This window comes from Kitasatospora sp. NBC_00315 (assembly GCF_041435095.1).
GTDB lineage: Bacteria > Actinomycetota > Actinomycetes > Streptomycetales > Streptomycetaceae > Kitasatospora.
Map to the genome: position 1 here is coordinate 4,822,662 of NZ_CP108025.1, position 55,560 is coordinate 4,878,221.

Here is a 55,560-nt window from a genome sequence, read left to right on the forward strand (position 1 = left end):
GGTCGCCGAGGACCTCGCCGGGCGGGACATCACCCACGTGGTGGCGTCCCCGCTGGAGCGGGCCCAGGAGACCGCCGAGCCGATCGGCAAGGCGCACGGCCTGGAGGTGGCGGCCGACGAGCGGCTGATCGAGGCGGACAACATCTTCCAGGGCAAGACCTTCGGGGTGGGCGACGGCTCGCTGCGCAACCCGGCCTACTGGAAGTACCTGACCAACCCGTTCCAGCCGTCCTGGGGCGAGCCGTACATCGAGCAGGTGGTGCGGATGATGGGCGCGCTGGCCGCCGCCCGGGACGCCGCGCGCGGGCACGAGGCGGTCTGCGTCAGCCACCAGCTGCCGATCTGGACGGTCCGCTCGTTCGTCGAGAAGCGCCGGCTCTGGCACGACCCGCGCCGCCGCCAGTGCTCGCTGGCCTCGCTGACCAGCTTCACCTACGAGGGCGACAAGATCGTCTCGGTCGGCTACCGCGAGCCGGCCCGCGATCTGCTCCCGGCGCACCTGGTCGGCAAGGGCGGCAAGGGCAAGCCGGTGGGTAAGAGCTTCGGGGCCTGACCACCCCGGCGCCGCATGGCGCAGTCGCAGGTCAGAGGGGGTCCGACACGCAAGGTCGGACCCCCCGAAACCTGCCTGGACTCTCATGCGAAACTTTTCACATGTCTGGCACGACGCGTCCCCGCCTCCGTCTCGCCGCAGCTGTCGCCGCCGCTGCCGCGCTCGCCCTCACCGGTTGCTCGTCGTCCGGTTCGTCGGGCAGCGCGGACGCCCAGACCGGGTTCATCGCCGGCAAGGGCGGTGCCCCGGACACCGCCGCCGTCGGCCACCGCAAGCAGGCCCCGGAGATCTCCGGCACCACCCTGGACGGTGCCAAGGCCGCGCTCTCGGACTACCGGGGCAAGGTCGTCGTGCTGAACGTCTGGGGCTCCTGGTGCAACCCGTGCCGGGCCGAGGCGCCGATGCTCCAGCAGGTCTGGGACGCCCACAAGGGCCAGGACGTCCAGTTCCTCGGTATCAACACCCGGGACACCGACCCGGCCAACGCGGTCCGGTTCGAGCAGGAGAAGGGCGTCACCTTCCCCAGCCTGTACGACCCGAGCGGCACCCAGATCCTGAAGTTCCCCAAGGGCACCCTCAACCCGCAGTCCATCCCCACCACGCTGATCATCGACCGCGACGGCAAGGTCGCGGCCCGCGCGATGCGGGCCCTGTCGGCCGACGACATCGAGGCGATGCTCAAGCCGGTGCTGGCCGAGCAGGCGACGCCCGCGGGGCAGCAGTGAGCACCCTGCTCGCGCTGGGCGACGCCTCCCGGACCGTCGAGAGCGGGGCCATCGTGCTGGCCGTGCCGGTGGCGCTGGCGGCCGGCCTGCTCTCGTTCTTCTCGCCGTGCGTGCTGCCGCTGGTGCCGGGCTACCTCAGCTACGTCACCGGGTTCTCGGCCGCCGACCTGGCCACCGCCCGGGGCGGGCGGCGCGGGCGGATGCTGCTCGGGGCGGTGCTGTTCATCCTCGGCTTCACGGCGGTCTTCGTCTCCACCGGCGCGCTGTTCGGCTACTTCGGCCAGACGGTGCAGCAGTACAAGGGGACGATCGACCTCGTCCTCGGGGCGGCCACCATCGTGATGGGGCTGGCCTTCATGGGCCTGGTGCCGGGCCTGAGCATGCGCGAGGTCCGCTCGCACCGCCGTCCGGCGATCGGCCTGGCCGGTGCGCCGCTGCTGGGCATCGTGTTCGGCGTCGGCTGGACGCCGTGCATGGGCCCGACGCTGGGCACGATCCTGAGCCTCTCCGCGAACCAGGCCGACGCCGCCCGCGGCGCGCTGCTGGTGACCGTCTACTGCCTCGGGCTGGGCGTACCGTTCATCCTGGCCGCGCTGGCCTTCCGCCGGGCGCTCGGCGCGTTCGGCTGGGTCAAGCGGCACTACCCGCTGGTGATGCGGATCGGCGGCGGCATGCTCGTCGTCGTCGGCCTGCTGCTGGTCACCGGCGCCTGGGACTCGCTGGTGAGCGAGATGCAGGTCTGGTCCGGCGACTTCTCGATCGGAATCTGAGCGTGAGCGACACCAAGACAGACGCCGGGGCGGCCCCGGAGGCCGACTCCGGTCCGTACCTGCCCGACGAGGACGAGCGCAGCGCCGAACGTCTGACCACCGCGCCGGTCGAGTCGGACGGCCCGACCGGCATAGGCGTTCTCGGCTGGCTCCGCTGGACCTGGCGCCAGCTCACCTCGATGCGGGTCGCGCTGATCCTGCTGTTCCTGCTCTCGCTCGCGGCCATCCCCGGCTCGCTGATCCCGCAGAACGGCCGGAACGCCTTCAAGGTGCAGGCCTGGAAGGCCGCGCACACCACGGTCGCGCCGATCTACCAGAAGTTCCAGCTGTTCGACGTCTACAGCTCGGTGTGGTTCTCGGCGATCTACATCCTGCTCTTCACCTCGCTCGCGGGCTGCATCATCCCCCGGACCTGGCAGTTCGTCGGGGTGCTGCGGGCCGCGCCGCCGGCCGCGCCGCGCAACCTGACCCGGATGCCGGTCTACGCCGCCTGGCGAACCGACGCCGATCCGGAGGCGGTCAACGCGGCCGCGCTGAGGCTGCTGCGCAAGCGGCGCTTCCGGGCGAAGTCGGCCGGCGGCTCGGTGGCGTCCGAGAAGGGCTACCTGCGCGAGGTCGGCAACCTGCTCTTCCACCTCTCGCTGTTCGCGCTGCTGGCCGGTTTCGCCTGGGCGAGCCTGGCCAGCGGGCAGGGCGGCAAGCTGGTGATCGAGAAGCAGGGCTACGCCAACACCATGACGCAGCTGGACGACTTCACCGGCTCGGCGTTCTACGGCTCGGAGGATCTCGACTCCTTCGGCTTCGACCTGGACAGCTTCACCGCCCGGTACCAGACCTCGGGCGCGCAGGTGGGCAGCGCCCGTGAGTTCACCGCGCACATCCGGTACTGGAAGGGCAGCGACGACACCGCGCTGACCAAGGGCGACATCCAGGTCAACCACCCGCTGGAGATCGGCAGCAGCAAGGTCTTCCTGATCGGCCACGGCTACGCGCCGGTGGTCACGGTGAAGAACGCCAAGGGCGAGACGGTCTACTCGGGCCCGACCCCGTTCCTGCCGCAGGACTCCAACCTCACCTCCACCGGTGTGGTCAAGGTGCCCGACTACGGCTTCAGCGACAAGGACGGCAAGAAGATCAAGCTCGCCTTCCAGGGCTTCTTCCTGCCGACCGCGCCCGCGAACTTCGACCTGACGACCGGGCCCCGCTCGCTCTTCCCGGACACCGCCGACCCCTTGCTGGTGCTCAACGCCTACGTGGGCGACGCCGGCGACTCCGGGCTGCCGGAGAACGTCTACCAGCTGGACAGCCGGGGCATGACCCAGCTCAGCCAGGACGGTGACATCGCCAAGGTGAAGCTGAAGCCGGGCCAGGGCTGGGAGCTCCCGAACGGCTACGGGACCATCACCTTCGACGGCTACCAGCAGTGGGCCAGCTTCACCGTCTCGCACCGCCCGGGCAACTCGATCGCCCTGGCCGGAGGGGTGTGCGCGATCCTCGGCCTGATCGGTTCGCTGTTCGTGCAGCGCCGCCGGATCTGGGTGCGGGCGGTCGCGATGCCGGACGGCAGCACGCTGGTCGAGCTCGCCGGGCTGGCCCGCAGCGAGTCGGCCAAGATCGCCGAGGAGCTGGCCGAGCTCGCGGTCGACCTCCAGGACGACGCCCCGGCGCTCGACGACCCCGCCGAAGCCGAAGCCGAAGCCGAAGCCCAAGCCCAAGCCGGAGCCGGAGCCGGAGCCGGAGCCGAGGCCGAAGCCGCCACCACCACAGACCCCGCTGTCCCTGCCGACCCTAACTCCAAGGAGTAGACGGTGCATCTCGCCTCGGCGGTCGACCCCAGCCTGGCCGACCTCTCCAACAAGCTCATCTACTCGGCCATGGCCGTGTACCTGATCGCCATGTTCGCCTACATGTTCGAGTGGACATTCGGCAGCAAGGGCGCGATCGCCGTCCGCTCCTCCGAGCAGTCCAGCCTCGCCGAGACGGTGGCCGCGGCCGCCGCCCCCCAGCAGGCGAAGGCCGCCAAGAAGGTCACCGTCACGGTGGCCTCGGCCGGTGGCGGCACCACCACGCTGACCCGTACCGCCCTCGCCGGCGAGGGGGCCACGGTGGTCACCAGCGGCCGCGCCGAGGGCGAGGAGGTCGACGGCCCGGGAGCGGCCGGCGGCAGCGAGAAGGCCGACCTCTCGGGTCGGATCGCCATCTCGCTGACCGTCCTCGGCGCACTGGTGCACGCGGGCGGGGTGGCCGCCCGCGGCCTCTCGGTGATGCGCTGGCCGTGGGGCAACATGTACGAGTTCTCCTGCGCCTTCGCGCTCACCATGGTGCTCGCCTACCTCGGCCTGCTGGCCGCCAGGAAGCCGGTCCGCTGGCTCGGCCTGCCGGTCATGGTGGCCGCCCTGCTGACCCTGGGCGTGGCGATCTCGGTGCTCTACACCGACTCCGAGCAGCTCGTCCCGGCGCTTCACTCGTACTGGCTGGCGATCCACGTCTCCACCGCCACCATCTGCGGCGGGGCCCTCTACGCGGGCTTCATCTGCACGGCGCTCTTCCTCGGCAAGGACACCTACGACAAGCGCGTGGCGGCCGGGCTGACCACCGGTCCGTTCGGCACCCCGGCCTCGGTCTGGCAGCGGCTGCCCGCCGCGTCCACGCTGGACAAGCTCTCGTACCGGATCAACGCGCTGGTCTTCCCGCTCTGGACGTTCACCATCATCGCGGGCGCGATCTGGGCCGAGGCCGCCTGGGGCAAGTACTGGGAGTGGGACCCGAAGGAGACCTGGTCGTTCATCACCTGGGTCGCCTACGCGTGCTACCTGCACGCCCGCGCCACCGCCGGCTGGAAGGGCCGCAAGGCCGCCTACCTGGCGCTCGCGGCGTTCGCCTGCTGGCTCTTCAACTACTACGGCGTGAACATCTTCGTCACCGGGAAGCACTCGTACGCGGGCGTCTGACGGTCCTACGCTCCAGCGGCCCGGTGCTCCGAGGATCGGATGCCGGGCCGCCGGGGTGAGCGCACCGCTTCGCGTGCCGGACCGCCGGTGCGATCTCAGGGGAGGGGAACGGTGGCCGAGGAGAAGGCGGTCTGCCCGGGATGTGACCGGGCGGACGACACGATGACGGTCCGGGCCGGGTACCAGGACGGCGAAGGCCGGGCGGGCGCGCCGCCGTGGCACCTGCTGGCGCCGCCGCCGGTCTCCGGGCCATCGCCCGAGCCGGGGCCGAGGTGGGGGTACGCGGTGCTCGCCGGGCTCGGTGGCCTGGGGCTGCTCAAGGTCCTGCTCGGGGTCACGGCGCACGGCCTGCCGTACGGCGCCGGCCCCTACGGGACGGGTGCACTGTTCGGCGCGGCGCTGTTCCCGCTGGTCCTGCTGGGCGTCTTCGGGACGCGCTACGCCGTGGTGAGCGCCCGGAACGAGGAGCGGCTCGCCGCCCACCGGTGGGAGACCGAGCATCGCAGGCGCCGGATGGCGGTCTGGGAGGCGGCCCTGCTCTGCCGGCGCTGCGTGGTGGTCTTCTTCCCGGACGGGGCGCTGCGGCCCGACTTCCCCGCCTCGCCGGCCATCGCGCCGGCGCAGTTCCCGGCGATGGTCGCCACGATGGCCGAGCGGGCGTTCGGCGGGGCGCACATGACGGCGCAGGTGGTGGCGCGGGGCTCGTCGAAGGCGCCGGCCGGCTGATCCGGAGGGCGTCGGGAGCGGAGTCGGGCAGCGACGAGCGGTGTCCGGATATGCGGCAGTTTGTGGCAGGGTATGTGCGCAGGCAACGGGCCTGGCACGGGAGCGTCGAGGAGGATCGCGCAGTGGAGTGCGACGAGGTCATGGTGACCGTCCGAATCACCGCCGCCGAGCGGACGCTGCTCCGCAGGCTCGCGCAGGGGCACCACAGCGACCTGTCCGAGGTGGTGGCGGACGGGCTGCTGGACGTCATCCCCACGTTGTCCGGCCAGAGCGACGCCTACCGGCTGCTGGCCGCCCTCGCGGTGCCGGCGCCCTGCGCGCTGACGGTCTGGCTGCCCGCCCCGCTGGCGGATCTGCTCGTCCCCGGTGCGGCCAGGATCGCCCAGGTGACGGGTGTGCGGATCGGCTCGGCGAGCGCCATGCTCGGCGCCGCCGTGCGGCTGTGGCTCACCCAGGATCCGAATCGGCTCGCCGCCAACCTCAGCGTCATGCACGCCGGCCGTCCGCGGGCCCTCGCGGTGGCCTGAGCGGCCGGGCCCCGGCCGGGTACTCGCTCGGGGCCCGGCGGGTCAGGAGGCGACCGGCAGGCCCCGCCCGCGGGTGACGCCGCCGGACTCGCCGAGTCCGTCGGCGCCGCGGCCGCCGTGACCGGCCTCCCGGCGGCCCGGTCCGCCCTGCGCCGTCGCGTCCTGCGCCGGCGCGGGGCCGCGCAGGGCCGGCGCGGGGCTCAGCGGTTCGGTCAGCAGCCGGCAGTCCGCCGCCGTGCGTCCGTCCTGTTCCAGGGCCACCCGTACCGGTACCCGCCGGGCATCCGGGCCGGGTTCCGTCCAGGCCCGGACCAGGCAGGGCCGGTCGAGCTCGATGTAGCGGGCGAGCCCGGCGGCGGCCTCCACCGGGACGACGGGTTCGGGGTGGCGAAGCCGCTGGGCCGCCTGCCGGGCGGCCTCCAGGACGAGCATCGCGGGCACGTGGTCGAGCGGGCGGTCGAACAGCACCGGATGCCGGGCGTCGGTGCGCAGCAGCCAGCTGCCGGGCTGGCGGGCCGGCGTCAGCACCACGTCCGAGGGGTTCGCCCGGCCGACGAGCTCGGGAACGGTCGGAGTGCCGGGGACGAGCGGGACGGGCAGCGCCCCGCCGAGGCCGCGCAGGTGCTCGTACGCGCGCGGGGCGAGCACCGTGAGATGCCCGGAGCCCCGGCCCACCGGCCGGCCGTCGCGTTCGGCCTCGACCTGGAGCCGCAGGGAGACCAGGCGTCCGTGCCGCATCCGCACGTCCTGGCAGGCCACCCTGAGCATCAGTGAGGCGGGGCCGGTCCCGATGGCCAGGCCGGCCAGGTCGAGCGAGTAGGACAGCTCGTCCACCGTGAAGTGATGGCCCTGCGGTGTGCCGAACCCCACGTGGCCGATCAGCAGGCCGGCCTGACGGATCGTCTCGGCGAGCAGCAGGGGGTCGTGCCGCTCGTCGCCGGGCAGCCGGTAGAAGCCGTGCGAACGCGGCCATTGGGCGCCGAGCAGGAAGTCGTACGGGCCGGTGGCCTGCCAGCCGGTGATGAACACCTCGGAGACGGTGGCGCGGTGGACCAGGTGCCGGGAGACGGTCCGCTCGTGGAAGTCGTAGCCGACGCCCGGGCCGGGGTAGAGGCCGTCCTCTCCCGGAGCTGAGATGGCTGGCATGGCGGGCCCACTCCGGGAGTCGGTCGACGGGGGCCGCGGGCGCGCGGCCGGGCAAGAACATACATACCACCCGGTTTGTCTGTGCTGCCGGGGGGCGTCCGGGGCGTGCACCGGCCACCGGTGAGGGCGCGGGAGGCGGGCGCACGGCGGGATCGCACCGCCCGCCGCCCAAACACTACTTGGCGCGGGATAGATTAGAAACCAACCATGCGGTTTAGACCGGTCGGTCTGGGACCATGGCGGTGAGGTCACCGGTGGTGCGGGGCGCCGGGGCGGTCCAGGCAGGCGGCGGGCGCTCTGCCGGTCGAGAGGGAGGGGCCCACGTGGCCAAGCAGGAGCGTGCGGAGCGTACCAGGCAGGCGGTTCTGCTGGCGGCGGCGCACACCTTCGCGGACGCCGGGTTCGAGGCGGCCAGTCTGGTGGACATCAGCAGCCGGGCCGGGGTCAGCAAGGGGGCCCTGTACTTCCACTTCATGTCCAAGCACGCCCTGGCGGACGGGGTCCGGGTGGCCGCCTGGCGGGTCATCGCCTCCGCGCTGCTGCGCACCCGGCGGGACGACGGCTCCGGCATGCAGAGTCTGCTGAACTTCGCCCACGAGCTGGCCGGACTGCTGCGCGACGACATCGTGGTGCGGGCCGGTGTGCAGCTCGGCCACCCCGGGCCGGGCGGGCTGGGCGCCCCCTACTCCGGCGGGGACCTGATGGGTGTCACCTGGCGCGGTTGGACGGTCATGATGCGCCGGCAGCTGGACCGGGCGAGTGCGGCCGGCGAGCTGCGGCCCGGCCTCGGCGGCCGGGAGGCGGCCGAGCTGCTGACCACGGTCGCGGCCGGTCTGGTGCTGCGTTCCTGGGTGGATCCCACCGTGCTCGGCCGGGAGGCGGTCGGCGGCGTGCTGACCGCCGTGCTGCCCGCCCTGGTGCCGTCCGACCGCTGCGCCGACTACCGCACGGAGGGGCCCTACCCGGTCGACGCCCCCTGCCCGGCCTGAGCGGCCGGCCCGCTCAGGTCTGCCCGGCCGCGTCCTCGGGCGGCCGCACGACCAGCCGGGCCAGCGTCTGCGGCCGGACGAGGCCGGGCAGCAGCAGCGTCCAGAGGTCGGCCATCCGTGCCAGCAGGTCCTGGCGGTCGGTGAGGACCTGCGAGGTCAGCTGGATCCCGGTGACCGCTCCGACGATCACGTCCGCCGCCCCGGCGACGTCCAGGCCCGGGTGCAGTTCACCGGCCTCCATCGCGCCCCGCAGCAGGGCGGTCGCCGCGTCGGACCAGCCGCGGTAGGCGGCGATCTGCGGCTGGGTGAAGGTGCCGTGCTCGATGGTCAGCCGGATGCTGCCGCGCACCAGCGGATCCTCCCGCAGGGCCCGGGCGAAGGCGTACCCCAGGTCGATCATGGCCTGGGCGGGACTCTCGGTGGTCGGCCGCCAGGTCGCGAGCCAGGCCGCCTGTTCGTCGATGACGGCTCTGGCGAGCTCCTCCTTCGAAGCGAAGTGGAAGTAGAGCGCGCCCTTGGTGACGTTCGCGCGGCTGAGGATCTCGGCCATCGTGGCCGCGGCGTAGCCGCGCCGGTCGAAGACCTCGGCCGCGGCGCGGAGCACCGTCTGCCGGGTTTCCAGGGCACGGGCCTGCCGGGCCATCGCAGCCTCCTCGCTCGGTGGTCCCCGTCGCTACCGGGGTGAGGTCGACGGGAGCCGGTGGTCTGGGCGGGAGTGTCACCAAACCGTACGGTAGGTATTCTACAGAGCGGCCAACTTCCCGTCCCTGACCAGCGATCGAGCACCGGAGCGGCGCCGAGCACCGAGCGGCGTCGAGCGCCGAGCACCGCCGAGCACCGGAGCGGCGCCTGCGGCGGGACGCGCAACGGCCCCCGCCGCCCGCGGCTGCGGGACGGCGGGGGCCGTGGAGAGCGGAGCCCCCGGTGCCGGGTCGGTGCGGCCGGTTACGCCGCCTGCTGCCAGCTGACCGGGGAGAAGTACGGCTGGTGCCGCTCCAGGCGCTTCCAGCCGGCCACCGGCTCCACCGGTGACGCGGCCGCGGCGGCCTGCTGCGCGACAGCCGCGCGGGCCAGCAGCACGGCGGTCAGAGCGGCGAGCTCCTCGTCGGTCAGCGAGCCGCGGACGATGCGGACAAGGGGTTGGTCGGAAGCGCTCATGGCCTGGTTTCTCCCCCGGACGAATGGGTGGTGCAGGGTGGTGGTGCGGGCGCGCCGTGCGATCGGAGTGCGCTGCGGACCGACCGCTACATCGGCGGGTTGCCGTGCTTGCGGCTGGGCAGGTCCGCGTGCTTGGTTCGGAGCATCGCGAGTGAGGAGGCGAGCACGGCGCGGGTCTCGGCCGGGTCGATGACGTCGTCCACGAGGCCGCGCTCGGCCGCGTAGTACGGGTGCATCAGCTCGCTCTTGTACTCCTTGATCTTCTGCGCCCGCATCGCCTCGGGGTCCTCGGCCCCCGCGATGTCCCGCCGGAAGATCACGTTGGCCGCGCCCTCGGCGCCCATCACCGCGATCTCGTTGGTGGGCCAGGCGAAGGAGAGGTCGGCGCCGATCGAGCGGGAGTCCATCACGATGTACGCGCCGCCGTACGCCTTGCGCAGGATCAGCTGGATCCGCGGCACGGTGGCGTTGCAGTAGGCGTAGAGCAGCTTGGCGCCGTGCCGGATGATGCCGTCGTGCTCCTGGTCGACGCCGGGCAGGAAGCCGGGGACGTCGAGCATGGTCACCAGCGGGATGTTGAAGGCGTCGCACATCTGGACGAAGCGCGCGGCCTTCTCCGAGGCGTTGATGTCGAGCACGCCGGCCAGCGACTGCGGCTGGTTGGCGATGATGCCGGTCACGTGGCCGTCGATCCGGGCCAGCACGCAGAGCACGTTGGTCGCCCAGCGCTCGTGGACCTCCAGGAACTCGCCGTGGTCGACGATCTCCTCGATCACCTTGCGCATGTCGTACGGCCGGTTGCCGTCGGCGGGCACCAGGTCGAGCAGCGAGTCGTTGCGGCGGTCCACCGGGTCGTCGTTGACGGCCGCCGGGGGCATCTCGCGGTTGTTCTGCGGCAGCAGCGACAGGAGGAAGCGGACCTCCTCGATGCAGCTCTGCTCGTCGTCGTAGGCGAAGTGCGAGACGCCGGAGACCCCGGAGTGCACGTCGGCGCCGCCGAGGCCGTTCTGGCTGATCTTCTCGCCGGTGACGGCCTGCACCACGTCCGGGCCGGTGATGAACATCTGCGAGGTCTCGCGGACCATGAAGATGAAGTCGGTCAGCGCGGGGGAGTACGCGGCGCCGCCGGCGCACGGGCCGAGCATCACGCTGATCTGCGGGATGACGCCCGAGGCGCGGGTGTTGCGCTGGAAGATGCCGCCGTAGCCGGCCAGCGCGGTGACGCCCTCCTGGATGCGGGCGCCGGCGCCGTCGTTCAGCGAGACCAGCGGGGCACCGGCCGCGATGGCCATGTCCATGATCTTGTGGATCTTCTGCGCGTGGGCCTCGCCCAGCGCGCCGCCGAAGATCCGGAAGTCGTGGGCGTAGGTGAAGACGGTCCGCCCGTGCACGGTGCCCCAGCCGACGATCACGCCGTCGGTGTGCGGCTTCTTCGCCTCCAGGCCGAAGCCGGTGGCGCGGTGCCGGCGCAGCGGCTCGACCTCCCGGAAGGAGCCCGGGTCCAGCAGCAGGGCGATCCGCTCGCGGGCGGTCAGCTTGCCCTTCGCGTGCTGCGCCTCGGTCGCCTGCTCGCTCGGCCCGGCCAGCACCTGCTCGCGCAGGACGTGCAGCTCGGCGACCCGCCCACGGGCGTCGGCCGGGATCGCGGGGATCTCGTCACCGACCGGTGCCTCATGCACAACCGTCATCTCGAACCACTCCAAGGGTGAGGGATCTGTCCGACAGCCAACGTCTGCTGTGCCCCCGGCTGCGAATCACTTCTTCAGTTACTGACTCTACGAGGCACGGCAGCTTGGTTTCGGCGTCGATTCCGTACAAGGTCGCGAGCGATTAGATGTCAGTCCTGAACAGAAAACGTGCCCCTGGGGCCCGCGCTGTCAGTATCGGTACGAATGCTCACCGTTACCGGGCCCGCTGATCTGGGAAGACGTGAACATGCAGGTCAGAGCCGACATCAAGGGCTCGTCGCCGATGCTTTCAGGCTCGCCTCGAGGCTGACCGGAGTCCGCCTCGGGTGATGGCAAAGGGAGTGGCGCCGTCCGTTAAGTCGTAGGGAAGCGCCAAAAAGTCGGCGCCCCGCTCGTGGTGCCACCGGGTGGGCTGTCCGAGGGAGGGCGAGCCGTCCGAGGGGCTGCGGTCAGCCCCGACCACCGGTGTCCGGGTCGTCGGTGCTCCGGAGCTCCTCCTCGCGGCGGCGCAGATCGGCCTCCCACTGCTTGAGCATGTCCTCGTGCTTTTTGTTGTCCTTCTTCAGTGAGGCGAGAAATTCGGGGTCGTCGTCGGGTGCGAGCGACCGACCGGCCCGCGGACGCTCGTGCTCCGGATATCCGGCCGTGCCCTCGGGCCAGGCCGCCCGCCGCCGCTGTGCCCCGGTCCGCTCCTTGCCGGCGACCAGCCAGGCGACAGGGCCGAGCAGCACCTCGCCGAAGAGCAGGATGATGATCACCCAGACGACCTTCGGCAGATGCCTGACCTCCTCCTCGGGAGTGGTGAGGCAGTCGATGAACGCCCAGATCCACAGGGCGAGCACGAGCAGGAACGGCAGCATCCTCAACACGGCGGTGATCTCCCCCGGAGACAGGTGGGCCCCTTGACCGGGCCAGGCTATCGGGTGGCGGATACTGACAGGCATGGCATACGACGATCTCCGCTCGTTTCTGCGGGCGCTCGAACGAGAAGGCGACCTCCGGCGGATCAAGGCCGAGGTGGACCCCTACCTGGAGATCGGCGAGATCGTCGACCGGGTGCAGAAGGCCAAGGGCCCGGCGCTGCTGTTCGAGAACGTCAAGGGCGCCTCGATGCCGCTGGCGATGAACGTCTTCGGGACGGAGCGCCGGCTCGCCAAGTCGCTGGGGCTCAAGGGCCCGGAGGAGATCTCCGAGAAGATCGCCGGCCTGCTGAAGCCGGAGCTGCCGCAGGGCTTCACCGGCTTCCGGGACGCCTTCGGCAAGCTGGCCTCGATGGCGCACGTACCGCCGAAGCACGTGAAGGCCGGCGACGCGCCCGTCCAGGAGGTCGTGCTCACCGGCGACGACGTCAACCTGGACGACCTGCCGGCACTCTTCACCTGGCCGCTGGACGGCGGCTCCTTCTTCAACCTGGGTCTGACCCACACCAAGGACCCGGACTCGGGCATCCGCAACCTCGGCCTGTACCGCCTCCAGCGGCACGACCGGCGGACCATCGGCATGCACTGGCAGATCCACAAGGACAGCCGCAACCACTACGCGGTCGCCGCCAGGCGCGGTGAGCGCCTCCCGGTCGCGATCGCCTTCGGCTGCCCGCCCGCCGTCACCTACGCGGCCACGGCGCCGCTGCCCGGGGACATCGACGAGTACCTGTTCGCCGGCTTCGTGGCCGGTGAGCGGGTCCGGATGGTCGACTGCAGGACGGTGCCGCTGCAGGTGCCCGCCGACGCGGAGGTCGTGCTGGAGGGCTGGCTGGAGCCCGGGGAGATGCTCCCCGAGGGCCCGTTCGGCGACCACACCGGCTTCTACACGCCGCAGGAGCCGTTCCCGGCACTGACCATCGACTGCGTGACGATGCGCAAGCGGCCGATCCTGCAGTCGATCGTGGTCGGCCGCCCGCCGACCGAGGACGGCCCGCTGGGCAAGTTCACCGAGCGGTTCTTCCTGCCGCTGCTGAAGATCATCATTCCGGACATCGTGGACTACGACCTGCCCGAGGCCGGCGGCTTCCACAACTGCGTGATCGTCTCGATCGACAAGAAGTACCCCAAGCACGCCCAGAAGGTCATGCACGCGATCTGGGGCGCCCACATGATGTCGCTGACCAAGCTGATCATCGTGGTGGACGCGGACTGCGACGTGCACGACTACCAGGAGGTGGCCTGGCGGGCGCTGGGCAACACCGACTACAGCCGGGACCTCTCGGTCGTCGAGGGCCCGGTCGACCACCTCGACCACGCCTCCTACCAGCAGTTCTGGGGCGGCAAGGCGGGCATCGACGCGACCCGCAAGCTCCCCGAGGAGGGCTACACCCGCGACGGTGGCTGGCCCGAGATGGTCGGCTCCGACCCGGAGACGGCCGCCCTGGTCACCAAGCGCTGGAAGGAGTACGGGCTGTGAGCGCCACCGCCGACCTCTTCGAGGCCCCGCCGCCGAACAAGGCCAGGGCCTTCCTGCGGCTGGTCATGATCGAGCACTCGGTGTTCGCCCTGCCCTTCGCCTACATCGCGGCCCTCACCGCGATGTTCCGCACCGATGCGCGGGTGCACTGGTCCACCCTGCTGATCGTGACCGTCTGCATGGTCGGCCTGCGGACGTTCGCGATGGCCGCCAACCGGATCATCGACCGCGAGATCGACGCCCGTAACCCGCGCACCGCCGGGCGCGAACTGGTCACCGGCGCCGTCTCGATGCGCACCGCGTACACCGGCTCGGCGATCGCCCTGGTGGTCTTCCTCGGCGCCGCCGCCCTGCTCAACCCGCTCTGCCTGGCGCTCGCCCCGGTCGCCGTCGTCCCGATGGTGGTCTACCCGTACGGCAAGCGCTTCACGGACTTCCCGCACGCGATCCTGGGTCTGGCCCAGGCGATGGGCCCGGTCGGCGCCTGGCTCGCCGTCACCGGCACCTGGTCCTGGGACGCCGTGGTGCTCGGCCTCGCGGTCGGCATCTGGATCGGCGGCTTCGACCTGATCTTCGGCTGCCAGGACGTCGCCGCCGACCGCGCCGACGGCGTGCGCTCCGTCCCCGCCCGCTTCGGCGTCGCGGGCGCCCTCTACGGCGCCCGGGCCTGCCACGTCCTCACCGTCCTGCTGCTGGGCTGGTACGCCGTCCTCACCGACGCCGGTCCGGCCTTCTGGGTGGGTCTGCTGGTGGTGGTCTGCGCGTTCGTCTACGAGCACTCCATCGTCAAGCCCGGCGACCTCTCGCGCCTCAACCGGGCGTTCTTCACCACCAACGGCTTCGTCGGCATCTCGCTCTTCTTCTTCGCCCTGCTCGACCTCGTGATCCGGGGGCTGGGCGTCTGACGGCCCGGCCCCCGGCCCCGGCGCTCAGGCGTCGATCTCGCACCACAGACCGGTACGGCTCGAATGGCCGTACCGGTCCGCCGCGTTCAGCACCGGCAGCGCGGCCGCCTGCGCGTCCCGGCCCGCCGGCGTGGCGGCCGCCAGCCGGTAGCCGGTCGCCGTCCGGCTGAGCCGGATGTCGGTCCGGGTGGCCGCGGCCAACAGCAGGCTCAGGCCTCTGGCCCGGACCAGGACGGGGGCGGCGAAGCCCGTCAGCACGGCGAGATCGGCCAACAGGGCCCGCGCCCGTGAACGTCCGATCCGCATCAGCCGGCCTGCTTCCCGGCCCCGGCCGCCGCCGGGCCGACGTCTTCGGGCAGCGCCGTCCACTCGCAACCGCCGCCCTCGGGACGCAGGTAGTGCTCACCCGCGACGGTGTCCATGTGGACGCCCACGCGGCCGGTCCGGTGGTCCCGGACCGGTTCACCCACCCGGGGCGTGAATGCCGCCCGTCCGCCTGTCGATGCTCCCACTGCGCTCCTCCTCGGTGCCGCTTTCCTCACTGTCCGTGTCCCGAGCGTCGCGCTGGGGCGCTAGTTTGGGCAGTAGGTGACGTCCAACAGCGCGCGCTGCCGGAAGAGGATGTGCAAACGTGCCCCAGCCCAAGGATCTCGACCCGGCCGAGTCGCCGAGGTCTTTCTACGGCTCCGAACTGCGCCGCCTCCGCGAGGCCGCCGGGCTGACCCAGGAACGGCTGGGGGAGCTGGTGTTCAGCTCCGGCGCCTACATCGGGCACCTGGAGGCGGCCTCCCGCAGGCCCCAACTGGACATGTCGGAGCAGCTGGACCAGGTCCTCGAAACGGGCGGGTACTTCGCACGGCTGTATCCGATGGTGACGCGCTCGCGGTATCCCGAGTACTTCGTCCACGTGGTGGAGTTGCAGACGAGAGCGCAGAGCATCAGCAGCTACTGCCCTGCTCTCATCCAGGGGTTGTTGCAGACCCCCGACTACGCACGGGCGGTCTTCGAATCCGCCCAACCGCTGAGATCCGTCGAAGAAACGGAGGTACTGGTGGCCGCGCGGATGGCACGGGCCGACATCCTCGACGGTCCAACAGCGCCTGTGTTGTGGACCGTTCTGGACGAAGCGATCATCCGGCGGCCGATCGGCAGTGCGGCGACGATGCGTGACCAGCTTGCTCATCTCGTCCGTCTTGTGCGGAGTCGGCGGCTGATCGTCCAGGTGCTGCCGTTCTCGGCTGGGGCTCACGCCCTGTTGGAGGGGATGGCACTGCACATGACTTTCGAGGACGAGCCTCCGATGGTCTACCTCGAAGGCCCTCACATCGGGCGACTGGTCGACGATCCGTTGCTGGTGGCCAGATGCCTTCGGTCCTACGATCTGGTCAGGGCCGCCGCGTTGTCGCCGGAGGTGTCCCTCACCCTGCTCGAGTCGGCGATGGAGGATTACTCGCGTGAGCAACTCTGAGCGGTGGCGCAAGAGCAGTTACAGCGGTGGCAGTGGTGGCGAGTGCATCGAGGTGGACGACGCCCGTCCCGGCACGGTCCGCGACTCCAAGGATCCGGACGGCCCCCGTCTCGGGTTCGCCCCCGAGCTGTGGCAGGCCTTCGTGACGGCCGCAGCAGACGGTGTGCTGGACCGGGCCTGACCCCCGGACGGCGAGGCACCGGTTTCGGGACGCGGCGAGGTGGTACGCGTAGGTGGCGTACCTGTCCGCCACCCCTCCGGAGGAGTCCGCCCGCATGATCGGCACCCTGCAGTGCGTCGTCCTGGACTGCCACTACCCGCCCGCGCTGGCCCGCTTCTACGCGGCGCTGCTCGGCGGGGAGGTGGACCGGCCGGACCCGCGCTGGACGCTGGACGAGGACTGGTCGACGCTGCACACTCCCGGTGGCACGGTGGTGGCGTTCCAGCGGGTCGAGGACTTCCACCCGCCGCAGTGGCCCGACCCGGCGCACCCGCAACAGGTGCACCTGGACATCGACGTGGAGGACATCGGGGCGGCCGAGCGCGAGGTGATCGCCCTCGGCGGCTCGCCGCTGCGGGCGTACGACGGCTGGCGGGTCTACGCCGACCCGGCGGGGCACCCCTTCTGCCTGATCGGCCGGCCGGCGGCCAGGCCGCTGTAGGCGGCCGGGTTCAGATCAGTGCCAGGCTGTCGCCGACGCTGAGCCGCCCCGGGCGGCTGACCTCGGCGAGGGCGTCGAGGCGGCCGTCATGGGCGTCCAGCAGGGCCTTGAGGATCTCGGGCGCCTCGGGGAGACCGGGCTGCGGGGCGCCGCTCATGGCACAGCGTTCGCTCGCGCGGACCAGGGCGAAGCGGGGGCCGGAGCCGTCCGCCGTCGCGGCCTGCCGGCCGAACCAGGTGTCCTCGACGAACGGCGGGGTGCCCGGCGGGGTGCGCACGACGATGTTGGGCCGGAACCGGCGTTCGTCCACGACGGTGCACGGGGCGGCCTCGCGGACCCAGTCCAGGGTGGCGGTCGTGAGCAGGCTGACCGGGAGCTGGTCGAAGTGCGAGTGGGCGTCCTCGCGGGCCAGGCCGATGTCCTCCAGCTGGAGGAAGGCCCGCAGGAAGGCGTCCGGGTCGGCGACGGGCCGGCCGAGCGGGTCGAGGAGTTCGGGGCCGTCGAGGCGGTGGCCGAGCCGGGAGCCGAGGCGGAGCAGCCCGTCCATGTGGCGAAGGCGGGGGGTGTTCTTGCCGGAGCCGAGTCTGCCCGCGCCGTCGCGCACGGCGTAGAGCCGGTCACCGGCGAGGCCGCGTTCGTCCACCTGGACGGTGTCGAGCTGTTCGCCACCGGTGGATTTCACGGGGTAGCGCCAGAGCCGTTCGACGACTCCGATGATCTCTGCCATGGCGGGAGCCTAGCGGCGCGCCGCATGTTGGTCTAGACCAAGGCCCCGCCGGGGTCGGCGCGTTCAGCCGATTCGGGCCACCGCGCGGACGGGGGCGCCGTCGGCGGCGACCAGCCGCAGCGGGAAGAACGAGACCTCGACCGGCTCACCGGCCGCCTGGGCCTCCAGCAGCGGTGTCAGGTCGGTGAGGTTCTCCGTGATCACCGCGCCGCCCGGAGCGCCGAGCACCACCCGGTGGGCGGCCAGCCCGACCTCCTCGGCGGGCGGCGGGCCGTCGTGCTCGTCGGCCAGGTCGGCGAGCAGCGCGGCCACCGCCGGATCGCCCGGGCCGGGGTCGGGGGTGCGGTCGATGCTCAGGGCGTCCACCCCGAGCGTCCGCACGCCCGCCTCGACCAGCGCCCGGGCGGCGGAGGGCGCCAGGTACGGGTGGGCGAGGTAGTGGTCGGTGCCCCAGTACCGGGGCCAGCCGGTGGCCAGCAGCAGGACGGCCCCGGGGGTCAGCCGCTCCAGCGCGTCCGCGAGCAGGCCGGCGGTGACGGCGGTGCGGGGTTCGAGCCCGCGCAGGTCGGCGACCACGGCCGGGCCGGTGAACAGGGTGAGCGGCAGGCCGTCCAGGGTCGGCCAGGTGACGTCCACGTGATAGGGCGCGTCGACGTGGGTGCCGGACTGCGAACCGAGGTGCAGGCCGAGGACGTTGACCCCGGCGGTGGCGGTGGTCAGCGCCGGCCGCAGCTCCACCTCCGGGTCGCCCGGGTAGACGGGCATGCCGGTGGTGAGCGGATGGGTGAGGTCGATCAGCGTCGGCGCCATGGGCTCATCCTCCCGCGCCCGGCGGGCTCCGGGGACGGGAACCCGCGGTGCGTATAGAAATGGACCCATGAGCACAGCGAAGGCAGCAGACGGCACGCCGGTCCGACGGCCCTGGGTGGTCGGGGTCTCGGGGGCGTCCGGAACCCCGTACGCGGCGTCGGTGGTCCGGGGGCTGCTGGCGGCCGGGGAGGCGGTCGACCTGGTGGTCAGCCGCGCCGCCCGGCTGACCGTCCTGGACGAGACCGGCATCTCCTTCCGCGACGCGCACTGGCGGGAGGACCTCGGGCGCTGGCTGGGGTCGGACGAGGGCCTGGACGACGTCCGGTACTGGCCGGCCGGCGACTTCGCGGCCGGCCCCTCCAGCGGCTCCTACCCGGCGAAGGGGATGCTGGTCGTCCCCGCGAGCACCGGCTCGGTCGCGGGGATCGCGCTCGGTCTCAGCAAGGACCTGCTCCAGCGGGTCGCCGCCGTCACCCTCAAGGAGCGCCGCCCGCTGGTGGTCTGCGTGCGCGAGACCCCCCTCAACGGGGTGACGCTCAAGCACCTGGTGGAGCTGGACGCGCAGGGCGCCGTGGTGCTGCCCGCCTCGCCCGGCTTCTACGCGGGCGGCTCCACGGTGCGCGAACTGGTGGATTTCGTGGCCGGGCGGGTGCTGGACGCGGTGGGGGTGCGGCACGAGTTGTACCGGCGCTGGGCGGGCGAGTTGGGAGCGGCCGCGAAGGCGGCGGGCCGGGGGGAGTGAGCGGGCCTCGGCCGGGAGAGTATGTTCTTTGCGATATCCGGGTTGGTCTGCCCATGGCACCTTTGATTCCGGATAATGATCTGTGGGTCTGGTGAGGTTCGGAAGGACGCGGACGGTATATGGACACGGTGGACAGACAGCTCATCCAGGCGCTTCGGGAGAACGGCCGCGCGTCCTACGCCGAGCTGGGCCGACTGGTCGGCCTCTCCGGCCCGAGCGTGACGGACCGGATCAACCGGCTGGAGCAGGCCGGGGTCATCACCGGATACCGCGCGACGGTCAACCCGGCCTCCCTGGGCTTCGGCGTCACGGCCCTGATCGGCCTTCAGCTCACGGACGCCGCCGACCACGAGGACGTCGCGCACCGGCTGAAGGAGCTCGGCGAGGTCGAGGACTGCTGGTTCATCGCGGGCGACGACTCCTACATGCTCAAGGTCAGGGTCTCCAACGTGGAGGGCCTGGAGTCGGTGGTCAAGCGCCTCTCCGGGACCAAGGGCGTCGCCCGCACCCGGACCACCGTCGTGCTCTCCACCAAGTGGGAGAACCGGGTCAGCGACCTCCCCCTCCCCGAGACGGAGTAGCGCCGATGGCCCTGGTCGGTGTGGAGGAACTGCATGCGGCGCAGCGGCGGATCGCCGGTGTCGCGGTCCGCACACCGCTGCTGCCCTGCCCCTGGGCCGCGGACGGCGCGCGCAGGCTGTGGCTGAAGCCCGAGAACCTCCAGCCGACCGGCGCGTTCAAGACCCGTGGTGCCTACAACCGGCTGGCCGCGCTGAGCGGGGCCGAGCGGGCCCGCGGCGTGGTCGCCCAGTCCAGCGGCAACCACGCGCAGGCGGTGGCGTACGCGGCGCAACTGCTGGGCATCCGCGCCGTGATCGTGATGCCGGACACCTCGCCCGAGGTGAAGGTCGCGAGCACCCGCTCGTACGGCGCCGAGGTGATCCTGGTCGCGCCGGCCGAGCGCGACACCCTGCCCGCCGAGCTGGCCGCCCGGCACGGCTACGTGTGGGTCCCGCCGTACGACGACCCCTACATCATCGCGGGCCAGGGCACGGTCGGCATGGAGATCGCCGAGGACGCCCCCGACGAGCTGGACACCGTACTGGTGCCGGTCAGCGGCGGCGGCCTGATCTCCGGCACGGCGGCCGCGCTCAAGCTCACCTGCCCGGGCGTGCGGGTGATCGGCGTGGAGCCGGAGCTGGCGGCCGACGCGCAGCAGAGCCTGCGCACCGGACGGCGCACCGAGTGGCCGGTCGCCGACACCTACCGCACCATCGCGGACGGGCTGCGCACCACCTCGGTCGGCGAGCTGCCCTTCGAACACATCCAGGCGTACGTGGACGACATCGTCACCGTCTCCGAGGCCGAGATCCGTGACACCGTCGCCGTGCTGGCCCGCCGCGGCCGGCTGGTGGCGGAGCCCTCCGGAGCGGTGGCCCCGGCCGCGTACCTCCACCGGGCCGCCGAGCTGGGCCCCGGGAGGGTCTTCGCCGCCGTGGTCAGCGGAGGCAACATCGAACCCCGGCTCCTTGCGGAGCTGCTGGCAACCGGGGCGTAGGCTCGTTCCGGTCAACGAATCGAATGTGCAGGGAGGCGGGTCACCGCATGGACGCAGGGCTGAAGCGCGAGCTGGAGGCAAAGGTCTACGCGGGTGAGCGGCTGACCCGCGAGGACGGGGTGGCGCTCTACGGGAGCGACGACCTGGCCTGGCTGGGCGGCCTCGCCCACCACGTGCGGACGCGGAAGAACGGCGACGTCGTCCACTTCAACGTCAACCGCCACCTCAACATGACCAACGTCTGCGCCGCCTCCTGCGCCTACTGCTCGTTCCAGCGCAAGCCGGGCGAGAAGGACGCGTACACGATGCGGATCGAGGAGGCCGTGCGCCTCGCCAAGGCGATGGAGGTCGACTCCCTCACCGAGCTGCACATCGTCAACGGCCTGCACCCGACGCTGCCCTGGCGCTACTACCCGCGCAGCCTGCGGGAGCTGAAGGCGGCGCTGCCGAACGTCTCGCTGAAGGCCTTCACGGCGACCGAGATCCACTGGTTCGAGCGGATCAGCGGGCTGTCCGCCGACGAGATCCTGGACGAGCTGATCGACGCCGGTCTGGAGTCGCTGACCGGCGGCGGCGCCGAGATCTTCGACTGGGAGGTGCGCCAGCACATCGTCGACCACGACACCCACTGGGAGGACTGGTCGCGGATCCACCGCCTGGCGCACGCCAAGGGCCTCAAGACCCCGGCGACGATGCTCTACGGCCACATCGAGGAGCCCCGCCACCGGGTCGACCACGTGCTGCGCCTGCGCGAGCTCCAGGACGAGACCGGCGGCTTCCAGGTCTTCATCCCGTTGCGCTACCAGCACGACTTCCACGACTCCAAGGACGGCGTCGTGCGCAACAGGCTGATGGCCCGTACGGAGATGGCGACCGGCGCCGAGGCGCTGAAGACCTTCGCGGTCTCCCGGCTGCTGTTCGACAACGTCCCGCACGTGAAGGTGTTCTGGGTGATGCACGGTGTCACCACCGCGCAGCTGGCGCTCAGCCACGGCGCGGACGACATGGACGGTTCGGTCGTCGAGTACAAGATCACCCATGACGCGGACAACTTCGGCACCCCGAACAAGCTCGGCCGTGACGACCTGCTCGGTCTGATCCGCGACGCGGGCTTCCGGCCGGTGGAGCGCAACACGCGCTACGAGATCATCCGCGAGTACGACGGCCCCGACTTCCAGCGCCGCGAGACCCCGCAGGCCATGCGTCTGTGACCTGCGCGGACCGCTGCCCCCGGCGCCTTCCGAGCGCCGGGGGCAGCGGTCCGTCCCGGCACCGGTTCGCCCGATGGGTTTCCCAACCGGCCTCGGATTTGGCAGGATCGGCGGCATGTCCGGATCCCATCGTGCCCCCACACCACCTCCGGCCGGCGCTCCGGAGGCCGGACCGGGGCCGTACGGGGAGCAGGGCGGCCACCCGTCGTACGGGCAGCCGCAGGCCCCGTACGAGGTGTACCAGGAGCCGTACGGGACGCCGGGGCAGCCGTACCAGCAGCCCTACGCGGCGACGTACGAGACGTACGGGCAGCCGTACGAGACGTACGGTCAGTCGTACCAGCAGCCCCAGGAGGCGTACGGGCAGCCGTACCAGCAGCCCCAGGGCATGCCGGAGCCCCACCAGCAGGTGTACGCGCCGTACGAGCCGCAGGCCCGCCGACCGTACGAGGCGTACGAGCCACAGGTTCATCAGCCGTACGAGGTGTACGAGCCGTACGAGCCGTACGCGGTGCACGGGGGTGAGGACGAGGCCGACGGCCTGTACCCGGCCGAACCCGAGCCCGCGTTCGCCGCCGCTTTCGCCCCGGCCGCCGAGCCGGTCTTCGCCGGCGCGCAGGCCGACGCCGCTCGGGGCGTCACCGCTCGGGCCGGTACCGCTCAGGCCGCCGGCCCCGCCGGGCCGCCGGCGCCGCGTTCGGCGGGCCGACGCCGCAAGGCCAAGAAGAAGACCCACGGGCGCGCCCTGACGGCGGGCACCGCCCTGCTGGTCGCCGCCGCCGCCGGCTGGTACACCCTGGGTTCCGCCGGGGCACCGACCAGCGTCTCCGCCGCCGACGGCGCCCCGGAGCCGACCGCGGCACCGGACCAGGCGCCCGCCGGCGACCGGACGGCCGGGGACACCGCGCACACCGGCACCCCGGCCGCCGACCGCAGCCAGAGCCGGGCCGACGGCTCGCTCACCGCGATACCCGGTCTCGGCGCCGCGTTCACCGCCAGGATCCCGGCCACCACCAACCAGGTGGTGCTGGCCTCCGGCAAGGGCAAGGACGCCAACGACACCACCGTCACCCTGTGGACCCGCACCGCCGAGGGCCGCTGGCTGGCCGGCGAGGCCTGGGCGGGCCACAACGCCTACAAGGGCTGGACGACCGACCACAACGAGGGCGACCTGCGCAGCCCGATCGGCGTCTTCACGCTGACCGACGCGGGCGGCCGGGACGCGGACCCGGGCAGCAAGCTGCCGTACGACAAGGACTCGAACTTCGTGGTCGGCGGGACGGGTTTCCAGGGCGAACCGCTCGCCGGCTCCTTCGACTACGTCATCGCGATCAACTACAACCGGGTGCCCGGCAACTCCCCGCTGGACAAGCGGCGCCCCGACGGCGGCTCCAAGGGCGGCGGGATCTGGATCCACGTCGACCACGGCGGCCCGACCCACGGCTGCGTCTCCGTCCCCGAGGACAAGATGGCCGTTCTGCTGCGGACCCTCGACCCGGCGGCCAACCCGGTGATCGTGATGGGCGACGCGGCCTCGCTGGCGGCCTGAGCACCGAATATCGGTGTTCGCTGCGCCCGTCACCGGACCGGTCGCGCCAAGGGCTGTTGTCCGGCCTCTACAGCATCCGGGGGTGGATCCTGTAGCCGGTCGCGACCGGATGACCCGCCGGTAACCGGGTTGAGTGGGTATATGAGCGGATCCCGCATTGTTGCCCTGGGCCACTACCAGCCTCCCAAGGTCATGACCAACGCCGACCTGGCGACGCTGGTGGACACCGACGACGAGTGGATCCGCAGCCGGGTGGGAATCCGTACCCGGCACATCGCGGAGGGCGAGACCCTGGTGGACCTCGCCACCGAGGCGGCCCAGAAGGCGCTGGCCAACAGCGGCCGAGCGGCCGCCGACGTCGACCTGGTGGTGGTCGCCACCTGCACCGCCGTCGAGCGCAGCCCCAACACGGCCGCGGCCGTCGCGGCCCGCCTGGGCGTGCCCGCACCCGCCGCGTACGACATCAACACGGTCTGTTCCGGCTTCTCCTACGCACTGGCCACCGCCGACCACGCGATCAGGGCCGGCGCCGCCCGCCTGGCCCTGGTGATCGGGGCGGAGCGGATGTCGGACACGCTCGACTGGACCGACCGCACCACCTGCGTGATCTTCGGCGACGGCGCGGGCGCGGCCGTGGTGGAGGCGCAGGAGGAGGGGGCGGAGCCCGGCATCGGTCCGGTCGTCTGGGGTTCGGAGCCGGAGCGGGGCGACGCCGTGGTGATCACCGGCTGGGATCCGGTGATCAGCCAGCAGGGTCAGTCGGTGTTCCGCTGGGCCACCACCAAGATCGCGCCGCTGGCCCGGCAGGCCTGCGAGAAGGCGGGGATCGACCCGGCCGACCTGAAGGGCTTCGTGCCGCACCAGGCGAACCTGCGGATCATCGACGCGATCGCCGGCAAGCTCGGGGCGCCCGACGCGGTGGTCGCCCGCGACGTGGTCGACTCCGGCAACACCTCCGCCGCGTCCATCCCGCTGGCGTTCTCCAAGCTGGTGGAGCGCGGCGAGCTGTCCTCCGGCGACCCGGTGCTGCTCTTCGGCTTCGGCGGCGGCCTGGCGTACGCGGGACAGGTCGTCCGCTGCCCCTAGGCGCCCGGCTGCCCCACGGGGCCCTCACACGCCCGTCCTGGCCCCCGAGGGCCCGGACGCGCACATGCCGGTGGGCGGGACCCTCGCGGGTACCCGCCCACCGGCATGTCTGGCGCACTGCGGTACGTCGGCGAACCTCCCCCGAGGACACGGCCGCCGTCCGTCTGTCCCCGGACAGGAGGCCGGGGATGTGCGCGAAGCGGATGGCTGAATAGTGGGGCTGGCTACTTGGGCGGCTTCTTGCCGGTGACACCCAGGTACACCAGAGGGGCGAGGTTGGGCTTCAGGTCCTTGACCTTGACGCCCCAGGCCGTGAAGGCCTTACCGTGCTCCGCGGCCGAGGCGAGCAGCGAGATCAGGGCGCCGGAGACGGCGGCCGGATCCAGCGACTTGTCGGCCTGGCCCTTGGCCTGGAGATCCCTGACGGCTTCCGTGAGCGGTTTGGCGACCGCGTTGAGGACGGTCATGCGGATCTTGAAGAACCGCTTGTCCCCTTCCGCGGCACCGAGCGTGACCACTCGGAGAATGGCGTCGTTCTTGCGCCAGAAGGCGAGGAATCCGTCCACCAGTTCTTCCGAAGTGGTGGCGCCGGTTTTTCCCGCCCAGGACTTTCCTGCGACGAGCTCTTTGAGCCCTTCGCTGTCCTTGGCCATTTCCTCGGCGATCTCAAGGACAGCGCCCTCGACATCCGGGAAGTACTGGTAGAAGGTCGCGGGGGAGGTACCCGCCATACGGGCGACGTCGATGACCTTGACGTCCCGATACGGCGACGTGCTGAGCATCTCGCGGAGGCAGTCGAGCAGCTTTTGCCGCGTCTCCTGTCCGCGTCGCCCGGCGACGCGACCGTCGACGGTGCGAACTTGTCCTGTCATGCCGTCAGCTTACCGTGGCCCGATCTTGGCGCGATTCGGTGATGCGACTATTACTCCGCCCGGGGGGTGGTATACGGGCGCGAAACAGGCCGCTGTGGATATTCCGTGTGCTCCGGCGGCGCTGAATGAATCCCCCCCGTGAGCTGATGGCGTCACAGCGTGACGACCGGTCCGCTGAGGGCAGGTCGGGTGGCGCTCCGTAACCTTGGGTGAGCCGCCGTGCCGGTGAGTGGGGACTCGGAGGGGGCGTCAGAATCCAGCCAGATCCTCGGCCTCGGACAGCGGCGCCGCGCGGGACTCCGGCCGGGCGCCACGGGCGGGGGAGGTTGGATCTGGGCCCGGCGGCATTGGACAATCGGGACCGGCGTCCCTTCGTGGGTGCCGGGAGACGGGGAGGTGGCAGCGGAGTGGACCAGCTGACGGCGCACGATCCGAGGCGGATCGGGCCCTTCGAGGTGCTGGGGCGGCTCGGGGCGGGCGGGATGGGCCTGGTCTACCTGGCGCGCTCCGCGTCCGGCCGACGGGTCGCCATCAAGACCGTCCGGGGGGAGCTGGCCGAGGACGAGCTGTTCCGGGTCCGTTTCGCCCGTGAGATCGCGGCCGCCAAGACCGTCGGCGGGTTCTACACGGCCGCCGTGGTGGACGCGGACGCGGACGCCCGGGTGCCCTGGCTGGCCACCGCGTACGTGCCCGCGCCCTCCCTGGAGGACCTGGTCGGCGAGTGCGGGCCGCTCCCGGTCGGCGCCGTGCGCTGGCTGATCGCGGGCATCGCCGAGGCGTTGCAGTCGATCCACGCGGTCGGGCTGGTGCACCGCGACCTCAAGCCCTCCAACGTGCTGGTGGTGGAGGACGGCCCGCGGGTGATCGACTTCGGGATCGCCGCCGGGGTCTCGCACACCCGGCTCACCATGACCAACGTCGCGGTCGGCACCCCCGCGTACATGTCGCCCGAGCAGGCCCGCGACAGTCGCAGTGTCACCGGGGCCAGCGACATCTTCTCGCTCGGCTCGCTGCTGGTCTTCTGCGCCACCGGGCACCCGCCGTACCGGGGCGGCAACCCGGTGGAGACGGTCTTCCAGCTGCTGCGCGAGCAGCCGGACCTCTCCGGTCTGCCGGTCGAGCTGGTGGACCTCGTCCGGGCCTGCATGCGCCCGGCGGCGGAGCACCGGCCCACGCCCGCCCAGATCCAGGCGGAGCTGGCCCCGCACCTGTTCTCCCGCGACGACGCCTCCGGCGAGGCGGGGGACTGGCTGCCGCCGAACGCGCTGGACCTGATCGAGCGCAAGCGCAGCCGGCGTCAGCCCGCCGCGGCCCAGGCGCCCGCCGTGCCCGCGCAGCCCGCCGCGCCCGCCCTGCCCGCCCCGCCCGCGCCCGGGCGGCCGGTCGGCCCCGCCGACCCGCGCACCGCCCAGCACGGCCGCCCGGGGCCCGGGCACGCCGCGCCCCCGTCCGTCGGACCGGCCGGCGCGGGGCCGGACGGGGAGGCCGCCACGGAGAAGATCGCCGCCCGCCGCCACGGCGCCCCCGCCCCCGCGGGCGGGAGCGCCGTCGAGGTCCGGCTCTCCGGCGCCTCGGTCCGGATAGGGCCGGGGCCCCGGGCCGAGCAGAGCGGCCCCGGGGCCGCCCCGGCCGAGACGGACTGGGTGCGCCGCGCCGCCGTCCCGCCGCCGGCCAGGGCCACCCGCTGGCGGCCCTGGCGCTTCCGGATGTCCAACGACGTCTGGGGCACGCCGGTGGTCGCCGACGGCACCCTGTTCGTCTCCAGCTTCGAGGTGCACGCCCTCGACATCGGCTCGGGCGAGCGCCGCTACAAGACCCGCGACGTCGCCTGGGCGATGGCCGTGGACGCGGGGCGGGTGCACGCCGCCGACGGCCCGCACCTCTACACCGTGGACGTCGCCGACGGCACCGAGCGCTGGCGCAACTCCCTGGACGGCTGGGTCTTCTCGCTGGACGCCGCCGACGGGGTGCTCTGCTGCGGCATCAGGGGCGGCGGCGTCCAGCTGCGCTCGGCCGCGAACGGCGCCGAGCTCTGGCGGGCCGACGACGCCCAGCAGGACTACGAGAACCCGCAGTCGGGCCCGGCCCTGGTGGGCGGCGCCGCGTACTACTACGGCGGCGGACGGCTGCGCTGCGTGGACCCGCGCGGAGCCGGCCTGCGCTGGTCGTTCCCGGTCGGCGAGGACGTCCCGTCCCGCCCGGTCGAGCGGGCCGGCGTGCTGTACGTGACGGCCGGGACGAGGGTCTACGCGCTGGACGCCGTGAGCGGCGCCGAGCGCTGGCGCTTCGAGGCCCCCGTGGTGCTGTTCACCCCGCCCGCGCTGGACGGTTCGGCGGTGTACGTGGCGGACTACCTCGGCACGGTCTACGCCCTGGAGGTCTCCACCGGGCGGGACCGCTGGCGCGGGCGCACCGGCAGCCGGCAGGGCGCCGAACCGGTGATCGTCGCCGACGGCACCGTGCTGATCGGCAGCGGGGACTGCCTGCACGCCTTCGACACCGCCAGCGGGCAGGAGCGGTGGCGCTACACCGCGCGGGGCGAGATCGTCGGCTCCCCGGCGGTCGCGGACGGCCTGGTGCACCTCGGCAGCCGGGACCACTCGCTGCACACGCTCGACCTGGCGACCGGTCAGCTGCGCTGGGAGCTCGGCACCAAGGGCGAGCTGACCGGCTCCCCGGTGGCGGTCGGCGGCCGGGTCTTCGTCGGCAGCAAGGACCGCTGCGTCTACGCGTTGGACGCCTACTACGGCACGGCCGTGCCGCAGTAGGGCGCCGGATGCCGAAGGGGCCCGCCCCTTCGGCATCCGGTACGGGTGACCGCTACCGGCGCGCCTGCGGGTGGCGGCTGCACCAGCCGTCCCAGGCGGAGGCCACCATCTCCTCGACGCCGTGGCGGGCGTTCCAGTCCAGCTCCTTGTGGATCAGGTCGGCGGAGGCCACCACCCGGGCCGGGTCGCCCGCGCGGCGCGGGGTGACCTCGCCGGTCGCGTCGTAGCCCGTCACCCGGCCGATCACGTCGAGCATCTCCTTGACCGAGACGCCCTCGCCGCGGCCGATGTTCAGGATCAGCGAGGTCTCGCCGGCCGGGGCGCCGGCCATCCGGCGGGCCGCCGCGACGTGGGCCGAGGCGATGTCCGAGACGTGGATGAAGTCACGTACGCAGGTGCCGTCCGGCGTGGGGTAGTCGTCGCCGAAGATGCGCGGGGCCTGCCCGTTCGTCAGCCGTTCGAACACCATCGGGACCAGGTTGTAGACGCCCGCGTCGGAGAGCTCCGGCGAGGCCGCGCCGGCCACGTTGAAGTAGCGCAGGGACACCGTCGACATGCCGAAGGCCCTGCCGGTGGCCGAGACCAGCCACTCGCCGGCCAGCTTGGTCTCGCCGTACGGGCTCATCGGCGCGCAGGGGGTGTCCTCGGTGACCAGGTCGACGTCCGGCATCCCGTAGACGGCGGCGGAGGAGGAGAAGAGGAAGTTCTTCACCCCGCCCTCGGCGGCCGCCTCCAGCACGGTCTGCAGGCCGGTGACGTTCTCCCGGTAGTAGAAGAGCGGCTTCTCCACCGACTCGCCGACCTGCTTCTTCGCGGCGAAGTGCAGGACACCGGTGACCGCGTGGTCGCGGATGGCGGCGTCCAGCACGGCCCGGTCCAGCGTCGAACCCTCGATCAGGGCGACGCCCTCGGGCAGCCGGGTGCGGTCCCCGGTGCTGAAGTCGTCCAGCACGGCGACCCGCTCCCCGGCCTCGATGAGCTGCCGCAGAACGTGCCCGCCGATGTATCCGGCCCCGCCGGTAATCAACCAAGTCATGGCCGCATCCTAGGCGGTCGACATTGCGGCCCGGAGCGTGGCGAGTCGGCTCGTTGATTCGGACAAAAAGGTGAAATGCTGACAAAAAACCGGGCCCTCGCCCCTCGTCCGTCCACCGACCCGGCCCCCACGCCGCGCGGTGCCGCGAGGCGCTCCCGCCCGGGGCCCGACCATGCGCGCACGGAACCGGAGGCAGCCAAGGTGCACCCCAAGAAGGAACCCACCCGCCCGATCCCGGCAGGTCCGCGCCCCACCGGTCCCAAGGTCCACACCAGCCGTCTGCTGACCGCCGGCGCCGTCACCGTGGCGGCCGCGCTGGCCGTGACGGGCTGCAGCAGCGGCTCCTCCTCGTCCGGCTCCTCCTCGCCCGCCGCCTCCTCCACCGGCTCGGCCTCCGCCGCCTCGGCGGGGGGCAACCAGCTGCAGGACGACTACCAGCGGGTGATCGGCGACGTGCTGCCGTCGGTGGTGCAGATCACCACGGCCAACGGCCTGGGATCGGGCATCGTCTACGACGGCAAGGGCAACATCGTCACCAACGCCCACGTGGTCGGGAGCGCCACGACCATGACGGTCACGCTGGCCAACAGCAGCAAGTCGCTGGACGCCACCCTGGTCGCCAGCTATCCGGACTCCGACCTCGCGGTGATCAAGCTCAACAGCCCGCCGAGCGGCCTCAAGCCGGCGGCCTTCGGGGACAGCAAGAAGGTCGAGCTGGGTCAGATCACCCTGGCCATGGGCAGTCCGCTCGGCCTCTCCAGCAGCGTCACCCAGGGCATCGTCTCGGCGACCGGCCGCACCGTCTCGGAGCCGGCGAGCGAGGGCTCGCCGGGCGCCACCATCAGCAACATGGTGCAGACCTCGGCCGCCATCAACCCCGGCAACAGCGGCGGAGCACTGGTCAACCTGGACAGCCAGGTGATCGGCATCAACACGCTCGCGGCCACCGAGCCCGACACCAACGGCGGCGTCGCCCCCGGCATCGGCTTCGCCATCCCGGCGGCCACCATCACCAGCATCGCCGACCAGCTGATCAAGGACGGCAAGGTCACCAACTCCGGCCGGGCCGCGCTCGGCATCACCGCCCGGACGATCTTCGACTCCGGGTTCCAGCCGGCCGGCGCGGTGATCGTCAGCATCACGGCCGGCGGGCCCGCGGCCTCGGCCGGCCTCCAGGTCGGCGACGTGATCACCAAGCTGGGCGACACCCAGATCACCACGCTCAACTCGCTCACCACGGCGCTCGCCTCGCTCTCCCCGGGCAGCAAGGTCACCGTCACCTACACCCGGGACGGACAGTCCAAGACCGCCGACGTCACCCTCGGCACCCTCCCCAGCTCCTAGCCGCCCGCTCCCGCCGCCCGCTCCCGCCGCCCAGAGGTCCCCACCGGGGCGACCGGCTCCCTGCCTTCCACCCCCACCAGCCCGGCCCCGACGGGCCGTCCGCACACCGCGCAAGGGTCTGCGGGCGCCGCCAGGGCCGCTCCTTGGCCCGTACGCCGGTGCGGGCGCAAGGGCGCCGGCCGGGGCCCCGCCGATGCTTCGGCCGGGCCCCGGCCGTCTCGCGTGCCCGCGACCGGGGCCGGCCCGCCGCGTTCCGCCGCCCCGCCGCGTTCCGCCGCCCTGCCGCCCTGCCGCGTTCCGCCGCCCTGCCGCCCTGCCGCGTTCCGCGCTCAGGCCCGGCGGGCGGCGCGCGTGTGCCAGGGCAGTTCGATGGTCACCGTGGTCGGGCCGCCGTGCGGGCTCTCCACCAGGAACACCCCGTCCACCGCGCGGATCCGCTCCGCCAGCCCGCCCAGGCCGCTGCCCGGGTAGGGGGCGGCGCCGCCCTTGCCGTCGTCCTGGACGAGCAGCATCAGCCGGTCCTCGGCCCGCCACAGGTCCACCGTGGCGGAGCGCGCGCCGGAGTGCTTGGAGACGTTGGTCAGCAACTCGCTGACGGTGAAGTACGCGATCCCCTCGACCGCGGAGTCGGGCCGCTCGACGGCGCCGTCCGCACCACGCAGGTCCACGTGCACCTTGACCCCGCCCGGGACGGTGCAGCGGGCGGCGACCGCCGAGAGGGCGGCGTCCAGGCCGCGGTCGGTCAGCACCGCGGGGTGGATGCCCCGGGCGAGATCGCGCAGCTCCTGCAGGGCGAGCTTCACCTCGCCGTGCGCGGCGCCGACCATCCTCGCGGCGGCCTCCACGGTGTCCGGCGTCGGCTCGTCCGTCAGCTTCTCCTTGGCCAGGCCCAGATCCATCGCCAGCGCGACCAGCCGGGCCTGCGCGCCGTCGTGCAGATCACGCTCGATCCGGCGCAGGTCGGCGGCCGCGGTGTCGACCACCGTGCCGCGGTCGTCCTCCAGCTCGCGCACCCGCGCGGCGAGCGCGGTGGGGGCGAGCAGGCTCTCGGTCAGCATCCGGTCGACGGCGGTCTGGAAGGCGACGACCCACGGCAGCACCGGCCAGCCGACGATCAGGCACACCAGGGTGAGGGCGAAACTCAGGACGCCCCAGGGCAGCAGCAGCACGTGGTGGAGCGCCGAGCGCCACCCCAGACCGTCGGTGAGCGAGGCGATCACCCAGCCGGTCAGACCGGGCCGGCGCACCGACAGCGGCTCCGGCTCGCCCACCTCGGCTCCCGCCGCCCGGGCCCGGGAGCGGGCCGGCGTGCCCAGCCTGCGGCAGCCGGTCAGCCCCAGGGCGAGCAGCGGCAGCCCGATCACGGTGACGGACAGCGCCAGGCCCACGCTCAGCAGAGTCACCGTGAAGACGAATCCGACGATCCCGAGCGGCAGGTTGAGCAGCAGTTTCAACACCTGCTGCCACATCTGGGCGCCGTAGGCAGGCACCCGGTCGCCCTCGGTGTCCCGCCGCCGGATGGCGTCCGCGGTGCGGTGGAGCAGAGGCTTCATCAGGATCTACCGTCCCTCTAGGTGGAGCTGCTGCCCCCAGCTTCCCTGGCGGGAGCGGGCCGGGGCCATGGGGGTGATCCGTGTTCGCACCCGGGGGTTATCCCCACCCCCTGTGCGCGGCGGCGCTCCGCGCGAGGCCCCGCCCGGCGTCCGGGCCCGGGCGTCTTGCGGAGCGGGCAGGGTGCGGGGGCAGGTGGCGGTGCACTTAGACTCACGCCTTAGCGATGGTTATGGGCGCGTAAAGAACACGGTCACAAGGCCCTCCGGGATCTCCCGGGCGGGCCGGGAGCACAGCCGATGTGGAGGCGAACGCATGGAGGGGCAGCCGGTAGCTGCCGTCGCGGCCGACCCTGCGGTGGGCAGCGGCTACTTCGACGCGTACGCGGCGGTGGGCCTGCTCGCCGTCGTCGGCGTGCTCTTCGTCGCGGTGTCGTTCACCGCCAACCGGCTGCTGCGGCCGGTGGTGCACTCGCCCGAGAAGCTGCTCAGCTACGAGTGCGGCGTGGACCCCGTCGGCGAGGACTGGGCGCACACCCAGATCCGCTACTACGTGTACGCCTTCCTGTACGTGATCTTCGCGGTCGACGCCGTCTTCCTGTTCCCCTGGGCCACGGTCTTCGCCGCGGCCGGGTTCGGCGCGGGCACGCTGGTCGAGATGTTCGTCTTCATCGGCTTCCTCGCGGTCGGACTGCTCTACGCCTGGAAGAAGGGCGTTCTGGAATGGACGTGACCCACGGCCACGCGCACGGCCACTCGCACGGCCGGCCCGGTGACACCGGCGCCGTCCCGCTCGGCATGCCGGATCCGGCCCGCCCCGGTGGCGCCGTCGAGCCGGACCGCCTGGGCCCGCTGGCCCGGCTGGCGCCGGACCCGGTCAAGGTGGTGCTCAACTGGGGGCGCCGCTACAGCCTCTGGTGCTTCAACTTCGGCCTGGCCTGCTGCGCGATCGAGTTCATCGCCGCGTCCATGGCCAAGCACGACTTCATCAGGATGGGTGTGATCCCGTTCGCGCCCGGCCCGCGACAGGCCGACCTGATGATCGTCTCGGGCACCGTGACGGACAAGATGGCACCCGCCGTCAAGCGCCTCTACGAGCAGATGCCCGAGCCGAAGTACGTCATCTCCTTCGGCGCCTGCTCCAACTCCGGCGGTCCCTACTGGGACTCGTACTCCGTCACCAAGGGCGTGGACCAGATCATCCCGGTCGACGTCTACGTGCCGGGCTGCCCGCCCCGCCCCGAGGCCCTGCTCCAGGGCATCCTCAAGCTGCAGGAGAAGATCGCCGCCGAGTCGCTGCCCGAGCGCTACGCCGCCCCGGCGTCCGCGCTGCGCCGGCCGCTGGTGGCCGGACCGGAGGGCGGCCGGCAGTGAGCTTCGACCGCACCCCCGAGGAGCTCGCGGCCGCGATCGGCACGTGGGCGACCGCCGCCGAGGCGTACGAGCTGATCACCGTCGAGGTGCCCGCCGAGCACTGGATCGACGCCCTGACCACCGCCCGGGACACCCTGGGCCTGAGCTACTTCGACTGGCTGAGCGCGGTGGACGAGCTGGCCGACGGCTTCTCGGTCGCCGCCCACCTCGCCGCCGTGGACGCCTCCGGTGTCCGGCACCTGCTGGTCCGCACCAGGGTGCCGCGCGAGCGGGCCGCACTGCCGACCGCCCTCGGCGTCTACGCCGGGGCCGGCTGGCACGAGCGCGAGACGAACGAGATGTTCGGCATCGACTTCACCGGCCACCCGCACCTGGTCACCCTGTTGCTCCCGGACGGCTTCGAGGGCCATCCGCTGCGCAAGGAGTTCGTCCTCGCGGCCCGGGTCGCCAAGGCCTGGCCGGGTGCCAAGGAGCCGGGCGAGTCCGACCACGGCGACGGGCCCGCGCGGCGAAAGATGCAGCCCCCCGGGGTGCCCGACCCGAACGAGTGGGGGCCGCTCAAGGGCACCCTGCCACCCGTGGCCGAGCGACCGGCCCGGGGAGCGCGGGCGGCGGGCGCGGCCGGCCGGACGCCTCGCGCGGCCGGTGCCGCGGGCGCCGAGGGCGCCGAGGGCGCACCGCCGATCCGGGTGGACCGGCCCCGCCGGACCCGCTCCATCACCGAGGGGTCGGCGAGCCAGACGGCGGCCGCTGCGGAGTCCGCCCCGGCCGCACCCGCACCCGGCCCGGCGCCGACGTCCGACCGGACGCCGGCCGGGGCTCCGGCCCCGGAGGCGCCCGCGCGCCCGGTGAGGACGCGCTCCTCCGACGCGCCCTGGCACAGCCCGGTACCCGCGCACGGACCCGGGACGCCCGAGCCCCCGGCACCCGTCGCCCCCGAGCCCCCGGAGCCACCGGCGTCCCCGGACGCTCCCGAACCCTCCGCCGAACCCGGCGCCCCCGCCACCGAGCCCCCCGCCACCGAGCCCCCCGCCGCGCCCCCGGCCCGGACCACCGACCAGGACGGAGACAGCGCGTGAACCTGCTGGACACGTTGCTGCGCTGCGTCGCCGTGCTCGCCGTCTTCCTGACGTTCCCGCTGATCATCGGCCAGACCGAGCACAAGGTGATGGCCCACATGCAGGGCCGGCTCGGCCCGATGTACGCGGGCGGCTTCCACGGCTGGGCGCAGCTCGTCGCCGACGGCGTCAAGTTCGCGCAGAAGGAGGACATCGTCCCGGCGGCCGCCGACCGGCGGGTCTTCCAGCTGGCCCCGGCCGTCTCGCTGCTGCCCTACCTGATCGTCCTGCTCGCCGTACCGGTCGGCCCCGGCGGCTTCGTCGGGCAGGCCATCGACGCCGGTCTGTTCTTCGTGCTGGCCGTGATGGGCGTCGGGGTGATCGGCAAGCTGATGGCCGGCTGGGCGTCGGCGAACAAGTTCTCCCTGCTCGGCGGCCTGCGCACGGCCGCCCAGCTGATGTCGTACGAGCTGCCGATGGTGCTGGCCGCCGCCTCGGTGGCGATGGCGGCCGGCACCCTGTCGCTGCCGGGCATCGTGGACGCCTTCGAGTGGTACTGGATCCCGTGGCAGGCGATCGGCGGGTTCGTGTTCTTCACGGCCGGCCTGGCCGAGCTGCAGCGCCCGCCGTTCGACATGCCGGTGGCCGACTCCGAGATCATCTTCGGCGCGTACACCGAGTACACCGGCCTGCGCTTCGCCTTCTTCCTGCTCTCCGAGTACGCGGGCATCCTGGTCGTCTCAGCGCTGACCGCCGTCCTCTTCCTGGGCGGCTGGCACGGCCCGATGCCGGATCAGCTCGGCTGGCTCTGGACCGTCCTCAAGACCTTCGCGCTGGCCTTCGTCGTGATCTGGCTGCGGGTCACCTACCCCCGACTGCGCGAGGACCAGCTGATGCGCTTCGCGTGGACGGGCCTGATCCCGCTCGCCCTCCTCCAGCTCGCCCTCACCGGCGTCGTCAAGGTGGCGATCTCCTGATGACTCTCCCCTTCCTGAAGGGCCCCGGCTCCGGCCTGGCCAAGGGCCTGGCGGTCACCCTGCGGACGATGACGAGGAAGACCGTCACCGCCCAGTACCCCGACGTGCAGCCCGACCTCCCGCCGCGCAGCCGGGGGGTGATCGCGCTGCTGGAGGAGAACTGCACCGTCTGCATGCTGTGCGCCCGCGAGTGCCCGGACTGGTGCATCTACATCGACTCCCACAAGGAGACGCTGCCCGCGGCCGACCCGAACGCCCGGGCCCGCACGCGCAACGTGCTGGACCGCTTCGCGATCGACTTCTCGCTCTGCATGTACTGCGGGATCTGCATCGAGGTCTGCCCCTTCGACGCGCTGTTCTGGTCGCCGGAGTTCGAGTACGCCGAGACCGACATCCTGGAGCTCACCCACGAGCGGGACAAGCTCCGCGAGTGGATGTGGACCGTCCCGGCGCCGCCCGCGCTGGACCCGGGGGCCGAGGAGCCCAAGGAGATCGCGGCCTCCCGCAAGGCGGCCGAGAAGATGGCCGCAGCGGCCCAGGCCGCGGCCGGGGGTGAGCAGGCGTGACCTCCCTGCTGGCCGCCGCCGGTCCACTGGAGCCGGCCGCCCGCTCCTTCCTCTCCCCGACCGGCGCCGAGATCGTGTTCCTGCTGGTGGGCGTCGCCGTGCTCGGCTCCGCCCTGGTCGCGGTCACCACCAGGCAGCTGGTGCACGCCGCGCTCTGGCTGGTGGTCGCGCTCGGCGGGCTCGCCGTGGAGTTCCTGCTGCTCACCGCCGAGTTCGTCGCCTGGGTCCAGGTGCTGATCTACCTCGGTTCGGTGGTGGTCCTGGTGCTCTTCGGCCTGATGCTCACCAAGGCCCCGATCGGCCGGTCGCCGGACGCCGACTCCGGCAACCGATGGGTCGCCCTCGCGGTGGCCCTGGCCGCCGCGGGCACCCTGGTGACCCTGGTCGTGGACGCCTTCCGCAGTGCGTGGATCGACCTCGGCGGCGGCGCCGGCTCCACTCAGGCGGTCGGCACCAGCCTGTTCCGCCACTGGGTGCTGCCCTTCGAGGCGCTGTCCGTCCTGCTGCTGGCGGCCCTCGTGGGCGCCATCGTGCTGTCCCGCAGCCGCAAGGCCGCGGTACCCCGGCCCCGGCCCGGCAGGCTGCGGGCCGGCAAGCCGGTCGGCACGCGGGGCCGCGCGGGCGCCCGGCCCGCGCCCGCCCCGGAGCCCGACTCCTCGACGACCCCTCCGCAGGAGCGCTGACCGCCGATGCACCTCGTCTACCCAGCCGTCCTCGCCGCGCTGCTCTTCGCCGTCGGCGTGTACGGCGTGCTCGCCCGGCGCAACGTCGTCCTGGTGCTGATGTCGGTCGAGCTGATGCTCAACGCCGTCAACCTCAACCTGGTCGCCTTCGACGCCTGGCTGCGCGACTCGCTGCACGCCGGCCAGGCGCTCACCCTGTTCACCATCACGGTGGCCGCCGCCGAGATCGGCCTCGGCCTGGCGATCGTCCTGCTGGTCTTCCGGACGAGGGGAACCGCCGACATCGACCGCATCACCGCCCTCGGTGACCCGGCCGAGGCCGACACCCGCGAAACCGCCGCCGACGAGGCACCCGCCGGGACCGAAGCGCTGAAGGGCCAGGCCGTCGCATGAACCTCGCCCTGCCCGCGCTCGTCCCCGCGCTGCCGGCCCTCGGCGCCGTCGCCACCCTGGCCACCGGCCGCCGGGCGCCGGGCTTCGCCCGGCCGCTGGCGATCCTCCCGGTGGCCGCCTCCGCCGTGCTCGCCCTGGTCGTCGCCCTCCAGCTCGGCACCGGCCAGGTGCTGGACGCCGCCACCCGGCTCACGCCGACCGGCGGCCCCGACATCTCGCTGGCCGTCCACCTGGACGGCTTCAGCTCGCTGATCTCCGTCCTGGTCGGCCTGGTCGCCACCTGCGTGCAGGTCTACTCGACCGCCTATCTCAAGGACGACCCGCGCTACCCGTCGTACGCCGCGCTGGTCTCGCTCTTCACGGCGGCGATGTTCCTGGTCGTCTACTCCGGTGATCTGATCGTCCTGCTGGTCGGCTGGGAGCTCATGGGCATCTGCTCGTACTTCCTGATCGGCCACCACTGGGAGAGCGCCGACGCGCGCTCCGCCTCGCTCAAGGCCTTCCTGGTCACCAAGCTCGGCGACGTGCCCTTCCTGTTCGGCCTCTTCCTGCTCGGCGCCGACGCCGGGAGCTTCCGGATCACGGACGTGCTGGCGGCGGCCGGCGAGGGCAGGCTCGGCCACCCCACCCTGATCGCGCTGCTGCTGCTCGCCGGGGTGGCCGGCAAGAGCGCGCAGTTCCCGCTGCACACCTGGCTCCCGGACGCGATGGCCGGCCCGACCCCGGTCAGCGCGCTGATCCACGCCGCGACCATGGTCGCGGCGGGCATCTACCTGGTGGCCCGGCTGCTGCCGGTGTTCCTGCTCTCCGGCGCCGCCCTGGTCGTCCTCGCGGTGATGGCCGCGATCACCATGATCGGCTCCGCGCTCTGCGCGCTCGCCCAGGACGACCTCAAGCGGGTGCTCGCGTACTCCACCGTCGGCCAGCTCGGCTACATGGCGGGCGCGCTCGCCAGCGGGGACCGCGAGGCCTCGGTCTTCCACCTGCTCACCCACGGCGCCTTCAAGGCCCTGCTGTTCCTCGCCGCGGGCGTGGTGATCCACGCCGCGCACACCAACTCGATCTCCGCGATGGCCCGGATCCCCGGACTGCGCCGGCGCGTCCCCGACGCGTACTGGACGACCGGCATCGCGCTGGTCGCCCTGATCGGGCTGCCGCCGTTCTCCGGCTTCTTCAGCAAGGAGGCGGTGCTCACCGCCGCCGAGCACGCCGCCACCGGCGAGGCGATCACCAACGGCCTCGGCCCCGCCTCCGCCGTACCGGCGGCCGCCGGCTGGATCGTGCTGGTCTCGGCCTGCCTCACCGCCCTGCTCACGGCCGCGTACGCGACCCGGCTCTGGCTGGTCGCCTTCCACAGCCCGGCGCCCGCCGCCGGTACGCCGGTGCGCACCGGCGCCGAGCCCGACGCGCCGTACTCGCCGGAGATCGACGAGGCCGACCCGGCCAGCGCCGAGCCGGCCGCGATGCGCTGGCCGCTCTGGGTCCTCGCGGTGCCGACGATGGGCTTCGGCGTGGTCGGCCTGCGGTCGGACTGGCTGCCCGCGCTGCTGGACGGCGGTTCGCTGCGGCCCTCCCCGGTGACCGCCGTGATCGGCACCGGCCTGGCGGTGGCCGGCGTCCTGATCGCGTACGCCGCCTGGCGCTCCGCCGGCGCCCGGCTCGCGGCCTCCCGGCCGTCGCCCGCGCCCGGCGGCACGGTGCCCGAGCAGGGCGGCCCCCCGCTGGTCGAGCAGTTCCCGGCCGACCCCGGCCGCACCCTGCTCGGACCGCTGTTCGGCCCGGCCCGGCACGGCTTCGGCGTCGACCGCCTCTACAGCGCGCTGTTCGTCCGCCCGGTGGGCGCCGCCGCGAGGCTCGTCCGCTTCCTGGACCGCGAGGTGGTCGAGACGTACGTCCGCGGCGGCGGCTCCGGCGCCGAGCTGCTCGGCCGGGCCGTCCGCTTCGCGCAGAGCGGCAACGCGCAGACGTACCTCAGCGCGCTGCTCGCCGCCGTCGTCCTGCTCGCCGTCCTGGTGGCGGTGTAGCCGGATGACGCACCGCCACCGCCCCCCGCGGCCGTCCGGCCCGGCGCACCCGCCGCTCACCACCCCGCCCGCCGCAGCAGCCGTTTGGAGCCCCCGATGAACGCGGTCCTCATCGCCCTCCTGCTGGTGCCGCTGCTCGGCGCCGCGGCCTGCCTGACCCCGGTCCTGGGCAGCGACCCGGTCGCGGCCGACCGGCGGGCGCTGCGCTTCAACACCGCCGTCACCGGCATCGTGCTGCTGCTCACCCTCGCGCTCGCGGCCGGGTTCGACCACGGCCGGCCCGGCCGGATGCAGGCCACCACCGACATCGCCTGGATCCCGGCGATCGGCGTGCGCCTGCACCTCGGCGTGGACGGCATCTCACTGCCGCTGATCGTGCTCACCGCCCTGCTCACCTTCCTCTGCGCGCTGTACTCCGCGCGGCGGCTCCCCAGCGGTGAGGGCGTCCCGTCCGCGCGATCCTTCGTCGGCCTCTTCCTGCTGCTCGAAGTCGGCATGCTCGCCACCTTCGCGGTGCTCGACCTGATCCTCTTCTTCCTGGCCTTCGAGATCGTGCTGATCCCGATGTACTTCCTGATCGCCCGCTGGGGCAGCGGGCAGCGCGTCCCGGCGGCCAACCGGTTCATCCTCTACACGCTGCTCGGCTCGGCCGTGATGCTGCTGGGCTTCCTACTGGTCGGCACCAAGGCCGGCACCTTCGACATGCAGGCGCTGGCCGCCGCCCACGGCAGCGGCCTCAGCCACACCACCCAGGTCACCGCCGCCCTCGCGATCATGGTCGGGCTGGCCGTGAAGGCCCCCGCCTGGCCGCTGCACAGCTGGCTCCCGGACGCCCACACGGCCGCACCCACCGTCGGCTCCGTGCTGCTCGCCGGGGTGCTGCTGAAGATGGGGACGTACGGCCTGGTCCGCGTCCTGCTCCCGGTCGTCCCGGACGGCACGGCGACCCTCGCCCCCTACCTCGGGGCGTTCGCCGCCGTCGGCATCGTCTACGGCTCCCTGGCCTGCCTGGCCCTCGCCCGGCCGGGCGCCAAGGGCGACCTCAAGCGCCTGATCGCCTACTCCTCGGTCGGCCACATGGGCTTCGTGCTGCTGGGCATCGCCTCCCTCACCCCGGCGGGTGTGAACGGCGCCCTGTTCGCCAACATCGCCCACGGCCTGATCACCGGCCTGCTCTTCTTCATCGTCGGCGCCGTCAAGGACCGCTACGGCACCGCCGACCTGGACACCCTCTCCGGCGCCACCGGGGCGGCCCTCTACGGGCGCGCCCCGCGGATCGGCGCACTGCTCGCTTTCGCCGCCGTCGCCAGCCTCGGCCTGCCCGGCCTGGCCGGCTTCTGGGGCGAGCTGCTCGCGATGTTCGGCGCCTTCGATCCGGCCGCCGGGCTCTCCCGGCCCGCCTTCGTGACGTACATGGTGCTGGCCGGCCTCGGCACCCTCCTCACCGCCGCGTACCTGCTGATCGTGATCAGGCGCGTCTGCATGGGTGATCCGAGGCAGCCCTCGGCCGTCGCCGAACTCCCCGACCTGCGTCCGTACGAGGCCCTCAGCTGGACCCCGCTGGCCGCGCTCACCCTGCTCGCCGGTCTCTGGCCCGCCCTGCTGCTCGGTTTCTCCGACCCGGCCGTCAAGCACCTGCTCGGGGGTGGCTGACCCATGCCCGCCGCCCAGCTCGCCACCACGCTCGGTACGCAGCTCAGCTCTCACCTCACGGGGCAGCCCACTGTGACCTCCCTCGCCGTAGCCGACCCGGGCGGCCTCATCCAGTCCGTCGACTGGGTGGCCGTCGCACCACCGCTGATCGCCGGCCTGACCGGCCTTGCCGTCCTGCTCGCCGACCTCTTCCTGCCCGAGCGCCGCAAGGCGCTGCTCGGCTGGTTCTCCGTCGCCGGACTCGCCCTCGCACTCGTCGCCCTGCTGCCGCTCACCGGCGGCACACCCCGCGCGACCTTCTGCCTGGGGGACGCGTCGGGTGCCACCGGCGCCGCGCTGGCCGGCGGCTCCGCCACGGCCGGCTGCAGTTACGTCGCCGACCACTTCGCGCTGGTCTTCCAGCTGCTCGCCCTCGGCGGCGCGCTGATCGCCGCGCTGCTCTCGATCCACACCGTGGACGAGGAGAGACTGCCCGGCGGCGAGTACTGGTTCCTGCTGCTCGCCAGCGCGACGGGCGCCGCCCTGCTGCCCGCCGCCCGTGACCTGGCCACGCTGGTGATCGCCCTGGAAGTGGCCTCGCTGCCCGCGTTCGCCCTGGTCGCGCTGCGCCGCGACGGCCGGGGCGCCGAGGCCGCGCTGAAGTTCTTCCTCTCCTCGGTCACCGCCACCGCCGTGATGCTGATGGGCGTCAGCTTCGTCTACGCCGCCACCGGCAGCCTGCACCTGGTCGCGATCGCCGACGGCCTGGCCCACGCACCCGGCCGGCTGACGCCGCTGGCCGAGGCGGGCGCCGTGCTCGTCCTGGTCGGCTTCGCGTTCAAGATCGCCGTCGTCCCGTTCCACTTCTGGGTGCCCGACACCTACACCGGCGCCCCGCTGCCGGTGGCCGGCTACCTCTCGGTGGTCGGCAAGGCGGCCGGCCTCTCCGGCCTGGCCCTGGTCACCGGCATCGGCTTCCGCCCGTACGGCCACACCTGGGGCCTGGTGCTCGCGGTGCTGGCCGCCCTCACCATGACGGCCGGCAACACGGCGGCCCTGCGCCAGCGCGGGGACACCGCGTACAGCGCCGTCCGGCTGCTCGCCTGGTCCTCCATCGGGCAGGCCGGCTACCTGCTCGTCCCGATCGCGGCCGCCGGGTACGCCGGGGGCGGCGACCCGATCGGCGCCACCGCCGCCTACGGGCTGATCTACGGGGTGGTCAACCTCGGCGCCTTCGCGGTGGTGGCGGTGGTCGCCCGCAACGGCGGCACCCGGCTGGACGACCACCGCGGGCTGTTCGCCCGCCGCCGCTGGACGGCCCTCGCGCTCGCCTTCTTCCTGCTCTGCCTGGCCGGGCTGCCGCCGGGCGTGATCGGGCTGTTCGGCAAGGTCGTGGTGTTCCGCGCCGCCGTCGACGCCGGTCTCGGCTGGCTGGCCGTGGTGATGGCGGTGAACGTGGTCGTCGCGCTCTTCTACTACCTGGCCTGGACGGCGAGGCTGTTCGCCCCGGCGGGCGCGGGCGAGCCCGGACCGGCCCCGGCCGGGCGCCTGCCCGTCCCGCTCACGGCCACCCTCGCGCTGACCGCGTCCGTCGCCGTGGTGCTCTCGGTGGCCCCGCAGCTGGTCCTCCAGGTGGTCGGCGGCAGCCTGTTCTGACCCCGCCGGACGGCCGGTCCAAGGGCCCCTGCGGGGGCCGGCCGCGGCGGGGCGCGGGGCGCTCGCGCGGGCACAAGGGAACAAGGCCGCCGTACCCGTCCGTTGATCCGGCACGGGAACGAGTCAGAGGGGTTCCCACCGCACCACCAGGAGGGTCTGCCGTGCACCGCCGGCACAACGGACTGAGGACGGCCGTCCTGCTCGGCGGCCTCTCGGCGCTGATCCTGCTGATCGGCAGTTTCTTCGGCCGTACGGGCTTCGTGCTGGCCCTGCTGGTCGCGCTGGGCACCAACGCGTACGCGTACTGGAACAGCGACAGGCTGGCCCTGCGCGCGATGCGGGCCCGGCCGGTCAGCGAGATCGAGGCGCCCGTGCTCTACCGGATCGTCCGGGAGCTCTCGACCTCCGCCCGCCAGCCGATGCCCCGCCTCTACATCTCGCCGACGCCGGCCCCGAACGCCTTCGCCACCGGCCGCAACCCGCGCAACGCCGCCGTCTGCTGCACCGACGGGATCCTGCAGATCCTGGACGAGCGCGAGCTGCGCGGAGTGCTGGGCCACGAGCTCAGCCACGTGTACAACCGCGACATCCTGATCTCCTCGGTGGCCGGCGCACTCGCCTCGGCGGTGATGTTCCTGGTGAACTTCGCCTGGCTGGTGCCGATCGGCCGCAGCGAGGACGACGACGGACCGGGCCTGTTCGGCATGCTGGCGATCATGATCCTCGGGCCGCTGGCGGCCGGTCTGATCCAGCTGGCCGTCAGCCGCTCCCGGGAGTACCAGGCCGATGCCGACGGCGCCCGGATCACCGGTGATCCGCTCGCCCTGGCGAGCGCCCTGCGCAAGCTCGACATCGGCACCCGACAGCTCCCGCTGCCGCCCGAGCCCCAGCTCCAGACGGCCAGCCACATGATGATCGCCAGCCCGTTCCGCCCGGGGGAGGCGGGCGCCCGGCTGTTCTCCACCCACCCGCCGATGGCCGAGCGGATCGCCCGTCTGGAACGGATGGCCGGCCACCGGCCGTAGGGCGCCGTCACCCGGCCCCGCCGGTGGGCCACCCCGGCGCCGGCGCGCCCGGGCCGCCGGTCAGCGCCCGCCGACGCCGACTCCCGAGCGCGGGGAGCCGGGCGGCGCGTCCGCCGGCGGACGTCCGCCGCCACTGCCGCCGCCACTGCCGCGGCCCGTGCGGACGCGGGCGAGCGGGCCGCCCCGGGTCGGCGCCGCCGCCGCCAGCAGTGCCAGGGCGACCGCCGCGGCGGTGGCCCACCCCTCGTACCCGAGCAGGCAGGCCGTCGCGAGGCAGACCACCAGCGCGGCCGGCCGCAGCGCGCCGGTGAGCAGGCGGACGGCGGCGGCCATGCAGCCCAGGTAGACGATCAGGAAGAGCGCGGTCGGGAGGGCGACCAGCTGGGCGGTGGTCACCGCGCCGGCGCCGGTGAGGGCGAGCAGCAGCCCGCCGACCGCGGCGATGGCCGCCACGACGCCGAGCCCCCGCGCCGGGCGCGCGGCGCCGCCGGGGGCGTCGGGTGCGTCGGTCATGCCGTCCATGCCGGTCACGCCGTTCGCGTCGTCCACGCCGTTCGCGTCGTCCACGCCGTCCACGTCGGTCACGCCGTTCGCGTCGCGGTCCGGTCCGGTGTCCCGTCGGGCCTGCGTCCGGGCCTGCGTCCGGGCCTGCGGCGCCTCGGGGGAGCGTCGCCGGGTGAGTAGTTCGGCGGCCATCGCGGTGGCGCCGGTCAGATAGGTGTTGGTCGCGGCCAGGGTGAGCAGGACGGCCGTGGCGGCGGCCACCGCCGGGCCGCCGCCGCCGATCACGGTGCGCAGCAGGTCGGCCAGCGGCACGGGCCCGGCGGCCCGGGGCCCGAGGACGCCGACCGTGGCGGCCGCCAGCGCCAGGAAGAGCAGGCTGGTGACGACGAAGGCGATCGCCACCACCCGGGGGAGCTGGCGGCGCGGGTCGCGCAGGCGGACGGTGAGCGGAGCGGCGGCCTCCCAGCCGATGAAGGCGAACATCACCGAGGCCGCGGCGGTGCCCGTCGCGCCCCACCCGTGCGGCGCGAACGGCGTCCAGTTGGCGGCCCTGGCGGCGCCGGCCGAGCCCGCCACGGCGACCACCACCAGGGTGCTCAGCGCGGCGACCAGTGCCAGTTGGAGCCGGGCGCCGGTGCGGACGTCCGCCAACCGCATGGCCAGGACCAGCGCGAGCAGTACCAGCGCGGCGGTGGCGGTCCGGCCGGGGAGCCCGAGCGCGTCGGCCACGTAGGCGCCGCCGATCAGGCAGACCACCGGCGCACCGGTGACCACCCCGGCGAGGTAGCACCAGGCGGCGGCGCGACCGGCGCGGCGGCCGAGCCCGGCGGCCGTGTACCCGGCGACGCCGCTCGCACTCGCCGGGCCCGGCATGGTGCCGAGGCGGGTGAACACGGCGGCGATCAGCCCGGAGAGCAGGAGCAGGGCGAGCCAGGACAGCAGCGAGGCGGGCCCCGCCTCGCGGGCGGCCAGGCCGGGCAGGAAGAGCAGGCTGGGTCCGAGCAGCGCCCCGATGTAGTGCGCGGTCGCACCGGCGGTCGACAGGAGTGAGGGGGGTGACTGGGTCGTCATGGGAGGAGCATGCTCCCCGATCCGCGGCACGCGATGGCGGATTCGGTGCCGAAAGCCCGCGGCGACGGCGGATCGTGCGACAGAATCGGGGTCATGCCGCACACCATGCCGGGGCCGATGTACGACCGCATCGATCGCGCCATTCTGGAGCACCTCCAGCGCAACGGACGGACACCGAACGTCGACCTCGCCGAGGCCGTCCGGCTGTCACCGTCCTCCTGCCTGCGGCGTACCAAGGCGCTGGAGGCCGACGGGGTCATCGCCGGCTACCACGCCGAACTGGACCGGGCCAGGCTCGGTCTCGGGCTGACCGTCTTCGTCGCGCTCAAGGTCGACCAGCACTCCCGTGCCACCTCGCGGCTGCTCCAGGAGGCGCTGGCCGCGATCCCGGCGGTGGTCTCCTGCCACCTGGTGTCGGGGGAGGCCGACTTCCTGGTGGAGGTGGCGGTGCCCGACCTGGAGGCGTACGAGCAGGTGCTGCTGGACGAGATCCTGGCCATCGCCCCGGTGCGTGACGCCCGCAGCACCTTCGCCATCCGTACGGTCGTCAACCGGGGCCCGCTGCCGGTGGACCAGTGGCCGGGCGCCCGCCGGGCGTAGGCCGCCCGTCCCCCGGCGTGCTCCCGCCGGCCCGACCCGGGCCGGCGCCCCCGCGAGCGCGTCCGGCCGAGGGAGCGCCGGGCCCGTCCGGCGTGCCGCCCGCGCGCCGCGCCGGTGACTGGTAGTGGTTGACCGACTACCCGTGACGGTGACCTGGAAGGTGCGCGGCCATGACCCTGCTGCCGAGAACCGAACCCGCCGAGCGAGCACCGCGCCGCCCGCACCGTCCGCGCCGCGGCGGTGCCCGGCGGGCCCGGCGCGGACGGATGCTGGTGTCGTGGCTGACGACCACGGACCACAAGCGGATCGGGAGCCTCTACCTGACCACCGCGTTCGTGTTCTTCCTGTTCGGCGGCGTGATGGCGATGCTGATGCGGGCGGAGCTGGCCCGGCCGGGCCTGCAGCTGATGTCCAACGAGCAGTTCAACCAGCTGTTCACCATGCACGGCACGATCATGCTGCTGATGTTCGCGACGCCGCTGTTCGCCGGCTTCGCGAACTGGATCATGCCGCTCCAGATCGGCGCCCCCGACGTCGCCTTCCCCCGCCTGAACATGCTCGCCTACTGGCTCTACCTGCTGGGTTCGCTGATCGCCGTGAGCGGTTTTCTGACCCCGGAGGGCGCGGCCGACTTCGGCTGGTTCGCCTACGCGCCGCTGAACAGCGCGATCCACACCCCGGGCGTCGGCGGCGACCTGTGGATCATGGGCCTGGCGCTCTCCGGCTTCGGCACGATCATGGGCTCGGTCAACTTCATCACCACGATCATCTGCTTCCGCGCCCCGGGTCTGACCATGTTCCGGATGTCGATCTTCGTCTGGAACATCCTGCTCACCAGCGTCCTGGTGCTCTTCGCCTTCCCCGTGCTGGCCGCCGCGCTGCTGGCACTGGAGGCGGACCGCAAGTTCGGCGCGCACGTCTTCGATCCGGCCAACGGCGGGGCCCTGCTCTGGCAGCACCTCTTCTGGTTCTTCGGCCACCCCGAGGTGTACATCATCGCGCTGCCGTTCTTCGGCATCGTCACCGAGATCATCCCGGTCTTCAGCCGCAAGCCGATCTTCGGCTACTCCGGTCTGATCGCGGCCACCATCGCCATCGCCGGCCTCTCGGTCACCGTCTGGGCCCACCACATGTTCGTCACCGGCCAGGTGCTGCTGCCGTTCTTCTCCGTCATGACGCTGCTGATCGCCGTGCCGACCGGGGTGAAGTTCTTCAACTGGATCGGCACCATGTGGAGGGGGAGTCTGAGCTTCGAGACGCCGATGCTCTGGACGGTCGGCTTCCTGGTGACCTTCCTCTTCGGTGGTCTGACGGGCGTGCTGCTCGCCTCCCCGCCGATCGACTTCCACGTCTCGGACTCGTACTTCGTCGTCGCCCACTTCCACTACGTGGTCTTCGGCACCGTCGTCTTCGCGATGTTCGCCGGCTTCCACTTCTGGTGGCCCAAGATGACCGGCAGGATGCTCGACGAGCGGCTCGGGAAGATCCACTTCTGGACGCTGTTCATCGGCTTCCACGCCACCTTCCTGGTCCAGCACTGGCTCGGCGCCGAGGGCATGCCCCGCCGCTACGCCGACTACCTGGCCTCGGACGGTTTCACCACCCTGAACACCGTCTCCAGCATCGGCTCCTTCCTGCTCGGCCTCTCCACCCTGCCGTTCCTCTACAACGTCTGGAAGACCGCCAAGTACGGCGAGAAGGTGGAGGCCGACGACCCCTGGGGCTACGGCCGCTCGCTGGAGTGGGCGACCTCCTGCCCGCCGCCGCGGCACAACTTCGTCACGCTGCCGCGCATCCGGTCCGAGTCGCCGGCCTTCGACCTGCACCACCCCGAGATCGCCGAGGCCGACCGGCTGCAGAACGCCCGCGAACCGCTCGGCTGAGCGCCCGCCCGCCGGGCCGCCGATGTCGGGCGGCCCGGCGGCGGGCCGTGCGAAGCTGGATCGCATGAAGGTACTCGGGTTTGTCCTGAACGTCATCTGGCTGATCTTCTGCGGTATCTGGATGGCACTCGGTTACGCCATCGCCGGGATCATCTGCTGCGTACTGATCATCACCATCCCGTTCGGCATCGCCGCCTTCCGCATCGCCGGGTACGTGCTGTGGCCGTTCGGCCGCACGACCGTGCAGCGCGACGATGCCGGGGCGCCCTCGCTGGTCGGCAACATCATCTGGTTCGTGGTGGCCGGGATCTGGCTGGCCATCGGCCACGTGGTGACCAGCATCCCGCTGTTCCTGTCCATCATCGGGATCCCGTTCGGCTGGGCGAACCTGAAGATGATCCCGATCTCGCTGATGCCGCTCGGCCGCGAGATCGTCTCCACCGACGAGAAGTTCGGCGGCTGAGGCGATCGGGACCGCATCCGCCCGGGTGCGGTCCTCGGCGGCCGCAGGGCGGGGCAGGGGCGCGCGTCCGGCAGCCTCCGCCCTTGCCCCGCACCGCCCTTGCCCCGCACCGCCCAGCTCCGCCCTGCCCCACATCGTGGCCCGGGGCGTGGGTCCGGGGCGGCACCAGAACCGACGAGGAGAGAGCCCGATGAGCGAGCGGCAGCCGAGAGCCCTGGCGGGCCTGTCGACCCCGCACCTGGCCGACGCGTGCGTACGCCTCGGCCTCCCGGTGCGGTGCGCCCCGGCGGGGCTGACGGCGCTGTCCGGCGGGATGCGCTGCGCGGGACGGGTGCTGCCGGTGCGTCATGTCGGGAGCGTGGACATCTTCTTCGAGGTGCTGGAACACGCGCGGCCGGGCGACGTGCTGGTCGTCGACAACGGGGGCCGGCTCGACGAGGCGTGCGTCGGGGATCTGGCGGTGCTGGAGGTGCAGCGCGCCGGCCTGGCCGGGATGGTCGTCTGGGGGCTGCACCGCGACACGGACGAGCTGCTGCGGATCGGGCTCCCGGTCTTCACCCTCGGCGCCACGCCGGCCGGGCCGCTGCGGGTCGACGCCCGCCACCCGGACGGCCTGGACCGGGCGCGGGTCGGATCCTGGGTGGTCACGGCCGAGGACGTGGTCGCCGCCGACCGCGACGGTGTGCTCTTCCTCCCGGCGGCGAAGACCGGGGAGATCGTGGCGGTGGCCGAGGCCATTCGCGGGATCGAGCAGCGGCAGGCGGCGGTGCTGCGGGCCGGCACCTCGCTGCGCGAGCAGACCGGCTTCGCCCGCTACCTGGCCGCCCGCGAGCTGAACCCCGGGCTGACCTTCCGGGAGCACCTGCGGGCGACCGGCGGCGCGATCGAGGAGTGAGCCGGGCGGGGGCGGCCCCGATCGCCCTCGGGCGGCCCCGCCGGGCCGGGCGGGGGGCGGGGGCGGTCTCCGGGCGGCCCCGACGGGGCAGGGGCGGCTCAGGGCGCGACGGCGGTGACCAGAAGGGCCGAACCCCGCAGCCGGACGCCCCCGGTCCCGGCGTACGGCCGCAGGGCGTCGGTGAGGGCCGCCCGGGCGCGTCGCGCGGTCGGCTCGTCGACCTGGGAGAGCAGGTGCCGGCCGGGGCCGGAGCCGAGCAGCAGGGCCGCGGCGTCCTGCGGGTCCCGGCCCCAGTGCATCGGTGCCTCGACGGTGGTGGCGGCCACCTCCGTCCAGCCGGCGCCGGTCAGGACGGTGTGGACCAGGGCGGGATCGGCGAGCGAGAACATGCCCGGCTCGCCGGGAGCGGGGGAGCCCGGCATCGGCAGGTACGCGCGGAGCCCGGACAGCACGTGCACCCAGGCGTTGCGGTCGGGATCGCCCATACAGGCGAACGCGAGGCGGCCACCCGGCCGAAGAGCGCGGCGGATGTTGGCGAAGGCAGCGACTGGATCGCCGAAGAACATCGTCGCGAACCGGCTGACGGCCACGTCGTGACCGCCCGGCCGGAAGGAGTGGACCTGGGCGTCGCCCTGGACGAAGGAGACGTTTTCCAGGCCCTGTTCCGCTGAGAGGGCGCGGGCGCGCGCGAGCATCGGGCCGGACAGGTCGACGCCGAGGGCCCGGCCCTCGGCGGCCTGCGCGGCGGCCAGCCGGGTGGTCTGCCCGGTGCCGCAGCCGATGTCGAGCACCTCCTCGCGCCGGCCGATCGAGGCGGCGGCGAAGAGGTGCTCGTCGAAGCCCCCGTTGACGGCGTTCCACCGGTCGTGGTGGTCGGCCCAGTGGCCGCCCTCGTACCCGTTCCACGCTTCGGCCTGTGCGGTGTTGACGACGGGATGCATCACGGACTCCCTCTGCTCGGCATCGGGCGACGCTCTAGAATGGGCGCCTGCTCATACAGTATGGGCAGGCGCCCATACCGGCAAGGGGTGGCGGCCGAGAGCCGGCGCCCGAGCAGTGGAGGAGAGCCATGTCACCCCGAGGCGTACCGATCGTGGACGTACGGGAGCGGCTGTTCGCGGCCGCGGAGCGGGTGCTGGCCGCCGAGGGGCCGGGAGGTCTGTCGAACCGGGCGGTCACCGGCGAGGCGGGCGTCGCCAAGGGGCTCCTGTACAGCCACTTCGCGGATCTGGACGAGTTCGTGGCGGAGCTGGTGCTCGACCGCCTCGGGGCAGCGGCGCGGGAGGCGGCGGCTCTGCCCGCACGGGCGGGCCTGGCGACGGTGGCCGGGAACCTGACCGGCACGGCACTGGCGCTGCTGGCCTCGAACGGCCCTGCGGTCGCCGGGCTCGCGCTGACCAGGGCGGGCGCCTCGGCGCGGGTGCGGTCGGCGATGGAGGCCGGCGCGCCCGGGATGGCACAGGTCGAGGACGCGCTGGCGGCCTACCTGGAGGCGGAGCGGGAGCTGGGGCGGGTGGCGCCGCAGACCGATGCGGCGGCGCTGGCCCTGGCGATCGTGGGGACCGTCCACCACCTGCTGATGATCGGCGGGTGGGGCGCGGAGGATCCGGCCGAGCGGATGCGGCGCTGCGTGGCCGCACTCGCCCTGGGCATCCGCCCGCCCGGCACCACGGCCGGGCGGGCGGCCGACTGAGCCGCCCCCCCGCACGGCGACCGCGGACATGCCTGAAGGCCCGGTGGCCCGGGCGGTGGTTCGGGCGCGCCTGCCGGGCGCGCCGGGTCAGAAGGCGGTCGGGTCCGTCGTCTCGCCGGACTCGACCGGCTCGGGAGCCTCGGCCGGGGGAGCGGTGCGACAGGTGAAGCCCAGTCGCTCCATGGCGCGGTAGACCTCGGCGGCGCTGAAGTCCCGGCGGTCCTGGCGGGTGATGATCGCACCCACCTGCTTGACGGGGTACCAGCGGCGTCCGATCTTGACGGCCTCGGCCAGGGCGGGTTCCGGCTTGATCCCGGCCATGGCCTTCTCCACCTCGTTCGCCTCCAGGTAGAACGAGCGGCCGGCGATGGTGGAGCGCATGTTGCCTCACGGGGTGTGATCGGGGGAGTGAGTGGTCCTCAGAGTCGAGCCTCGCACATCCGGGCCCGGTGGCGCGAGGTCTGAATTTTCTGGCGTCCCCCCGTCAACCGCCCGCCGGTTCGTGCTACTGTCGATACCAGTTGCAGTTTTGGTTCCCATGAACTTATGTGTGCGCCTGCTGGTTTCGACCTGGGGCGCACTTTTTGTTTTCTGCCCGGATCTCATTCCGGATGGGGCGATCAGAGCGACGACAGGGCGATCCGCGAGGTGCGGATCGCTGGTTCTGCCCCAAAGGAGAATGAATATGGCTACTGGCACCGTGAAGTGGTTCAACGCCGAGAAGGGCTTCGGCTTCATCGAGCAGGACGGTGGCGGCGCCGACGTCTTCGCCCACTACTCGAACATCAGCGCCCAGGGCTTCCGCGAGCTCGTCGAGGGCCAGAAGGTGCAGTTCGACGTCACGCAGGGCCAGAAGGGCCCGCAGGCGGAGAACATCACCGTCATCTGATGATGGTGTCGAAGTACGCGGCGTGAGTCGCTCCCGTGGGGCCCGCAGATTCGTCTGCGGGCCCCACGGTCGTTGTGCGGCATTCCTCCGCGCGGCCGGTCCCGGTTCGGATCGTCCGGCGCTCCGGCCCGCGTGAACGGTGTTCCGGTGTTCGTGCCCGGAGCATCCCCGGGAAGGCGTCCCGCCCGGTCGTATCCGGTGCTCGTCGCCCCTCTCGGACGGTCCGCACTCCGCCCGGATCAAGGACCCCGCGAATTCACCCGGTTCATCCCCTGCGTTCCGCCGGCGCCGGTCGACGGCGCCACGGGCCCGGCCCCTCGCGTGACGGCTGTCCCCTCGCGTACGGCCGTCCCCTCGCGTACGGCCCGGGCACGGCGTCCGTATGACACCTGTCACCCCGAGGTGGTGACGCCCGCTCATGGTGGCGGCGCGGGCGCGCCCGGCACAATCGTGTCCACCGGTTCGGACGACCAGCGTCCGAGGCGGCATGGACCTCGGGGGAGAGACCGTCATGAGCGCACCGGCCGAAACGACCACCGCCAACACGAGCAGCACCGGCGGGCACGCCGCGGTCGCGAGCCCCGCCGCCGGGGAGCACACCCCGCCGTCCGCCGCCGAGATGGCCCTGCCGGTCTGGTTCTTCGGCTTCGAGGGGGTGCTGGCCGCCGCCTACGACATCATCAAGGCCTTCCCGCAGGCGTGGCCGGCCCTGGTGCTGCTCGCGGCGGTCAACATCACGGTTTCGCTGACACTGATGCGCAGGCGCCTCAAGCTGGCGAAGGCACTCTGGCGCGGCAAGGGCACCCGCAAGGTGGCCCTCGGCCTGATCGCGCTGCGGGTCGGCAGCCACGTGGCCCTGGGAGCGCTCGGCCTCGCGGTCACCTCCACGCTCGGCCACGTCTTCTTCGGCCTGGTGATGGCCGCCCTCACGGTCGGCCTGCTCGCCTTCGCCCAGCGCACCGCGCTGCGCGCCCTCGGCGCTCGCTGAACCGGTCCCGTCCGGCGGCCGCGCGCTGAACCGCTCCCGTCCGGCGGCCGCGCGCTGAACCGCTCCCGTCCGGCGGCCGCGCGCTGAACCGCTCCCGTCCGACGTCCGCCGGACTCCGTCGACCGGGCGCCGTCGACCGGTCACTACCGGCGGTCACTACCGGCACACCACCGCGACCGGTCGGCCGCGCAGCACCCAGAGGGCCGGCAGCGCGGCACACGGCACCGCGATGACGGCCCCGGCCAGCGCCACCGCGCCGATCGTCCGCCAGGGGACGAGCAGCGGGGGGTGCACCCCGAGCAGGGCCAGCGCGCCGTGCATCCCCGCCAGATCGACCGCCGTGACGGCGCAGCCCAGCAGGGTGGCGGTCAGCACCACCAGCAGCGCTTCGCCGCTCACCAGCCGTACCACCTGCCCCCGGGTCGCTCCGGCGAGACGCAGCAGGGCCAGCTCCCGCCGCCGGTCGGCGGTCGCCGTCACCAGGATGTTGGCCAGCATGATGCCCGTGTAGGTCAGGGCGAGTCCCACCACCAGGGTGGTCCGCAGCCCGGCCGTCCGGTCGGTCGCCGGGTACGCGGCCGCGAGCCAGCCCTCCCGGGTGGCCGCCGCCGCCCCGTACGCCCCGGCCGCCGCCCGCAGCAGTCGCGCCGCCGAGGCCCGGTCGGTACCGGGCCGCAACCGGACGTCGATCCGGTCCACCCGGGCGCCGGGGGCGTTGCCCGGGGTCACGTAGAGACCGTTGTCGCCGGTGCCGTCCCGCAGGACGGCGACCACCCGCAGGGTCGTGCGGGTGCCGTCCGGACGGGCCACCTCGATCCGCTCACCGACGCGCCGGTGCCACTCCTCGGTCAGCACGATGCCGTCGTCGTCGAGTGCGGCCACCGAACCCGCCCGCACCGGGAGGCGGGAGAGCAGGACGAGCGAGGCCGGGTCGGCCGCCCGGGCCTCGGAGCGGGCCCGGTTGCCGTCCGCCTCGGTCACCGTCAGGGTGGTGGCGGCCGTCGCGGACACCACGGCGCCCGGGACGGCGCGCAGCGTGTCCGGGAGTCCGGCCCGCCCCGGGGACGGATCGCCGGGGGTCACCACGAAGTCGGCCGCGCTCTGCGCCCGGGCCTCGCTCGCCCTGGCCGCGTTCACCGTCTCCAGCGCCCCGGCCAGCGAGCCCGCCATCGCGACCGACACCAGGACGGGGGCGGCGATCGCCGCCGTCCGCCGAAGCCCGGCGAGCGCGCTCTCACGCACCAGCCGCCCGGCCCAGGAGCCGCGCCGGGCGGGCAGCCACGCCGCCGCGCGCAGCAGCGGCGGCGTCAGGACGGGGGCGAGCAGCGCACAGGCACTGATCAGCACCATCGGCCGGGTGGTGTACGACTTGCGGTGCAGCAGGTCGGCCGGGTCGGTGACCAGTGCCGCCACCGTCAGGGCGACGGCGGTGAGCAGCAGGCCGAGACCCCAGAACCAGCGTCCGGCGGTCATCACCCCGGTGTCGGCGTCCGCCTCCCGCAGGGCGTCCGGCGGGCCGACCCGGCCGGCCCGCCGGGCCGAGGCGGCCACCCCGGACAGCGCCACCAGCAGGCCGGTCCAGAACGCCGCGTACAAGGGCCACGGCGCAGTCCCCGTGGTGAAGCCCGGCGGAGCCATCCCGACCCCGACCAGCCACCGGGCCGGCGTCGGAGCGCCCTGGCGCCCCACCGCGCACCCCGCGCCGGAGGCGGCCACGCCGAGCAGCAGGGCCTCGGTCAGCACCATCCGGCGGACCTGCCGCCGGGTCGCGCCGGACAGCCGCAGCAGGCCGAGTTCGCGCCGCCGCCCCGCGACCGCGTACGAGAAGACGGCGGCCACCACGAAGGCGGCCATGAAGGTGCCGACCCCGGCCGCGGTGCCGATGGTGGCGTCGAGGCCCACGGTGTCCGTCCCGGGGGCAGCCCGCTGGCCGGGCGGCTGGCCGACGCCCAGCGCGAGGCCGGCGAGGTGCTGGCGGAGCTGCGCGAGTTGATCAACGGGATCCACCCGCAGGTGCTCACCGACCGGGGCCTGCCGGACGCCTGCGCCGACCTGGCCGACCGCTCCGCCGTACCGGTCGAGGTCTTCTTCGATCTGCCGGGCCGGCTCCCCGCGCCGGTCGAGTCGGCCTGCTGGTTCGCGGTCTGCGAGGCGCTGGCGCACACCGCGCGGCACGGCGGGGCCTGTGCCGCCAGGGTCGACGGGCGCTACGCCGGGGGCCTGTTGACGATGGAGATGTCGGACGACGGGGTCGGTGGCGCCGATCCGGCCGCCGGCAGCGGCCTCACCGGACTGGCCGACCGGATGTCGGTGGTGGGCGGCACGCTGACGGTGAGCAGCCCGCCCGGCGGCCCCACCCTGCTGCGCCTGGAGGTCCCGTGCCGGCCCCGAACCATCTGACGCCCCCGGGCCACCCGGCGCCCCCGGGCCACCCGGCGCCCCCGGGCCACCCGGCGCCCCCGGACGGCCTGCGAGTCGTCCTCGCCGAGGACGGTGTGCTGCTCCGCGAGGGCCTGGCCGGCCTGTTGACCCGCTTCGGCCACCGGGTGGTGGCCGCCGTCGGGGACGCCGAGGCGCTGCGGGCCGCCGTCGCCGAGCACCACCCGGACGTGGTCGTCACCGACGTCCGGATGCCGCCGGGCCAGAGCGAGGAGGGCCTGCGGGCCGCCGTCGAGCTGCGGGCCGAGCGGCCCGGGCTGCCGGTTCTGGTGCTCAGCCAGTACATCCACCGCTCCTACGCGGCGGAGCTGTTGGACTCCGGCGACGGCTCCGCGGTGGGCTACCTGCTGAAGGACCGGATCGGCCAGGTCGAGGACTTCCTCGACGCCGTCCGGACGGCGGCGTCCGGCGGCACGGTCGTCGATCCGGAGGTGGTCCGCCGCCTGATCCGGCGCCGCCGCGATCCCCTGGAGCGGCTCACCCCGCGGGAGCGGGAGGTACTGGCGCTGATGGCCGAGGGCCGCTCCAACGCCGCGATCTGCCGTGAACTGGTGGTCTCGGAGGCGGCGGTGGGCAAGCACATCGGCAACATCCTGATGAATCTCGATCTGCCGCCCGCCGGCGAGACCCACCGCCGGGTGCTGGCGGTGCTGGAGTTCCTGCGGGCCTGAGACCGGCCCGTGGGGGCGGTCCGCCACCGGCCGCTCAGCCGACGGCCTCGCGCAGGGTCCGGAACTCCTCCGCCAGCGCGGCCGGCGTGTAGTGGGCGTTCAGGCCGCTCGGATTGGGCAGCACCCACACCTCGGTGGCCCCGATCCCCTCTGGC

56 protein-coding genes and 1 pseudogene (2 of these 57 running past the window's edge) are annotated in these 55,560 nt (G+C 73.2%); 41 read left to right on the plus strand and 16 right to left on the minus strand.

What is annotated here, in order from left to right; all coding sequences use genetic code 11:
• From OG823_RS19855 to OG823_RS19885, 7 genes are all read left to right on the plus strand, one after another.
• Nucleotides 1-553, plus strand: partial view of a histidine phosphatase family protein gene (locus OG823_RS19855; protein WP_371484549.1) — the 3' portion only. The gene continues 95 nt to the left of window position 1, outside the view; the window shows 553 of its 648 coding nt (coding positions 96-648); its start codon lies beyond the left edge, outside the window; it ends in the stop codon at nt 551-553.
• 101 nt (nt 554-654) lie between these two features.
• A complete protein-coding gene (locus OG823_RS19860) occupies nt 655-1,278 on the plus strand; it encodes a TlpA family protein disulfide reductase (protein ID WP_371480940.1) in 624 nt (207 codons plus the stop codon).
• Nucleotides 1,275-2,048 carry a cytochrome c biogenesis CcdA family protein gene (locus tag OG823_RS19865; RefSeq protein WP_371480941.1) on the plus strand — a complete coding sequence of 258 codons (774 nt, stop codon included), beginning with the start codon at nt 1,275-1,277 and terminating at the stop codon, nt 2,046-2,048. Before OG823_RS19860 ends, OG823_RS19865 begins: the two co-directional genes overlap by 4 nt.
• 2 nt (nt 2,049-2,050) lie before the next feature.
• Nucleotides 2,051-3,853, plus strand: coding sequence for a cytochrome c biogenesis protein ResB (locus tag OG823_RS19870; RefSeq protein WP_371480942.1), 1,803 nt, complete (start codon nt 2,051-2,053; stop codon nt 3,851-3,853).
• Nucleotides 3,854-3,856: 3 nt separating this feature from the next.
• Nucleotides 3,857-4,999 carry a c-type cytochrome biogenesis protein CcsB gene (gene ccsB, locus OG823_RS19875; RefSeq protein ID WP_371480943.1) on the plus strand — a complete coding sequence of 381 codons (1,143 nt, stop codon included), beginning with the start codon at nt 3,857-3,859 and terminating at the stop codon, nt 4,997-4,999.
• Between the two features lie 111 nt (nt 5,000-5,110).
• Nucleotides 5,111-5,725 (plus strand): hypothetical protein, encoded by a 615-nt coding sequence (locus OG823_RS19880; protein WP_371480944.1) that lies wholly within the window; start codon nt 5,111-5,113, stop codon nt 5,723-5,725.
• A 140-nt stretch (nt 5,726-5,865) separates the two neighbouring features.
• Complete coding sequence (locus OG823_RS19885) at nt 5,866-6,252, plus strand: hypothetical protein (RefSeq protein ID WP_371480945.1); 387 nt, start codon at nt 5,866-5,868, stop codon at nt 6,250-6,252.
• 42 nt (nt 6,253-6,294) lie between these two features.
• Here the strand turns inward: OG823_RS19885 and OG823_RS19890 are convergent, their stop codons facing one another.
• The gene (locus OG823_RS19890; RefSeq protein ID WP_371480946.1) at nt 6,295-7,398 is read right to left on the minus strand and encodes a ScbA/BarX family gamma-butyrolactone biosynthesis protein; all 1,104 of its coding nucleotides are present in this window, start codon (nt 7,396-7,398) and stop codon (nt 6,295-6,297) included.
• A gap of 323 nt (nt 7,399-7,721) precedes the next feature.
• On the opposite strand from OG823_RS19890, the gene OG823_RS19895 reads away from it, so the two are divergent.
• Nucleotides 7,722-8,387, plus strand: a complete 666-nt coding sequence (locus OG823_RS19895; RefSeq protein WP_371480947.1) for a ScbR family autoregulator-binding transcription factor — start codon at nt 7,722-7,724, stop codon at nt 8,385-8,387.
• Between the two features lie 13 nt (nt 8,388-8,400).
• Here the strand turns inward: OG823_RS19895 and OG823_RS19900 are convergent, their stop codons facing one another.
• The 4 genes from OG823_RS19900 to OG823_RS19915 form a co-directional block, all read right to left on the minus strand.
• Nucleotides 8,401-9,030, minus strand: a complete 630-nt coding sequence (locus OG823_RS19900; protein ID WP_371480948.1) for a ScbR family autoregulator-binding transcription factor — start codon at nt 9,028-9,030, stop codon at nt 8,401-8,403.
• Nucleotides 9,031-9,332: 302 nt separating this feature from the next.
• On the minus strand, nt 9,333-9,545 hold the full coding sequence (locus OG823_RS19905) for an acyl-CoA carboxylase epsilon subunit (RefSeq protein ID WP_371480949.1): 213 nt from the start codon (nt 9,543-9,545) through the stop codon (nt 9,333-9,335).
• A gap of 86 nt (nt 9,546-9,631) precedes the next feature.
• Entirely contained in the window at nt 9,632-11,233 is a 1,602-nt protein-coding gene (locus tag OG823_RS19910) for an acyl-CoA carboxylase subunit beta (protein ID WP_371480950.1), read from the minus strand.
• Nucleotides 11,234-11,682: 449 nt separating this feature from the next.
• Nucleotides 11,683-12,102, minus strand: a complete 420-nt coding sequence (locus OG823_RS19915; RefSeq protein WP_371484551.1) for a PLD nuclease N-terminal domain-containing protein — start codon at nt 12,100-12,102, stop codon at nt 11,683-11,685.
• A gap of 73 nt (nt 12,103-12,175) precedes the next feature.
• Between OG823_RS19915 and OG823_RS19920 the strand changes: the two genes are divergently transcribed.
• Together OG823_RS19920 and mqnP are read left to right on the plus strand one after the other, a co-directional pair.
• Entirely contained in the window at nt 12,176-13,633 is a 1,458-nt protein-coding gene (locus OG823_RS19920) for a menaquinone biosynthesis decarboxylase (protein ID WP_371480951.1), read from the plus strand.
• On the plus strand, nt 13,630-14,538 hold the full coding sequence (mqnP, locus tag OG823_RS19925) for a menaquinone biosynthesis prenyltransferase MqnP (RefSeq protein WP_371480952.1): 909 nt from the start codon (nt 13,630-13,632) through the stop codon (nt 14,536-14,538). Before OG823_RS19920 ends, mqnP begins: the two co-directional genes overlap by 4 nt.
• Before the next feature lie 24 nt (nt 14,539-14,562).
• Here mqnP and OG823_RS19930 read toward each other — a convergent pair whose 3' ends face one another.
• Nucleotides 14,563-14,844, minus strand: a complete 282-nt coding sequence (locus OG823_RS19930) for a hypothetical protein (RefSeq protein ID WP_371480953.1) — start codon at nt 14,842-14,844, stop codon at nt 14,563-14,565.
• Nucleotides 14,845-15,169: 325 nt separating this feature from the next.
• Between OG823_RS19930 and OG823_RS19935 the strand changes: the two genes are divergently transcribed.
• From OG823_RS19935 to OG823_RS19945, 3 genes are all read left to right on the plus strand, one after another.
• Nucleotides 15,170-16,006: a Scr1 family TA system antitoxin-like transcriptional regulator gene (locus OG823_RS19935; RefSeq protein ID WP_371480954.1), complete on the plus strand. Its 837-nt coding sequence runs from the start codon at nt 15,170-15,172 to the stop codon at nt 16,004-16,006.
• Nucleotides 15,993-16,187 carry a DUF397 domain-containing protein gene (locus OG823_RS19940; protein ID WP_371480955.1) on the plus strand — a complete coding sequence of 65 codons (195 nt, stop codon included), beginning with the start codon at nt 15,993-15,995 and terminating at the stop codon, nt 16,185-16,187. Before OG823_RS19935 ends, OG823_RS19940 begins: the two co-directional genes overlap by 14 nt.
• Nucleotides 16,188-16,281: 94 nt before the next feature.
• Nucleotides 16,282-16,668 carry a VOC family protein gene (locus OG823_RS19945; RefSeq protein ID WP_371480956.1) on the plus strand — a complete coding sequence of 129 codons (387 nt, stop codon included), beginning with the start codon at nt 16,282-16,284 and terminating at the stop codon, nt 16,666-16,668.
• Between the two features lie 10 nt (nt 16,669-16,678).
• Here OG823_RS19945 and OG823_RS19950 read toward each other — a convergent pair whose 3' ends face one another.
• Both OG823_RS19950 and OG823_RS19955 read right to left on the minus strand, forming a co-directional pair.
• Nucleotides 16,679-17,395 (minus strand): MOSC domain-containing protein, encoded by a 717-nt coding sequence (locus OG823_RS19950; protein WP_371480957.1) that lies wholly within the window; start codon nt 17,393-17,395, stop codon nt 16,679-16,681.
• A gap of 63 nt (nt 17,396-17,458) precedes the next feature.
• Nucleotides 17,459-18,205 carry a cyclase family protein gene (locus OG823_RS19955; protein ID WP_371480958.1) on the minus strand — a complete coding sequence of 249 codons (747 nt, stop codon included), beginning with the start codon at nt 18,203-18,205 and terminating at the stop codon, nt 17,459-17,461.
• A 67-nt stretch (nt 18,206-18,272) separates the two neighbouring features.
• Here OG823_RS19955 and OG823_RS19960 point away from each other — a divergent pair, with 67 nt between their 5' ends.
• The 6 genes from OG823_RS19960 (at nt 18,273) to OG823_RS19985 (ending at nt 24,351) form a co-directional block, all read left to right on the plus strand.
• On the plus strand, nt 18,273-18,947 hold the full coding sequence (locus OG823_RS19960) for a UbiX family flavin prenyltransferase (protein ID WP_371480959.1): 675 nt from the start codon (nt 18,273-18,275) through the stop codon (nt 18,945-18,947).
• A 119-nt stretch (nt 18,948-19,066) separates the two neighbouring features.
• A complete protein-coding gene (locus tag OG823_RS19965) occupies nt 19,067-19,528 on the plus strand; it encodes an Lrp/AsnC family transcriptional regulator (protein WP_371480960.1) in 462 nt (153 codons plus the stop codon).
• 5 nt (nt 19,529-19,533) lie between these two features.
• Nucleotides 19,534-20,505, plus strand: a complete 972-nt coding sequence (locus OG823_RS19970; RefSeq protein ID WP_371480961.1) for a threonine/serine dehydratase — start codon at nt 19,534-19,536, stop codon at nt 20,503-20,505.
• A 47-nt stretch (nt 20,506-20,552) separates the two neighbouring features.
• Nucleotides 20,553-21,716: an aminofutalosine synthase MqnE gene (gene mqnE / locus OG823_RS19975; RefSeq protein ID WP_371480962.1), complete on the plus strand. Its 1,164-nt coding sequence runs from the start codon at nt 20,553-20,555 to the stop codon at nt 21,714-21,716.
• Between the two features lie 115 nt (nt 21,717-21,831).
• The gene (locus OG823_RS19980; RefSeq protein WP_371480963.1) at nt 21,832-23,265 is read left to right on the plus strand and encodes a L,D-transpeptidase family protein; all 1,434 of its coding nucleotides are present in this window, start codon (nt 21,832-21,834) and stop codon (nt 23,263-23,265) included.
• Between the two features lie 141 nt (nt 23,266-23,406).
• Complete coding sequence (locus OG823_RS19985) at nt 23,407-24,351, plus strand: beta-ketoacyl-ACP synthase III (RefSeq protein ID WP_371480964.1); 945 nt, start codon at nt 23,407-23,409, stop codon at nt 24,349-24,351.
• Between the two features lie 224 nt (nt 24,352-24,575).
• Here OG823_RS19985 and OG823_RS19990 read toward each other — a convergent pair whose 3' ends face one another.
• A complete protein-coding gene (locus OG823_RS19990) occupies nt 24,576-25,223 on the minus strand; it encodes a TetR family transcriptional regulator (RefSeq protein ID WP_371480965.1) in 648 nt (215 codons plus the stop codon).
• 407 nt (nt 25,224-25,630) lie between these two features.
• On the opposite strand from OG823_RS19990, the gene OG823_RS19995 reads away from it, so the two are divergent.
• Nucleotides 25,631-27,991: a PQQ-binding-like beta-propeller repeat protein gene (locus OG823_RS19995; protein ID WP_371480966.1), complete on the plus strand. Its 2,361-nt coding sequence runs from the start codon at nt 25,631-25,633 to the stop codon at nt 27,989-27,991.
• 52 nt (nt 27,992-28,043) lie between these two features.
• Here OG823_RS19995 and galE read toward each other — a convergent pair whose 3' ends face one another.
• A complete protein-coding gene (gene galE, locus OG823_RS20000) occupies nt 28,044-29,027 on the minus strand; it encodes a UDP-glucose 4-epimerase GalE (RefSeq protein ID WP_371480967.1) in 984 nt (327 codons plus the stop codon).
• Nucleotides 29,028-29,309: 282 nt separating this feature from the next.
• Between galE and OG823_RS20005 the strand changes: the two genes are divergently transcribed.
• A complete protein-coding gene (locus OG823_RS20005) occupies nt 29,310-30,371 on the plus strand; it encodes a S1C family serine protease (RefSeq protein ID WP_371484553.1) in 1,062 nt (353 codons plus the stop codon).
• Between the two features lie 329 nt (nt 30,372-30,700).
• Here the strand turns inward: OG823_RS20005 and OG823_RS20010 are convergent, their stop codons facing one another.
• Entirely contained in the window at nt 30,701-31,924 is a 1,224-nt protein-coding gene (locus tag OG823_RS20010) for a sensor histidine kinase (RefSeq protein ID WP_371480968.1), read from the minus strand.
• Nucleotides 31,925-32,237: 313 nt separating this feature from the next.
• On the opposite strand from OG823_RS20010, the gene OG823_RS20015 reads away from it, so the two are divergent.
• From OG823_RS20015 to htpX, 11 genes are all read left to right on the plus strand, one after another.
• On the plus strand, nt 32,238-32,654 hold the full coding sequence (locus OG823_RS20015; protein WP_371480969.1) for an NADH-quinone oxidoreductase subunit A: 417 nt from the start codon (nt 32,238-32,240) through the stop codon (nt 32,652-32,654).
• Nucleotides 32,645-33,295: an NADH-quinone oxidoreductase subunit B gene (locus tag OG823_RS20020; protein WP_371480970.1), complete on the plus strand. Its 651-nt coding sequence runs from the start codon at nt 32,645-32,647 to the stop codon at nt 33,293-33,295. The genes OG823_RS20015 and OG823_RS20020 overlap by 10 nt, the downstream gene beginning before the upstream one ends.
• A complete protein-coding gene (locus OG823_RS20025; protein ID WP_371480971.1) occupies nt 33,292-34,374 on the plus strand; it encodes an NADH-quinone oxidoreductase subunit C in 1,083 nt (360 codons plus the stop codon). Before OG823_RS20020 ends, OG823_RS20025 begins: the two co-directional genes overlap by 4 nt.
• 2 nt (nt 34,375-34,376) lie before the next feature.
• Nucleotides 34,377-35,330: an NADH-quinone oxidoreductase subunit NuoH gene (nuoH, locus tag OG823_RS20030; protein WP_371484555.1), complete on the plus strand. Its 954-nt coding sequence runs from the start codon at nt 34,377-34,379 to the stop codon at nt 35,328-35,330.
• A complete protein-coding gene (locus tag OG823_RS20035) occupies nt 35,330-35,896 on the plus strand; it encodes an NADH-quinone oxidoreductase subunit I (protein ID WP_371480972.1) in 567 nt (188 codons plus the stop codon). The genes nuoH and OG823_RS20035 overlap by 1 nt, the downstream gene beginning before the upstream one ends.
• A complete protein-coding gene (locus OG823_RS20040) occupies nt 35,893-36,579 on the plus strand; it encodes an NADH-quinone oxidoreductase subunit J (RefSeq protein WP_371480973.1) in 687 nt (228 codons plus the stop codon). The genes OG823_RS20035 and OG823_RS20040 overlap by 4 nt, the downstream gene beginning before the upstream one ends.
• Nucleotides 36,580-36,585: 6 nt before the next feature.
• Nucleotides 36,586-36,972: an NADH-quinone oxidoreductase subunit NuoK gene (gene nuoK, locus OG823_RS20045; RefSeq protein WP_371480974.1), complete on the plus strand. Its 387-nt coding sequence runs from the start codon at nt 36,586-36,588 to the stop codon at nt 36,970-36,972.
• Nucleotides 36,969-38,996 (plus strand): NADH-quinone oxidoreductase subunit L, encoded by a 2,028-nt coding sequence (locus OG823_RS20050; RefSeq protein ID WP_371480975.1) that lies wholly within the window; start codon nt 36,969-36,971, stop codon nt 38,994-38,996. The genes nuoK and OG823_RS20050 overlap by 4 nt, the downstream gene beginning before the upstream one ends.
• A 96-nt stretch (nt 38,997-39,092) precedes the next feature.
• On the plus strand, nt 39,093-40,649 hold the full coding sequence (locus tag OG823_RS20055) for a NuoM family protein (protein ID WP_371480976.1): 1,557 nt from the start codon (nt 39,093-39,095) through the stop codon (nt 40,647-40,649).
• Between the two features lie 3 nt (nt 40,650-40,652).
• Nucleotides 40,653-42,284 carry an NADH-quinone oxidoreductase subunit N gene (locus tag OG823_RS20060; RefSeq protein ID WP_371480977.1) on the plus strand — a complete coding sequence of 544 codons (1,632 nt, stop codon included), beginning with the start codon at nt 40,653-40,655 and terminating at the stop codon, nt 42,282-42,284.
• Nucleotides 42,285-42,445: 161 nt separating this feature from the next.
• Nucleotides 42,446-43,309, plus strand: a complete 864-nt coding sequence (gene htpX, locus OG823_RS20065; protein WP_371480978.1) for a zinc metalloprotease HtpX — start codon at nt 42,446-42,448, stop codon at nt 43,307-43,309.
• Nucleotides 43,310-43,369: 60 nt separating this feature from the next.
• Here the strand turns inward: htpX and OG823_RS20070 are convergent, their stop codons facing one another.
• On the minus strand, nt 43,370-44,884 hold the full coding sequence (locus OG823_RS20070; protein WP_371480979.1) for an APC family permease: 1,515 nt from the start codon (nt 44,882-44,884) through the stop codon (nt 43,370-43,372).
• Nucleotides 44,885-44,977: 93 nt separating this feature from the next.
• Between OG823_RS20070 and OG823_RS20075 the strand changes: the two genes are divergently transcribed.
• The 4 genes from OG823_RS20075 (at nt 44,978) to OG823_RS20090 (ending at nt 48,725) form a co-directional block, all read left to right on the plus strand.
• Nucleotides 44,978-45,484 carry an Lrp/AsnC family transcriptional regulator gene (locus tag OG823_RS20075; protein ID WP_371480980.1) on the plus strand — a complete coding sequence of 169 codons (507 nt, stop codon included), beginning with the start codon at nt 44,978-44,980 and terminating at the stop codon, nt 45,482-45,484.
• A 266-nt stretch (nt 45,485-45,750) separates the two neighbouring features.
• Entirely contained in the window at nt 45,751-47,367 is a 1,617-nt protein-coding gene (gene ctaD, locus OG823_RS20080; RefSeq protein WP_371484556.1) for a cytochrome c oxidase subunit I, read from the plus strand.
• A 64-nt stretch (nt 47,368-47,431) separates the two neighbouring features.
• Nucleotides 47,432-47,830, plus strand: a complete 399-nt coding sequence (locus OG823_RS20085) for a YccF domain-containing protein (protein ID WP_371480981.1) — start codon at nt 47,432-47,434, stop codon at nt 47,828-47,830.
• A gap of 190 nt (nt 47,831-48,020) precedes the next feature.
• Nucleotides 48,021-48,725: an RraA family protein gene (locus OG823_RS20090; RefSeq protein ID WP_371480982.1), complete on the plus strand. Its 705-nt coding sequence runs from the start codon at nt 48,021-48,023 to the stop codon at nt 48,723-48,725.
• A gap of 98 nt (nt 48,726-48,823) precedes the next feature.
• Here the strand turns inward: OG823_RS20090 and OG823_RS20095 are convergent, their stop codons facing one another.
• A complete protein-coding gene (locus OG823_RS20095) occupies nt 48,824-49,666 on the minus strand; it encodes a class I SAM-dependent methyltransferase (protein WP_371480983.1) in 843 nt (280 codons plus the stop codon).
• Between the two features lie 128 nt (nt 49,667-49,794).
• Here OG823_RS20095 and OG823_RS20100 point away from each other — a divergent pair, with 128 nt between their 5' ends.
• Nucleotides 49,795-50,418, plus strand: coding sequence for a TetR/AcrR family transcriptional regulator (locus OG823_RS20100; RefSeq protein ID WP_371480984.1), 624 nt, complete (start codon nt 49,795-49,797; stop codon nt 50,416-50,418).
• An 87-nt stretch (nt 50,419-50,505) separates the two neighbouring features.
• Here the strand turns inward: OG823_RS20100 and OG823_RS20105 are convergent, their stop codons facing one another.
• On the minus strand, nt 50,506-50,799 hold the full coding sequence (locus OG823_RS20105; RefSeq protein ID WP_371480985.1) for an SCO5918 family protein: 294 nt from the start codon (nt 50,797-50,799) through the stop codon (nt 50,506-50,508).
• A gap of 304 nt (nt 50,800-51,103) precedes the next feature.
• On the opposite strand from OG823_RS20105, the gene OG823_RS20110 reads away from it, so the two are divergent.
• Nucleotides 51,104-51,307, plus strand: coding sequence for a cold-shock protein (locus tag OG823_RS20110; protein WP_190215485.1), 204 nt, complete (start codon nt 51,104-51,106; stop codon nt 51,305-51,307).
• A gap of 511 nt (nt 51,308-51,818) precedes the next feature.
• A complete protein-coding gene (locus OG823_RS20115; protein WP_371480986.1) occupies nt 51,819-52,295 on the plus strand; it encodes a hypothetical protein in 477 nt (158 codons plus the stop codon).
• Between the two features lie 156 nt (nt 52,296-52,451).
• Here OG823_RS20115 and OG823_RS20120 read toward each other — a convergent pair whose 3' ends face one another.
• The gene (locus OG823_RS20120) at nt 52,452-54,302 is read right to left on the minus strand and encodes an FtsX-like permease family protein (protein WP_371484558.1); all 1,851 of its coding nucleotides are present in this window, start codon (nt 54,300-54,302) and stop codon (nt 52,452-52,454) included.
• Between OG823_RS20120 and OG823_RS20125 the strand changes: the two are divergent.
• Nucleotides 54,219-54,695: pseudogene (locus OG823_RS20125) on the plus strand (sensor histidine kinase); the annotation flags it as partial. The gene OG823_RS20120 and the pseudogene OG823_RS20125 overlap by 84 nt on opposite strands.
• 68 nt (nt 54,696-54,763) lie before the next feature.
• The gene (locus tag OG823_RS20130; protein WP_371484559.1) at nt 54,764-55,405 is read left to right on the plus strand and encodes a response regulator; all 642 of its coding nucleotides are present in this window, start codon (nt 54,764-54,766) and stop codon (nt 55,403-55,405) included.
• Nucleotides 55,406-55,439: 34 nt separating this feature from the next.
• Here the strand turns inward: OG823_RS20130 and mug are convergent, their stop codons facing one another.
• Nucleotides 55,440-55,560, minus strand: partial view of a G/U mismatch-specific DNA glycosylase gene (mug, locus tag OG823_RS20135; protein WP_371480987.1) — the final stretch only. Its footprint extends 440 nt past the window's final position; 121 of the gene's 561 nt are visible here — the last part of the coding sequence; its start codon lies off the right edge, out of view; the stop codon is at nt 55,440-55,442.

Coding starts and splice junctions, on each gene's coding strand:
- OG823_RS19860 (WP_371480940.1), top strand. CDS start 655: ATGTCTGGCACGACGCGTCCCCGCCTCCGTCTCGCCGCAGCTGTCGCC.
- OG823_RS19885 (WP_371480945.1), top strand. CDS start 5,866: ATGGTGACCGTCCGAATCACCGCCGCCGAGCGGACGCTGCTCCGCAGG.
- OG823_RS19890 (WP_371480946.1), bottom strand. CDS start 7,398: ATGCCAGCCATCTCAGCTCCGGGAGAGGACGGCCTCTACCCCGGCCCG.
- OG823_RS19900 (WP_371480948.1), bottom strand. CDS start 9,030: ATGGCCCGGCAGGCCCGTGCCCTGGAAACCCGGCAGACGGTGCTCCGC.
- OG823_RS19905 (WP_371480949.1), bottom strand. CDS start 9,545: ATGAGCGCTTCCGACCAACCCCTTGTCCGCATCGTCCGCGGCTCGCTG.
- OG823_RS19910 (WP_371480950.1), bottom strand. CDS start 11,233: ATGACGGTTGTGCATGAGGCACCGGTCGGTGACGAGATCCCCGCGATC.
- OG823_RS19920 (WP_371480951.1), top strand. CDS start 12,176: ATGGCATACGACGATCTCCGCTCGTTTCTGCGGGCGCTCGAACGAGAA.
- OG823_RS19930 (WP_371480953.1), bottom strand. CDS start 14,844: ATGCGGATCGGACGTTCACGGGCGCGGGCCCTGTTGGCCGATCTCGCC.
- OG823_RS19945 (WP_371480956.1), top strand. CDS start 16,282: ATGATCGGCACCCTGCAGTGCGTCGTCCTGGACTGCCACTACCCGCCC.
- OG823_RS19950 (WP_371480957.1), bottom strand. CDS start 17,395: ATGGCAGAGATCATCGGAGTCGTCGAACGGCTCTGGCGCTACCCCGTG.
- OG823_RS19955 (WP_371480958.1), bottom strand. CDS start 18,205: ATGGCGCCGACGCTGATCGACCTCACCCATCCGCTCACCACCGGCATG.
- OG823_RS19960 (WP_371480959.1), top strand. CDS start 18,273: ATGAGCACAGCGAAGGCAGCAGACGGCACGCCGGTCCGACGGCCCTGG.
- OG823_RS19965 (WP_371480960.1), top strand. CDS start 19,067: ATGGACACGGTGGACAGACAGCTCATCCAGGCGCTTCGGGAGAACGGC.
- OG823_RS19970 (WP_371480961.1), top strand. CDS start 19,534: ATGGCCCTGGTCGGTGTGGAGGAACTGCATGCGGCGCAGCGGCGGATC.
- mqnE (WP_371480962.1), top strand. CDS start 20,553: ATGGACGCAGGGCTGAAGCGCGAGCTGGAGGCAAAGGTCTACGCGGGT.
- OG823_RS19980 (WP_371480963.1), top strand. CDS start 21,832: ATGTCCGGATCCCATCGTGCCCCCACACCACCTCCGGCCGGCGCTCCG.
- OG823_RS19985 (WP_371480964.1), top strand. CDS start 23,407: ATGAGCGGATCCCGCATTGTTGCCCTGGGCCACTACCAGCCTCCCAAG.
- OG823_RS19990 (WP_371480965.1), bottom strand. CDS start 25,223: ATGACAGGACAAGTTCGCACCGTCGACGGTCGCGTCGCCGGGCGACGC.
- galE (WP_371480967.1), bottom strand. CDS start 29,027: ATGACTTGGTTGATTACCGGCGGGGCCGGATACATCGGCGGGCACGTT.
- OG823_RS20010 (WP_371480968.1), bottom strand. CDS start 31,924: ATGAAGCCTCTGCTCCACCGCACCGCGGACGCCATCCGGCGGCGGGAC.
- OG823_RS20015 (WP_371480969.1), top strand. CDS start 32,238: ATGGAGGGGCAGCCGGTAGCTGCCGTCGCGGCCGACCCTGCGGTGGGC.
- OG823_RS20020 (WP_371480970.1), top strand. CDS start 32,645: ATGGACGTGACCCACGGCCACGCGCACGGCCACTCGCACGGCCGGCCC.
- OG823_RS20035 (WP_371480972.1), top strand. CDS start 35,330: ATGACTCTCCCCTTCCTGAAGGGCCCCGGCTCCGGCCTGGCCAAGGGC.
- nuoK (WP_371480974.1), top strand. CDS start 36,586: ATGCACCTCGTCTACCCAGCCGTCCTCGCCGCGCTGCTCTTCGCCGTC.
- OG823_RS20050 (WP_371480975.1), top strand. CDS start 36,969: ATGAACCTCGCCCTGCCCGCGCTCGTCCCCGCGCTGCCGGCCCTCGGC.
- OG823_RS20055 (WP_371480976.1), top strand. CDS start 39,093: ATGAACGCGGTCCTCATCGCCCTCCTGCTGGTGCCGCTGCTCGGCGCC.
- OG823_RS20060 (WP_371480977.1), top strand. CDS start 40,653: ATGCCCGCCGCCCAGCTCGCCACCACGCTCGGTACGCAGCTCAGCTCT.
- OG823_RS20070 (WP_371480979.1), bottom strand. CDS start 44,884: ATGACGACCCAGTCACCCCCCTCACTCCTGTCGACCGCCGGTGCGACC.
- OG823_RS20075 (WP_371480980.1), top strand. CDS start 44,978: ATGCCGCACACCATGCCGGGGCCGATGTACGACCGCATCGATCGCGCC.
- ctaD (WP_371484556.1), top strand. CDS start 45,751: ATGCTGGTGTCGTGGCTGACGACCACGGACCACAAGCGGATCGGGAGC.
- OG823_RS20085 (WP_371480981.1), top strand. CDS start 47,432: ATGAAGGTACTCGGGTTTGTCCTGAACGTCATCTGGCTGATCTTCTGC.
- OG823_RS20090 (WP_371480982.1), top strand. CDS start 48,021: ATGAGCGAGCGGCAGCCGAGAGCCCTGGCGGGCCTGTCGACCCCGCAC.
- OG823_RS20095 (WP_371480983.1), bottom strand. CDS start 49,666: ATGCATCCCGTCGTCAACACCGCACAGGCCGAAGCGTGGAACGGGTAC.
- OG823_RS20100 (WP_371480984.1), top strand. CDS start 49,795: ATGTCACCCCGAGGCGTACCGATCGTGGACGTACGGGAGCGGCTGTTC.
- OG823_RS20105 (WP_371480985.1), bottom strand. CDS start 50,799: ATGCGCTCCACCATCGCCGGCCGCTCGTTCTACCTGGAGGCGAACGAG.
- OG823_RS20110 (WP_190215485.1), top strand. CDS start 51,104: ATGGCTACTGGCACCGTGAAGTGGTTCAACGCCGAGAAGGGCTTCGGC.
- OG823_RS20115 (WP_371480986.1), top strand. CDS start 51,819: ATGAGCGCACCGGCCGAAACGACCACCGCCAACACGAGCAGCACCGGC.